The following is a 57,538-nucleotide window of genomic DNA, read 5'->3' as shown; positions in this document are numbered from 1 at the left end:
CGCGTCAAAGGCGAACGCCAGCGCCGGCACATCCAACTCGCCGGTCAGGCGGAAGTACACCGGCATGTTGTACAGGTGCGAGCTTTCTTCGTACTGTTCGATAAACCACAAGCCGCTTTGCGATGACGACAGCGGGCCGCTCTCGGTGTGCTGCGCCTGGATCGGCGCGGCGAAGGCGCTGGCCGCCGCCAGACAGCTGACGATGGCGTCGCGGTTGTCACGAATCAGCTGGCCCAGCGCCGGGGTGATGGCGTCCTTGCTCGACTGCGAAACCAACTGGCCCTGGGCGTTCAGACTCAGCTGCACGCCCTGGCGGGCCAGCTGGTTCAGCAAGCCGATGATATTAGTGTCCATAACTATCCTCTCAGTCGGTCAGACTTGCGCCGCCGTCGACCACGATGTCTTGCAGGGTGATATGGCTGGCCAGGCTGGAGGCCAGAAACAGCACGACGCTGGCGACCTCGTCCGGGGTGGCGATTTTCTGCAGCGGGATGCCCAGCTTGAACTGCTCGGGAAAGCCGGCAATGGTGCGCGCCGGGGCGTCACTGCTGTGCCACATGCCGCGTTGCATCGGCGTGTCGGTGGAGCCCGGCGACACCAGATTGCAGCGCACGCCATGGGTCGCCAGTTCCAGCCCGGCGGTGCGGATCAGGCTGCTCAGCGCCGCCTTGGATGCGCTGTAGGCAGCCATCTGCATGCGCGGTACATGCGCCGCGTTGCTGCTTACCGCCACCACTGCGCCACGTCGCCAGGCCTTGAAGCGCGGCATCAGCTCGCGCAACAGGTAAAACGGCCCGGAGACATTCACCCGCAGACAGGCGTCCCAGTCCTCCAGCGCCAGCTCCTCAATCGGTGCCAGGCGCAACACACCGGCGACACTGGCCAGCACATCGATCACGCCATGGGCACCCAGCAGCTCGGCGCAGGCCTGCTGCACCGCCTGGGCATCACCGATATCCAGCACGAACGGTGTGAAGCCGTAATCCTGCTCGGGAAAATTCAGGTCGAAGCCAATCACCTGTCCGCCCAACTGGGCGAAGCCCTCCGCCACGCTGCGGCCGATGCCCTGGCCGGCTCCGGTGACCCAGATGGTCTGGCCGCTGAAATCCATTTGTCTATTCATTTGCATGCTCCTTAGAGCCTGTTCACTATCTCGCGAGCTAGAGCGATACAAGGCGCTACGTAGTAACCGCCTCCGGCGGGTCAAAACAGCAAGGAAGCGGAATTTACGAGTGGTAAATGAGCATTCCGAGCTTGTTTTTAACGCAGTAGCGCCGACGCGCAGCAGATCGTGAATAGGTTCTTACCAAACCTGTTCCACCTGCGCTTCACCCTGCAGCACGCGGCTGTCGAGGAAGTGGCAGAAGTCCGCCAGCCGTGGGTTATCGAAGACATCGGAAACCTTCACCGCCGTGCCAAACTCGCTGGCCAGACGGTTGACGATCTGAATGGTCTGCAGCGACTGCCCACCCAGCTCGAAAAAGTTGTCGCCAGCCTGAATCGCACTGACGCCGAGAATCTGCTGCCAGATGCTGCGCACCCGTTGCTGGGTCTCGTCGTCCAGCGCCTGCTCGCTTGAGCCTTGCAGGTACTGCGCTTGCAGGCGCTTGCGGTCGAGCTTGTTGGTGGCGGTACGTGGTAACGCCGGGTAGTGCCGGTAGTCGGTCGGCACCATGGCGGCCGGCAGCAGCTTGGCCAGTTCCTGGCGAATGCCGCGCAGGTCATCACGCGGGCCGGCGACAAACGCCACCAGTCGGCGCAAGCCGCCGCCCAGTTCCAGGCCCTGCACGCAGGCCTCATCGACGCCATTCAGGGCCAACAGACGCGACTCGACCTCGCCGGGTTGAATGCGGTAGCCGCTGATCTTGAACTCGTTATCCAGGCGGCCGAGGTAGACCAGCCGGCCCTCCTCCAGCCGCACCCGATCACCGGTGCGGTAGACCAGCATGTGCTGCGCGCCGATTAGCAAGCGGCTAAACGCCTGCGAATCAGTACCCAAATAGCCGTTGGCCAGCTGCGCACCACACAGCAGCAGCTCACCCTCTTCTGCCGGGCGCTCGCCACGCCCCAGCACCAACGCCGTGACACCGGCCAACGGCTGCCCGATCGGCAGGCTGGCGCCGCCTGGCGCAAGCAGCTGCAGGTCGCAGCTGCTCGCTACCACGGTGGTTTCGGTCGGGCCGTATGTGTTGATCAGGCGCACCTGCGCCGGCGCAGCACCCTGCCAGGCGGTGAGCTGTTCGGGGTAGACCGCCTCGCCGCCGATGATCACGCTCTTCAGCCCGCTCGGTACCTGCACCAGACCGGCACGCAGGGCCACCACCCACTCGTTCCAGAACGCGGTCGGCAGGTCGAGCACAGTGATTGCAAGCTGCTCCAGACCTTCGACAAAGGCGCTGATCGACTCCAGCAACGCATCGGTGCGCAGCACCAGGGTCGCGCCGGCGCTGAGGCTAACGAAAACTTCCTCGATGCTGGCGTCGAAGTTGAACGGCGCGAATTGCAGCATGCGGTCCGTGGCAGCCACGCCATAGCGCAGACGCGCTGCCTGGATAAAGTGGTCCAGCGCGCGATGGCTGATCTCCACGCCCTTGGGCGCGCCGGTGGAGCCGGAGGTGAACATCAGGTAAGCCGCCGCCTCACCCTGGCGCGGCGCACACAGGCGAATTGCGCTGTGCAGCACACCGGCCAGTTCGATCGGGCCGCTGTAGCTATCGGCCAGGCGATGGCGGAATGCGGCCTCGGTGACCACCAACGCCAGCTGCGCGGTAGCGCAGATCAGGCGCTGGCGCTCAGCAGGCTGTTCCGGGTCGAGCGGCACATACACGGCACCGGCCAGCAGCACGCCGAGCTGCACAATAATCGCCTCGGGGCTGCGGCTAAGCATCACCCCAACCCGCTCGCCCGGCTGCACACCGCGCTCACTCAAGGCGGCGGCGATGCTTTCGGCCTGGGCCTGTAACTCGCCATAGCTGAAGCTGCGCTCGCCGTGGCACAGCGCCAGCCGCTGCGGTTGGCGTTCGACCTGAGCACGAATGGCCAGCAATACGCTGCTTACCTCGCTCATCGCCGCCAGCTCGCTAAGTGGCGCGCCAAGCAGATGCTGCGCGCGGTACTGCGCGCTCCACGTGCTGAGTAACTGCTCACGAGGCTGCTGCGGCGCCTGCAACCAGGCGCCCAGCAAGCTGAACAACTCCTCCTGCAGCGCTTGCACCTGCGCCGCGCTGTAGCACGCAGGGTTGGCGTCGTAATCCAGCAGCGGCACGCCGTCGGCGCCCAGGTGAACTTCCAGGGTCAGGTCTTCCACCGGGCCGGCGCTCAGGCTCAGGGTGCGCGCCGGACAATCGCCGAACATCTGCGGACGGTCGAACGGCATGATGTTGATCAGCGGGCCAAACAGGCGCTGTTCGCCGCCAACCCGACCGAGGTCGCGGCGCAGCGATTCGTAGCGGTAATGCTGATGTTTGCGGCTGCTGCGGCGCAGCTTGCCGATGCTCTGTGCTGCCTCAATCAAGTTGGCCTGATCGCTGAGATCGAGGCACAGCGGGGCGATATTCATCTGCATGCACGGCACGTTGAACGAGGCCGAACCCATGCGGTTCATCACCATCAGGCCAAGCACCTGAGCGGCGCTGCCGCTGACCTGGCGCAGTTGGGCTGAGAGTGCGGCCAGTAGCAGATCCGGCCAGCCGAGCTTGTTGGCCTCGGCCAGTTGAGTCAGACCCTGCCACAGCGCCGGAGGAAATGCCGCCGAATGACGGATAAAGGTCGCCGAAATGGGCGCGACGCGCTCGCTGAAACTGACCGCTTCGGGCAGCGCACCGAGCTGTTCACGCCAGTAGTCGCGCGCGGCAGCCGTACGGCCTTGGCTATCGCGCTCGGCATCCTCGGCCAGCACGGCGGCGTAGTCGCCAAACTCGCAGGGCGCGGCCGACTCACCGCGCGTCGCGGCACCGTACAACTCGGCAACGCGCTGATAGAGCAGGTTGCTGGCGTAGCCATCGAGGGCGATGTGGTGAATGCAGCCGTAGAGGAAATCTACGTCTTCGCCCTGCAGCAGGCTGAAACGGCACGGCAATTCGCGCTCCAGATCAAACGGCTGACGAATCTCGCTCATGCCCCACTGCTGCACCCAGGCCTGGGCGTCCACCCCGGCCGGCACCTGCAATTGAGCCACGCTGAGCGGCAGCTCGGCAGGGTTGAACCAGACCTGCTCGCCGTCGACGACAAAATGCCCGGCCAGCGCCTCGCACTCATTGACCGCCTGACGCAAGGCGGCGATCAGCAGCGCCGGCTGGATCTTGCCGGCGAAAGCAATGCATTCGGCGGTGTTGAACATCGCCCGGTCTTCATTCAGCACATAACCGTGCCACAGGCCCTGCTGGGCAATACCAAGCGCCCTCATGCGGCACCGACGTGTTGTTCGATCAGGCTCCACCAGCCATTCAGGGTCGGAGTCTTGGCCAGGTCGGTAAAGCTCAGCTCCAGCCCCTGCGCGCGCCACTCGCTAAGCAGCGCCATCACCTGGATCGAGTCCAGGCCGTAGTCGAGCAGGTTCTCGTCGGGGTCGAACGGCTCATCCAGCTCATCCAACAGGCTCAGCAGGCGCGCCTGCAAGGCGGCGCGGGTCAGCGCCGGCCCAGCAGCGCGGCCCAGGTTCAACACCTCGTCGCAACCAATCACCTGGCCGCAGCGGGTCGCCACATAGTTCAGCGCCATCTGGTGCTCGGCCTGGCTGAAATCGGCCACACCATCGGCCAGCAGAAACGGCTGGATGTCGCGCATAAAGGCGTCGCAGGCGGTCATCAGGCAGCCGATATGGGCGTAGATGCCGCCGATGATCAGCTGATCGCGGCCCAGCTCCTTGAGCATGTGCTCCAGGGGCGAGCGCTGAAACGCGCTGTAGCGCCACTTCACCAGCACCGTGTCGTCAGATTCTGGAGCCAGCCCGGCGATGATCGGCTGACGCTCGGGGTGCTGAGTAATGCCCGGCCCCCACATGTCGTTGAGCAGCGCGCGCTCGGCGTCGCTTTGCACGCCCGGCTGGGCGGTGTAGACCACCGGAATGCCCAACGCCTTGCACTGCGCACGCACGGCCGCCAGGCGCTCAACCAGCGCGTGAACGAAGGCGCTGTCGGCTGCCCAGAAGTCGGCGAAATACGCCTGCATATCGTGAATCAGCAGCACCGCCCGCGCCGGGTCGAGCTGCCAGTTGACCTTGTTCGGCGTCCATTCACTGGGGAGGCTGTAGGGTTGCAGAGCCGGAATAGCCATCAGTACAAATCCTTATTCAGTTGGTGCTGATTCAGTAGCGCTCAGGTGCACCGCGATACGCTGACGCAGGCGCATCTTGTCGACCTTGCCGACAGCGGTCATGGGCAGCTTGTCGAGCTGTTCAAAACGGTCGGGCAGCTTGTAGTCAGCCACCCCCAGGCCACGCAGAAACTTGCGCAGGGCGATGCTCTTGAGCGCCGGATCGCGGCTGACCACAAAGGCGCAGCTCTTCTCGCCCAAGGCCGTGTCGGGCATGGCCACCAATGCCGCGTGGACGATTGCCGGGTGCGCCATCAGCAGGTTTTCCACCTCTTCGGCGGCGATCTTTTCGCCACCGCGGTTGATCTGGTCCTTGATCCGCCCCACCACTTGCAGATAACCATCGGCGTGCTGCCGCACCAGGTCGCCAGAGCAGTAGAAACCTTCGGCATCGAAGGCCATGGCGTTGTGCTCGGGGCTCTGGAAATAGCCGCGAATGGTGTACGGGCCACGGGTCAGCAGCGCGCCGACTTCGCCAAATGCCACCGGATTACCGGCACGGTCGAGCACGCGCACCTCATCCGCCGGGCTCATCGGGCAACCCTGGGTGCCATACACATGCGCCTCGTCATCGTCGAGGCGGGTGTAATTGACCAGGCCCTCGGCCATGCCAAATACCTGCTGCAGGCGGCAACCCAACTCGCTGCCGATGCGCCGCGCCTGCGCCTCGGGCAAACGCGCGCCGCCGACCTGCAGCAACTCCAGGCTGCTCAGGTCTTCGCGTTGCTCGCTGGCGGCCTGCAGCCACAGCGACAGGGCCGGCGGCACCAGCGCGCTGACATTCACCCGATAACGCGCGATCAGCGCAAAGCAGGTCGCCGGCCCCGGATCAGCCGCCAGCACCACACAGCCGCCGGCATGGAATACGCCCAGCGCGCCGGGCGAGCTGAGGGGGAAGTTGTGCGCCGCCGGCAGCGCGCAGAGGTAACGGGTGTCGCGATCAAAGCCGCAGACCTCGACACTACGGCGCACGCTGTAGGCGTAGTCGTCGTGGGTGCGCGGGATCAGTTTCGGCGTGCCGGTGCTGCCACCGGACAGCTGGAAGAACGCCACCTGATCCGCCGGTGTCGGCGCATACGCGCGCAGCGCCTCCACCGGTTCAAGCCAGGCGCTTAGGGCCCGTGCAGGCGCGCTATCACCGTCCAGCAGGAGGGTGTCGAGCTCGGGAACGGCGCTCTGCAGTTCGCCGAGAAAGGCATCATCGGCAAACAATGGATGTTGACGACTGCCGATAAACAACCGTGGCCGCACCTGACCGGCGTAGGCCAGCAATTCCAGGCGACTATGGCTGAACAGCGCGTTGACCGGGGCAATCCCCGCCTTGAGCAGGGCGAAGAAAACGATATAAAACTCAGACTGATTAGCCAGCTGCACCAGCGCCCGATCACCGCTACCGAAACCCTGATTGGCCAGGCGCTGAGCCAGGTAGCCGGCTTGCACATCCAGCTCGGCATAGCTCAGCTGGCGACCGGCGCAGATCAGCGCAATAGCTTCGGGCTGCGCCTGCACCTGGGCTTCCAACAATTGCGTCAGCGGCTCGCCGCGCCAATACCCCGCCTGGCGATAGCGCTCGGCGAACTCAGCCGGCCAGGGTGTAAAGGGCACCAGACTCATAGCGCCTCCCGTTCCAGGCCGAAGGCCGAGAGCATGGTGCCCAGCTTGTTGCCCGTCTCCAGCCACTCCGACTCCGGACAAGACGCTGTCACCAGCCCTGCGCCAGCAAACAGGCGAACCCGCGTGTGCTCGACGATGCCGCAACGAATCACCACCGCCCACTCGCCATTGCCATCGGCGTCACTCCAACCGACGATGCCGCCAAACACGCCACGGTCAAAGGGCTCCAGCTCGGCGATCAACTGCTTGGCTGCCGCTGTCGGAAAACCGCACAGCGCCGGCGTCGGATGCAGCCGGCAGGCCAGGCTCAACGCCGAAGCAGGGGTGGCCAGCTCGCCGGATATCTGCGTAGACAAGTGCCACAGTCGCGCGGTCTTCAACAGCGACGGCGCATCGGCAACGTCCAGGCTGCGGCACAGTGGCCGCAGTTGGCGGTCCAGCTCCTCAATCACCAGACGGTGCTCGTGCAGGTCCTTAGCTGATTGCAGCAGCGCCTGCGCCACCAACGCATCGGCAGCCGGATCGGCCAGACGCTTGGCCGAACCGGCCAGCGGATTGGAGGTGAACTGGCAGCCCTGCTGACGCAGCAACAGTTCAGGACTTGCGCCAATCAGCACGCCACCATCCGGCAAATCCATGGAGAAGTGGTAAGCCTCGGGGTTCTGCTGGCGCAGGCCCTGAAACACCGTAGCGGCGCAGGGCGCGGTGTCGAACTCAAGCTGCAACAAGCGCGACAGCACCACTTTGCTCACCTGCCCGCCGCGCAGTACCTCGACCGCGCGGCCAACGGCCTGCTTGAAACTCGCCTGATCCGGCTGCTCGGTGCATTGCCGCGCCTTGCCACACGGAAAGCCGCACACCCGGGTCGGCGGCGCACCCGGCAATAGGCGCGAAACATGGCGCGGGACAAACAGGCTAGACGGTTGCCGTTTGTCGAAGGGAATCACCCCAACCACCATCGGCTGACTTAAGCCGGCCACCCTGGCTTCGGCAAAGGCGGCTTCGACCGCCCGCTCAACCCCATGACCATCATCGCCCGCCGGCGTTTCGATAGCCTGGAAACAACCGCTGGCCTCAACCCCACCTTCGGGAGAATAGAACCGATAAGTGGGCGCATGGATACCGCTCCAAGGGGAGCCCCCATGAGCGATACGCGTCAATGCATTCACTCCAACCTCCATATTTAACGCTAATACGAATAATTAGCATTCATATAAGGAGGGCAAAACTAACCACTCGCAGAAGTTGCGTCAATTTATTTCTAAGGCTCTAGCCCGAGGGTTACTGAGACGAAATGGCGCGACTTGTCGCCATCCGCGGCGAACCTGCTGCTCGCGCGCGGCTTTGGTCGACAAGTGCGGCGATCCCATTCGGATGAACGGAGTAGCGGTTTTAACTAATCTGCCAACGGCATCGCAGAGCTGACACCGCAAGGGAACTTTTACCGGCCCCGCTCCGCCAGGATGCGCGTTGCGCCCTGGGTTTTCTGGCAGTACCAGAACACCCGACTGACCCCACGGGTGACCGCTACATAGGCCAGGCGCAGGCTTTCATCCTGCATGGCCTGGTCGTAGCTGCTGCTGAAAAAGCCCGAGTAGGCGTACAGCGCATTGCGCAGCGGGTGCGGTTCGGACGGTTGGCAGTCGTCGAGGATAATCGCCACTTCGGCCTGCAAACCCTTGGCGCGGTGAATGGTGTAGGCCTTGACCGGCAGCTTCTTGTCCAGCTGCGCGGTGATGGCCTGCAGCGGTTCGTTGCGCCGGCTGAGCAGCAATACCGCGTTGCGCTCACGGCTGTTGCGCCCGGCGGCATAGGCGCACTGTTCGCTGATCTGCTTAAGCAGTTCCGGTAGACGCACCCTGCTGTCGAAACGCTGGATCAGGCGCACGCCATGATCACCCGGCTGGGTGGCTTTGATCGCCTGACTAGCCTTCGCCTGTTTGTGCTGCACGCCGCCCAGCAGCGTTTCAGCATCACGGATGATCGCTTCAACTGAGCGATAGTTATTGGCCAGGGCCAGCACGGCGCTGTGCTTGGCTTTACCTTTGCCTGGAAAGTGCCGGTCGAAGTCGAGAAACAGCTCCGGCGAGCTTCCGCGCCAGCCATAGATCGACTGCCAGTCATCGCCAATGGCCATGAGGCTGACGGTGCCGCCCCGCCCGGCTTGAGCACGTTGCACGGCCTGCAGCCACAGAACGATTTGCGGCGAGATGTCCTGAAATTCGTCGATCAGAAGATGGCTAAATGGCGCCAGCAGCTCCGGTGCAACGTTCTGCTCGCTGGCATTTAGCCGCGCCGTTAGCTGGGCAAAGGCAGCGTTAAAGGTCATCACACTCTGTTCCTGCTGGCACTGCTCGAAATACGGCCAGAACAGCAGCAGGGCCTCGCTAAACTCGCGCACAGCTGCCGACCCAGCCAGGGCCCGCGGCTGCAGGGTCGCGACAGTGATGCCAATACTTTCAGCAAAACCGGCCTGGGCGTAGAACGCCTCATACAGCGGAGCAGCACTGAATTCGCCTGGCAGCTTGTAGGCATCCAACGGCGCCTTCGGTAGACGCTTACTCTCGGCCAAACGCAAGGGCAGCTGCAACAGAGCGTGCACCCGCTGGCGAAATACCGGCTGCTCGGCATAGCACTGCTGATAGGCCTGTTTAAGCAGACGCTGCTGGACAGGTCGCAGGCGTCCGGCGCTCAGCGGGTTATCCAGCTCGCGGTCAGCCGCCTGCTTATCATCCAGTTGCTCAAACCAGCGTGGGTTATCGAGCAAGCTTTTGGCCATAGCTCCCATGGCCGAATGAAAAGTGCGTACACACTGCCGCGCCTGAGCGGCATCGAATGGGTAGTTGAAGAAGCCCAGCACCTTGAGCAGCTGTTCGCGCAGCTCGGCGCAAGAGGCATTGGTAAAGGAAATCACCGTCAGCTGCTCAGGCTTGATACCCAGGTGACAGAGCATGAATGCCACCCGCAGAACCAGCGTGGTGGACTTGCCCGAACCGGCACCAGCGAAAATGCGTGTCAGCGGGTGATTGCTGAGAATCATCGCCCACTGCTCATCCGAAGGTGCGCTGAGCAAACCTGCCGTCACCGCCCGCGTTACCTGCTCGCGCATGGCCTGACCTTGCGCTGCATCGACCGGCAGCATGGCCGGCCCATAAATGCCCTGAGTGCTGGGTTTACTGGTAGCGCGGCGTAGTTTGCCCTGCGTCTGCACACTGCCACGCCTGGACTTGGCGGCCGCTTTTTTGGCCAGTGGTGCAGGCTTTTTCAGCGCTGCAGATGCTTCACGCTCGGCACGCAGATAGGCAGTGGTATGGGGGAAATAACGCGCCAGAGCAGCGGATAAGAGCCGCTTGTAGCGCTGAACAGCAGATGGCATTCGCGATCCAGCCTGGAGATAGATCTTTGAATGATAAGTGCTTTTTACTGCGAGCCGGCGACTGAGCGGTGAGAAAATGCAGAGCCTCTCACCGCTTATCCAACCCGCTGAGCTGTTAGTCGAGCATGCCGACATAACGCGGATGGCTGGCAACCCGCTCCAGCCAAGTACGGACGGCCGGGTACGGGCTCAGGTCGAAGCCGCCTTCGTCCGCCACATGGGTGTAGGCATACAAGGCGATATCGGCAATCGAGAACTCTTCGCCCACCAAGTAAGACGTGCGCTGTAGCTGTTTCTCCATCACCTTGAGCGCCTTGTAACCGCGCGCATGGCACTCCTCGTACTCGCTGCGCCTAGCCTCTGGCAGACCCTGATACAGCTGAATAAAGCGCGCCACCGCCACATAAGGCTCATGGCTGTACTGCTCGAAGAACTGCCATTGCAGCACTTGGGTGCGCAGTCGTGGCTCAGTCGGCAAAAACTCACTGCTATCGGCGAGGAAGTTGAGGATGGCATTGGACTCCCACAGGCAGGTGCCGTCTTCCAGCTCCAGTACCGGGATCTTGCCATTGGGGTTCTTAGCCAGAAACGCTTCGCTCTGGGTCTCGCCCTTAAGGATATCGACCGCTATCCATTCGTAGGGCTGATCCAGCAGGTGCAGCATCAGCTTGATCTTGTAGCAGTTGCCCGAGCGGTAATCGCCATAGACCTTGTACATATCACCCTCCTCCCAAATGTGTCTGAAACCGCTCAGCTAGCTTGCTTGCGCCTGACGAATCACTTCGGCCAGACGCTTGAGTCCTTCATTCAAGCGCTCAGGTGCGACGTGGCTGAAGTTAAGCCGCAAATGCCCAGGGTTGGCGTCCGGGTCGATAAAGAACGGCTCACCCGGCATAAACGCCACGTTCTGCGCCAGCGCCGGCGCCAGCAGCGTACGAGTGTCCAGCGGCTGTTTGAGCGTCAACCAGAAGAACAGCCCGCCCTGGGGAACCTGCCAGTTGGCCAGATCGCTGAAATGCTCTTCCAACACCGCCTGCATGGCATCGCGGCGGATGCGATAAAAATCGCGCAGCTCGGCTAGGTGGCCGCGGTATTTCTCGCTGCCCAGCCATTGCAGCGCCTGCCATTGGCCAATGCGATTGGTGTGCAGATCCGCCGACTGCTTGAGGCGTAGCAGGTAGGGGAACAGGTCCGGTGTGGCGATCAGATAGCCGACGCGCAGACCCGGCAAAAGGGTTTTCGACACGGTGCCGGTGTAGATCCAGCTGGCCTTCTGTAGGCGGCTGACGATAGGCGTGGCGCTGCCGGCGTCGAATACCAGCTCGCGGTAGGGCTCGTCTTCGATCAGGGTCACGCCAAACTCATCCAGCAGCGCCGCCACGGCGTCACGCTTGGCTTCGCTGTAGCGCACAGCCGAGGGATTTTGAAAGGTTGGAATCAGGTAAGCGAAGGCCGGCTTGTGATTTTCCAGACGCTCACGCAGCGCGTCGATCTGCGGGCCATCGGACTCCTGCGGTACGGCGATGCAATCGGCACCGAACAGCTGAAAGGCTTGCAGCGCGGCGAGGTAGGTCGGCGCTTCGAGCAGCACTTCGGTACCCGGGTCGATAAACAGCTTGCTGGCCAAGTCGAGGGTCTGCTGCGAGCCGCTGACGATCAACACCTGGCTGGCCTCGCAGGATACGCCGAGGGCACGAGCTTCGGCGGCAATCGCCTCACGCAGCGCCGGCTCACCTTCACTCATGCCGTATTGCCCCATGCTCGCGGGCATTTCAGCCCACTCAACCTTTGGCAGCATCGGTTCAGCGGGCAAGCCACCGGCGAAGGACATGACTTCCGGACGCTGCGCCGCGGCTAGGATTTCACGGATCAGGGAGCTTTTCAGGCGGGCAACACGTTCGGAGAAGGCCATGGATACACCGGTAGCAAAGGCAAATAAAAATAGGTCAAACTGTTTGACCAAAGCTCTGTTTAACAGAAGCTACGACGCCCCATACGGATACGTCAATATGCCTGACCTAAAAAACCCGGCCACTCAGCAAACTGCCATGGAAGCCTTCTTCTTTGGCTACCAGGCCTTTACCGCCAAGGCCGATGAGATACTGGCGCGCCGCGGCCTGTCGCGGGTGCATCACCGCATCCTGTTCTTTATCGCCAAATACCCCGGCTTGAACATGAAAGAGCTGCTCGCTTACCTGGGCGTGAGCAAGCAGGCGTTGAACACCCCGCTGCGGCAGTTGCTGGAAATGGATCTGGTGCAAAGCCTTACCGCCGAAGACGACAAGCGCAAACGCCTGCTCGGCTTCACCGCCGAAGGTGCCAAGCTGGAACAGGCACTGCGCCGTGAGCAGGCCAAGCTGCTGCAGCGGGCCTTCGGTGAAGTGGGTGACGACGCAGTACAGGGCTGGCTCATGGTCAACCAGGCACTGGCTGGGCGCTGAAGCGCTCTCGACCGACCATTAGAGCCGACTGTACTGTTATCTCAGAGAAACTGTATTGGTCTTTTCCAAGAACACTTTAAAACTGTTACGTCCATTGCCCGCCTCGCTGTACCGCGACGCCCCGCCCCGTGCCCCTTAGGCTGAGCAGCATCATCCACGAGTGCCGCTGCCATGACCGCCGAGCTGTTAATAGCCTTTATCGCTTTCGCCTTTGTCACCTCAGTGACGCCGGGGCCGAACAACACCATGCTGCTCGCCTCGGGGGCAAATTTCGGCCTTCGTCGAACCCTGCCGCACATGCTGGGTATCAGCCTGGGACTGATGCTATTGGTGCTATCGGTCGGCCTGGGGCTCGGCCAGTTGTTCGAACAAGTGCCACTGCTCTATACCGTGCTGCGCTATGTCGGGGCTGCCTACCTGCTGTACCTGGCCTGGAAGATCGCCAATGCCGGCGCGCCTAGCAGCCAAGCCTCTGCCAGCGGAAAACCTTTCAGTTTTCTGCAAGCCGCCGCCTTCCAGTGGATCAATCCGAAGGCTTGGATCATGGCGATCGGTGCTATCACCACCTATACGCCGCAAGACAATTTCGTGACCAATGTACTGCTGATTTCAGCGCTGTTTGCCTTGGTCAATTGCCCGACCATGAGTGTCTGGACCGTCGTCGGTAGCCTGTTGCGCAACTGGCTGCAGGATGCACGTCGTTTGCGCGTGTTCAATATCGGTATGGCTCTGCTGCTGGTAGCTTCGCTGTACCCCATTTTCACCGACACGGGATTGCTCTAGATGCACGACCTGCCGCAAGCCCGCCTACGACCGCTGGCCGACACCTCAACCTCGGCAGTCGTCGCCGGGTTTATCGCCATGCTTACCGGCTATACCAGCTCGCTGGTGCTGATGTTCCAGGCCGGCCAGGCCGCCGGGCTGACTAACGGGCAGATTTCTTCATGGATCTGGTCGCTATCGATTGGCATGGCGATCTGCTGCATCGGCCTGTCGCTGCGCTACCGCGCGCCAATCATGATCGCCTGGTCCACCCCCGGCGCAGCCCTGCTGATCACCAGCCTGCCTGGCGTGCCCTACAGCGAGGCAATTGGTGCCTATATCTTCGCTTCGGGGCTGATTGTGCTGATCGGTCTGACCGGCACCTTCGACCGTGTGATGCGCCGCATTCCCGGCTCGATTGCGGCGGCCCTGCTGGCTGGCGTGCTGTTCAAGATCGGCCTGGAAATCTGCGTGGCCGCCGAGCAACAGCCGCTACTGGTGGTGGCCATGCTGCTCGCCTACTTATTGGGTAAACGCCTGCTGCCGCGTTATGCAGTGCTCGCTGCCTTGATCGTCGGCAGCGTGTTAGCTGGGATTTTCGGCCTGCTCAACTTTGAGCATTTCGAGTTACAACTGGCGGTGCCGGAATGGACCACCCCGAGCTTCTCCCTGGCGGCGGTCATCAGCATCGGCATCCCGCTGTTTATCGTCGCCATGGCCTCGCAAAACCTGCCGGGCATGGCAGTGCTGCGTGCCAATGGTTACGACGTGCCGGCCAGTCCATTGTTGAGCACAACCGGACTGACTTCGATGCTGCTGGCCCCGTTTGGCAGCCACGGCATCCATATGGCTGCCATCAGCGCAGCAATCTGCGCCGGACCGGAAGCCCACGAAGACCCGAAAAAACGCTACACCGCCGCCATCTGGTGCGGGGTGTTCTACGGCATTGCCGGGATTTTCGGTGCCACCCTAGCCGCGCTATTTGCCGCTCTGCCAAAAGCGCTGATCCTGTCCATTGCGGCGCTTGCGCTATTCGCCTCGATCATCGGCGGCCTGACCCAAGCCATGAGCGAGCCGAAAGAACGTGAAGCGGCGCTGATCACCTTTTTGGTCACCGCATCGGGCATGACCCTGTTTACGGTAGGCTCGGCGTTCTGGGGGATTGTTGCGGGGCTGCTGACCCTGGCGATTCTTAATTGGGGCAAGCAAGACGCTTGAGTGATGGGTATCGCTGCGCTCAACCCATCCTACGAACTGCGGGCTAACTGGACTGCAGGCAATAAAAAATCGTCTGGAACGATTTTTAACGTCGCGAAGCGACGGCCCGAAGGGTGACCGCCATGGATGGCAGGTCATAAAAAACGGGCTTATGCATTACGCATAAGCCCGTTTTTGTTACAGCCTAGGAAATCAGCCGCGCTGACGCTTAGGCAGCACATCTTTGAGCTTGGCGTGCATACCGCGCAGGGTTTTCTCGGTGCTTTCCCAATCAATGCAGGCATCGGTGATCGACACGCCATACTTGAGCTGGCTCAAGTCCTTAGGAATCGACTGCGCGCCCCAGCCCAGGTGGCTCTCCACCATCAGGCCGACGATGGACTGGTTGCCTTCCAGAATCTGGTTGGCCACGTTGTCCATTACCAGGGGTTGCAGAGCCGGGTCCTTGTTGGAGTTGGCGTGGCTGCAGTCGACCATGATGTTCGGGCGTATGCCGGCTTTTGTCAGTTCTTGCTCACAAACGGCAACACTGACCGAATCGTAGTTCGGCTTGCCGTTACCACCGCGCAGCACCACATGACCGTAGGCATTGCCCTTGGTGGTAACGATGGACACGCCACCTTCCTGGTTGATACCGAGGAAACGGTGCGGGCTGGATACCGACTGCAGGGCGTTGATTGCCACCGTCAGGCCGCCGTCGGTGCCGTTCTTGAAGCCCACAGCGGAGGACAGACCGGAGGCCATTTCACGGTGGGTTTGCGATTCGGTGGTGCGTGCGCCGATGGCCGACCAGCTGATCAGGTCCTGCAGGTACTGCGGGGAGATCGGGTCAAGGGCTTCGGTGGCAGTCGGCAGGCCCATTTCAGCCAGATCACGCAGCAACTGGCGACCAATATGCAGGCCATCCTGAATCTTGAACGAGTCATCCATAAATGGATCGTTGATCAGGCCTTTCCAGCCGACGGTGGTACGCGGCTTCTCAAAATACACCCGCATAACCAGATACAGACTGTCCGAGACCTCGGCAGCCAGCGCTTTGAGGCGCTCGGCATACTCGTGAGCGGCCTTGATATCGTGGATCGAGCACGGCCCAACCACCACGAACAGGCGATGATCCTTGCCATCGAGAATATTGCGGATTACCTCACGACCACTGGCGACCGTACGCAACGCAGCTTCGGTCAGCGGAATTTCACGCTTGAGCTGTGCCGGGGTTATCAGGGTGTCGTTGGAGGCAACGTTCAGGTCATCAATCGGTAAATCAGCCATCGTGCTATTCATCAGTCAGAGTCATCAGGTCACGGGTGCCGGCCGCCAGCGATCCCCGTGTGGCGGAGCACAGCAATATGAGCACAGCGGGGAAGCCGAACCTTAGCGCGTATAGGCCTGGCTCGACAATGGGCTTGGCGGCTTAAGCCGCGCCGATGGGAGGATTCGCAGGATTAGGGCGCTAATTCAGGCTGGCGCGGGAGAACTCGGCGGCATGCTGGCTGATCCATTCCTGCGCCACTACCTCGACTGGTAGGCTGCAGCCCAGTTCCTGCTCACGCTGGTGACGATAATGCTCAATCTGGCAGATCTGCTCGACCATGCGCGCGCGAAACAGCGTGTCCTCATCGACAAAGGCGATACCCACCAGGTAATTGCCCTCCTGCTTGCGGCACCAGGCCACCAAGCCCGGATAACGCGCATGCTCGCCGAATAGCGGGATACGCAATTCGATGGCGGTACCACGGCGAAAAGCGCGGTTGGAGTTGCAAGCCACACCACCGAGGCTGATATTGTTGAGCCGCTCTTTGGGTACAAATGCCTGTTTGCGCAGCACTAATTCAACCGGCATATCACTGGGATGACGCAGAAAGTGACGCATCTATGACTACCTCGGATGCCATCAATTTGATACCACGCTGGCCAGTATAGTGACTGAACTGGAACTGACCGATTTAGACGCAGATCGCCATCTACTCGACTTACCTGGCACTTCACTGCTGATATTTACCAGCATAGGTTGTGCCAGTTGCCGTTGGGCGCGGCGTGAGCTGCCTAATTTGCCCCTGCCGATACAGCGCCTTGCCTGGGTCGACGCGGCCAACAGTGGCGGTTTAGTGACGCGTTATGAGGTATTTCATCTGCCCGCGTTATTCGTGATACGCGATGGTCATTTTTATGGCGCCTTGCAGAGCCGTCTGCAAGCTGCCGAACTTACTCAGGCGCTGGACACTGCCCTGTCGCGCCCCGCAGAGGAATTACCCTGATGAATGCAGCACCCCGTATCGGCATTATCGGCTCCGGCGCAATTGGCGGTTTTTATGGCCTGATGCTGGCCCGTGCCGGCTTTGATGTGCACTTTCTGCTGCGCAGCGAATTCGCCGCAGTCGCCAGCCAGGGCCTGCAGGTCAATAGCGCCCTGCACGGCACTCTGCATCTGCAACCGGTGCAGGCCTACCAGTCGGTTGCCGATATGCCGCCGTGCGACTGGTTGCTGATCGGTGCCAAGACCACCAGCAACATCGAATTGGCCCCACTGATCAGCCAAGCTGCGGCACCCGGCGCCAAGGTGGTGCTGATGCAGAACGGCCTGGCGGTGGAAGACGAACTGCGCCCGTTGCTACCGGACTCGCTGCACCTGCTCGGCGGCCTTTGCTACATCTGCGCCCACCGCAGCGCGCCGGGGGTGGTCGAACATCAGGCTCTGGGCAACGTCAACCTGGGTTATCACTCAGGTCCGGCTAATGGTGCCGAGAGCCGTCAGCAGATCCTCGAACAAGGCAGCGCCCTGTTCCAGGCAGCGGGGCTGGACTCCACCGCCATGGCTGAGCTGAATCAGGCGCGCTGGCAGAAGCTGGTATGGAACGTGCCCTACAATGGCCTGGCCGTACTGCTGAACAGCGCCACCACGGCTCTGATGGGCAACGCTGACAGCCGCGCGCTGATTGAAGCGATCATGCAGGAAGTGGTGGATGCCGCCGGCGCCTGTGGCTATCAGTTACCCGCAGGCTTTGCCGGCAAGCTGCTAGCGGCCACCGACCGCATGCCGGATTATCTGCCCAGCATGTACCACGACTATGCCCTGCAGCGCCCGCTGGAACTGCACGCCATCTACGCCGCGCCATTAGCCGCTGCGGCCCAGGCCGGCTGCGCCATGCCGCGCACAGAAATGCTTTATCAGACTCTGCGTTTCCTCGAACAACGCGCGCAATAGGACACAGCCATGAGCAAGGGATTAGGCGACAAACTGGTACTGGCGATCTCCTCGCGGGCGCTGTTCGACCTGCGCGACAGCCACCAGATCTATGAAAGCCAGGGCGTCGAGGCCTATCGCCAATACCAGATCGAGCATGAGGACGAGATACTCCCTCCAGGTGATGCCTTTCCCCTGGTAGAGAAGCTGCTGGCGCTGAATAGCGCCCTCAAGCAGCAGCGGGTCGAGGTGATACTGGTTTCGCGCAACAGCGCCGACACCGGCTTGCGCGCGTTCAACTCAATCCAGCACTACGGCCTGGGTATTTCCCGTGCGGCCTTTGTTGGCGGGCGCAGCCCCGATCCTTATCTGGCTGCATTCGGCTGCCACCTGTTTCTCTCCACCCACGCCGAAGATGTGCGCAGTGCGCTGCGCGCCGGCTTCGGAGCGGCGACCATTCTCTCCGGCGGTGCACGGCGGGCGGCGAGCAATGAGCTGCGCATCGCCTTCGACGGTGATGCCGTACTGTTCTCCGATGAGTCCGAGCGGGTCTACCAGCAGGCCGGCCTGGAAGCCTTCCAGAGCCACGAGCGCCAGTCAGCCCGCGAACTGCTCGGCGGCGGCCCGTTCAAGCCGTTCCTCGCGGCCCTGCACCAGCTGCAGCAGGAGTTTCCCGAAGAACAATGCCCGATTCGCACAGCGCTGGTCACCGCTCGCTCGGCGCCGGCCCATGAGCGGGTGATTCGCACACTGCGCGAATGGCATATCCGCCTGGATGAGTCGTTCTTCCTCGGCGGCCTGGAAAAAGCCGCAATTCTGGAAACCTTCGGCGCCGACGTATTCTTCGACGATCAGACCGGCCACTGCGAAAAAGCCAACAAAGTCGTGCCCACCGGTCATGTGCCACACGGCATCAGCAACGAACCGCAGATCTAACCCCGCGCGAGGGCCCTCACCGCCCTCTCCCCCTCACACTTCGTCACCCGCTATATAACCATTCGTCCTCAGATTTTCGGCTTTCTTTGACTTATCAATGGCGCTGCTAAGCTCAGATCAGGCCCGCCAGTCAGGCAGTCAAGGAGGCCGCATGATTCGCTCAATTCTCTATGCCACTGATCTAGGCCTTTACGCCCCCTACATCTTGCAGCATGCCCTAGCACTGACCCGCTCATTCAATGCCAGCTTATATGTTGTGCACGCAGTGGAGCCCATGGGCCTGTTTGCCGAGTCGGTATTGCAGACCTACCTGGATGAAGAGCGACTCAAGGATTTACGCACCAACGGCCTGAGCACGGTGATGTCGAGTATCGAGCAGCGAGTGCTGGAAGGCTTTCGCGATGAAATAGGCGAAGCCCTGCATGATCTGGAACTAATTAAGGCGGTACGCGTGGTACAGGGCGATCCACCGCTGGTGATACTCGATGAAGCGCAGCAACTCGGCGTGGATTTACTGGTCCTAGGTAGCCATAGCCACGGCACAGATATGGACATACCCCTGGGGCGCACCGCCTCACGGCTTGTGCAATTGTCCGAAGTGCCGGTGTACCTGGTGCCAATGCTGCAGCATCGCAGCCGTGGTGATCTTTAAAACAAGCACAGCACGTTTCTATTTTTGGTCTAGATTTAATGCTTCAATCATCATTATGGTTATATAAAACGCCGGTAACTTGAACGGCTGTCTTTTTGCTTTGAGGGACTTTTATGAAGCTTCAGCAATTGCGCTACATCTGGGAAGTCGCGCATCACGACCTCAACGTCTCTGCCACGGCTCAAAGCCTCTACACCTCGCAGCCTGGCATCAGCAAACAGATCCGCCTACTTGAAGACGAACTGGGGGTTGAAGTATTCGCCCGCAGCGGTAAGCACCTGACCCGTATCACCCCGGCTGGCGAGCGCATCATCAACACCGCCGGGGAAATCCTGCGCAAGGTCGAAAGCATCAAGCAGATCGCCCAGGAATTCTCCAACGAGAAGAAAGGCACCCTGTCCATCGCCACCACCCACACCCAGGCGCGCTATGCCCTGCCGCCGGTGATCAGCGCCTTTATCAAGCAATACCCGGACGTAGCCCTGCACATGCACCAGGGCACGCCGATGCAGATCGCCGAAATGGCCGCAGACGGCACTGTCGACTTCGCCATCGCCACCGAAGGACTGGAGCTGTTCAACGACCTGATCATGATGCCCTGCTACCGCTGGAACCGCTGCGTAGTCGTGCCTCAGGGCCACCCGCTGACCAAGCTGCCGAAGCTGACCCTGGAAGCCCTGGCCGAATACGCCATCGTCACCTACGTATTCGGCTTTACCGGCCGCTCAAAACTCGACGAGGCCTTCAGCCACCGCGGCCTGACGCCGAAAGTGGTGTTTACCGCCGCCGACGCCGACGTGATCAAGACCTATGTGCGCCTGGGTCTGGGCGTGGGCATCGTGGCCAAGATGGCGGTCGACCCCAAACTCGACCCGGACCTGGTGGTGCTGGATGCCGGCGAGCTGTTCGAAGCCAGCGTGACCAAGATCGGCTTCCGCCGCGGCACCTTCCTGCGCGGCTTTATGTGCGACTTTATCGAGAAGTTCGCCCCGCACCTGACCCGCGACATGATGGCCAAAGCCGTGCAATGCCACAGCAAGATCGAGCTGGAAGAGCTGTTCGAAGGCGTGGAACTGCCGCTGCACTGATCCAACCAGCAGACATAAAAAGCCCGTCCAAGTGACGGGCTTTTTATGTCTGCCATCCATGGCGGCCGTCCTACTGGCCATCGCTACGCGATGTTAAAAATGACTCCCGGTCATTTTTATGCTCGGACATTCCTATTCGGTCGCCTTTAGCTCTTTGCCATGGGCGAAGTTCACCCACCAGCCAAAGGCCGCGGCGGTAAAGAACATGATGATGCTGTAGATCGCCGCCGGGATGGACATGGTCGCGTTGTTCAGCAACATCGGGCTGAGCGCCAGGGCAATCGCCAGGGTGCCGTTGTGGATGCCAATTTCCATGCCGATGGCAATCGACTGGCGCAGGCTCAGATTGCACAGGCGCGGCACCCAGTAACCCACCGCCAGGCTGATCAGGTTGAAGGCCAGCGCCGCGCCGCCCACCAGCGGTGCGTAATCGACAAAGGTCTGCCAATCCTTGACCACCGCCAGGACGATAATAATCAGCAGAAACAGTGCGGAGATGATCTTCACCGGCTTTTCCATCCGTGAGGCAAAACCTGGAAAACGACTGCGTATCCAGATACCGATGGCCACCGGACCAAGCACGATGACAAACACCTGCACCACCTTGGTGAACTGCAACGGCAAGGCCTGATCGCCTTCCATAAAGTAGGCCAGCGACAGGTTGACGATCAGCGGCATGGTCAGCACCGCAATCACCGAATTGACCGCCGTCAGGGTGATATTCAGCGCCACATCACCATGGGCCAAGTGACTGTAGAGATTGGCCGTGGTGCCGCCAGGCGAAGCGGCCAAGAGCATCAGGCCAACAGCCAGCGCCGGGGCCAGGCCAAAGGCTTTGGCCAGAAAGAAACACACCACGGGCAGCAGCAATAGTTGGCAGCTCAGGCCGATCAGTACCGGCTTGGGAAATTTCACTACCCGGGCAAAATCCGCCAGGGTCAGCGAAAGGCCCAGGCCGAGCATGATGATGCCCAGGGCAATGGGCAGGAACAGGGTCAATAACGGATCAGCAGTCACGGCTTTTTACTCCTTGATCAAAGCGCAGGACGATCTTGAACAGCGGCGTAGAACACTGCAGTGACTTTAGTGGCCAATCGTGTGAAAGAAATGGCGAGGAATAAAAAAAGCGCCCATATGAGCGCTTTTTTTATTACTGAAGGAAATCAGATCGCTGTGGCGCCGCCATCCACAGCGAGCGCTTGGCCGGTGGTGAAGGCCGCATTATCACAGCACAGGTAAAGCACTGCGGTAGCGATTTCCTCGACCTTGCCGATACGCCCGACCGGGTGCATGGCGGCGGCGAACTCGCCCTTCTTCGGATCGGCTTCATAGGCGCGGCGGAACATGTCGGTATCAATCACCGCCGGGCACACCGCATTGACCCGCACTTTCTTCTTCGCATATTCGACGGCAGCGGATTTGGTCAGACCGATCACCGCATGCTTGGACGCGGCATAGATACTCATCTTCGGCGCAGCGCCAAGGCCGGCAACCGATGCGGTGTTGACGATCGCGCCGCCGCCCTGCGCCAGCAGCAGCGGGATCTGGTGCTTCATGCACAGCCAAACGCCTTTGACGTTGACGCCCATGATGGCGTCGTACTCGGCCTCAGTACCTTCGGCCAGCTTGCCCTTCTCGATCTCGATGCCGGCATTGTTGAAGGCATAGTCCAGACGGCCATAGGCGCCCAGTGTGCGCTCCATCAGCACCTTGACCTCGGCGTCGCGCGTTACGTCGCAGCGCACAAATAGCGCGTCGCCACCGGCTTCACGGATCAGCGCGGCAGTTGTTTCGCCGCTCGCCACATCAACGTCGGACACCACCACTTGCAGGCCTTCGTTGGCGAACGCCAGTGCCGTGGCACGACCAATACCCGCTGCACCACCGGTGACCAGGGCAACCCGGCCGGAAAAGCTCAAGCTCATCTGCGTGTCCTCGCAAGAATTAGAAACTGCGCTGAGTCTAATCAGCTCCCCAGTCCCAAGGCAGCACTATCAAACTGCTGGTGATGGCTTCATCCAAACGAGTGATTAACACCCCAGGTCAACGATCATTCGGATGGATTAGTCACCATTCGTCCCACAGGCAAATCTTGCTGATTACGCTGCTAAGGGCTATCAACAGTCTTTCCGTTCAGTGAGTACCCGCCATGACTGCCCCACTCAATCGTCAGTTCCTGCTTGCCCAACGCCCGGTCGGCCTGCCCAGCCGTGAGACTTTCAGCTACGTAGAAACCAGCGTCGGCGAACCCGGCCCAGGGCAGATCCTGGTAAAGAACGCCTACCTGTCACTGGACCCGGCCATGCGCGGCTGGATGAACGATGCCAAATCCTATATCCCGCCGGTCGGCATTGGCGAAGTGATGCGCGCCCTTGGCGTCGGCGAAGTGGTGGCTTCACAGCACCCGGACTTCGCCGTGGGTGACCATGTAAACGGCGCGCTCGGCGTGCAGGATTACTTCCTCGGCGAGCCCAAAGGCTTCTACAAGGTCGATCCCAAGCGCGCGCCGCTGCCGCTGTACCTGTCCGCTCTGGGTATGACCGGGATGACCGCCTACTTCGCCCTGCTCGATGTCGGCGCGCCGCAAGCCGGTGAAACCGTGGTGATTTCCGGTGCGGCCGGTGCAGTGGGCAGCATTGCCGGGCAGATCGCCAAGCTCAAGGGTTGTCGTGTGGTCGGTATCGCCGGCGGCGCGGACAAGTGCAAATTTCTGATTGATGAGCTGGGCTTCGATGGCACCATCGATTACAAGAACGAAGACGTGATCGCCGGTCTCAAGCGCGAATGCCCGAAGGGCGTGAACGTGTATTTCGACAACGTCGGTGGCGACATTCTCGATGCCGTGCTGACCCGCCTGGCCTTCAAGGCACGGGTAATCATCTGCGGCGCGATCAGCCAGTACAACAACAAGCAGGCCGTCAAAGGCCCAGCCAACTACCTCAACCTGCTGGTCAACAGCGCGCGCATGGAAGGTATGGTGGTGATGACCTACGCCCCGCGCTTTGCCGAAGCCGCTCAAGAGATGGGCGGCTGGCTGGCCAGCGGCAAGCTGAAATCCAAGGAAGATATCGTCAGCGGACTGCAGACCTTCCCGGAAACTCTGCTGAAACTATTCAGCGGCGAGAACTTCGGCAAGCTGGTACTGAAAGTCGACTGATACACCTACCGTAGGAGCGGTGGGGACGCCCAGGCCATGCCCGCGATCCGGCTATTTCGCGGGCATGGCCCGCTCCTACACGTGTCAGGCGGCCACTGCCTCAGGCATTTCCTGCTTTATCGGCCGCCAGCGGCGCAGCAGCATATACAGGGTCGGGATCACAAACAGGGTGAAGAAGGTGCCGACCAACAGGCCGCCAACAATCACCATGCCGATCTGCTGACGGCTTTCTGCACCCGCACCCGTGGCAATCGCCAGTGGCAAGGAACCCAGCACCATCGCCCCGGTGGTCATCAGTATCGGCCGCAGGCGCTGCACCGACGCCTCGATCACCGCACCGCGCAGCTCATGGCCCTGACGTAACAGCACGTTGGCGAACTCGACGATCAGAATACCGTGCTTGGTGATCAGACCGATCAGGGTCACCAGACCGATCTGCGAGTAGATATTCAAGGTGCCGCCGAATAACGTCAGCGCCAGTAAGGCCCCAGCCATCGACAGCGGCACGCTGAACAGGATGATCAACGGATCGGTAAAGCTCTCGAACTGCGCCGCCAGCACCAGGAAGATAAACGCCAGAGCCAGGGCGAAGATCAGCGCAATGCCGGCGCTGGACTCCTTGAAGTCCCGCGAGGTGCCGGTGTAGTCGTACTGGGTCTCGGCCGGGAACACCGTTCGCGCGGTATTTTCCAGATGCGCCAGGGCTTCTCCCAGGGTGTAGCCGCTGCCGACGTTGGCACTTACCGTCACCGCACGCAGCTGGTTGAAGTGGTTGAGCTCGCGCGGCGCTACGGTCTCGCGCACTTCGATCAGGTTGGACAGCTGCACCATGCGCTCATCGCGGCCGCGGACATAGACCCGATCGAGATCCTGCGGATTGCTGCGGTCCACGCCCTGCAACTGCACCAGCACGTCGTACTGCTCGCCGTTCTGCTTGAAGCGCGTCACCTGACGGCTGCCGAACAGGCTTTCCAGACTCCTGCCAATGGTTGCCACATCGGTGCCCACCGCTACGGCCTGCTCGCGGTTGACCGCAACTTTCAGCTGCGGCGCATTGAGCTTGAGATCGCTGTCCAGACTTTCCAGGCCCGGATAATCGCGCAGCGCGTTGAGCAACTCGTCGACATAACCCTGCAGCTCGCTGTACTCCATAGACGAGCGAATCACAAAATTCACCGGCTGGTTACGCGCGCTTTGTCCAAGCGGCGGCCGGTTGACCGGGAAGGCCCGCACCCCGGCGATATCCTGCAGTTTGGGCAGTAACTCGTTGCGAATCTCGAACTGGCTGCGCGAACGGTCGGCCCAGTCCTCGAGCTTCATAAAGGAAATGCCCTGCGCCACCGTCGGGAAACCGGCGATGACCATATAGCGGTTGGTTTCCGCAATGCTGGCGTAAGCCGCTTCGATCTCACGGGCATAACGCCCGGTGTAGTTGATGGTGGCCCCATCCGGGCCGTTGAACACACCAATAATGGTGCCGGTGTCCTCGGTGGGCGCCAGCTCGGACTTAAGCCCGGAGAACAGCAGCACGCAGGCCGCCACCGTGAGCAACAGCACGCCGAGCACCAGCACCCAAGCGCTCAGCGCCTTGGCTAGCAGGTGCTTGTAGCTGTAGGTCAGACCGTTGAGGAAATCCTCGATCAGGTTGTATACCCGGTTATGCCGCTCGCCGGCCTGATGCGGCTTGAGTAACAGTGCGCACATCATCGGTGTCAGCGTCAGGGCAACAAAACCCGACACCAGCACCGCGCCGGCCAGGGTCCAGGCGAACTCGGTAAACAGCTTGCCCGTGGTGCCCTGCATAAAGCCGATAGGGGCAAATACGGCAGCCAGGGTCAGGGTCATGGCGATCACCGCAAAGGCAATCTCGCGGCTACCCTTGAGCGCCGCCTGCAGCGGCTGCATGCCCTCCTCGATATGCCGGTGGATGTTCTCCAGCATCACGATGGCATCGTCCACCACCAGACCGATCGCCAGCACCATGGCCAGCAGCGTCAGGGTGTTGATGGTGAAGCCCATCAGGCTCATCAAGGCAAAGGCGCCGATCAGCGACACCGGGATGGTCACCAACGGAATGAGGGTGGCGCGCAGCGAGCGCAGGAAGATAAAGATGATCAGGATGACCAGCCCCACCGCTTCCCAGATAGTGACAAACACGTTGTCGATTGACTCGCGGATAAACAGCGAGTTGTCGTTGGCCACCGCCATCTGCATGCCTTCGGGCAGCAGCGCACGCACATCCGGCAAAGCCGCCGCCAGGCCATCGGAGATGTCCAGCGGGTTGGCGGTGGCCTGTTTGATCATGCCCATCGACACGGCCGGCTGGCCCTTGTAACGGACGATGCTGCGCTCATCCGCAGCGCCGATTTCGGCGTAACCGACATCCGCCAGGCGCAGCAGATAACCGCGCGAGTCATCGAGGATCAGCTGATTGAACTGCTCCGGGGTGTTCATATCGGTTTCCGAGAGCACGGTGAATTCGCGCTGCTGCGATTCGATACGCCCAGCCGGGATTTCCACGTTCTGCCGACGCAGGGCGTCTTCCACGTCCTGCACGGTGAGGTTGTGCGCGGCGAGCTTCTCCGGGTCCAGCCAGATGCGCATGGCAAAGGTGCGCGCGCCGCGAATCTGCACTTCGGAGACGCCGGGAATGGTCTGCAGGCGATCCTTGACCACCCGTTCCAGCACATCGGTGATCTCCATGGCGCTGTAGCGCTCGCTGTAGAAAGCCAGCCAGATCACCGGCTGGGCATCGGCCTCGACCTTCTGCACGATGGGTTCGCTGATTTCATCGGGCAGCAGGCCGCGCACTCGACCCAAACGGTCGCGTACATCGTTGGCAGCCTCATCGGAGTTGCTGCCCAGGCGGAACTGCGCGGTGATCTGGGTGTTTTCCGAACGACTGATGGAGCTGACGAAATCCAGGCCTTCAATACCCGAAAGCACATCCTCGATCGGCTGGGCGACCTGGGACTCCATGATCTCCGGACTCGCGCCCGGGTAGGTGACGTTGACCGTGACAATCGGCACGTCGATATTCGGATATTCGCGCACAGCCAGCCGGTCATAGGCCATCAAGCCGAGCAGCAGCACAATCAACGATAGAACAGTGGCAAACACCGGCCGACGGATGCAGATATCCGACAGGGTCATGGTGCTTGCTCCACCACCTTGGTGCGCACAGGTGCGCCTGCACGGACCTTCTGCCAGCCGGCGCTGATCAGCGTCTCATCACCCTGCAGACCTTCAATTACCTCAACCTTGCCGGCCATGCGCTTACCCAGTTTGACCTCGCGCAACTCGACCTTGCCATCGATCACCAGGTTGACCAGCAGCTGCTCGCCTACCGGCATGATGGCTTCCTCTGGAAGCACCAGGGCATTCGGCCGCTCGGCGAGAATGACCGACACCCGCACAAATTGCCCCGGGCTCAAACGGCCATCGCTGTTGCTGATATGCGCACGAATCGCCTGGCTGCGCCCGGCTTCGTCCAGGCGCGGGTTGATGGCGAAAATCTCGCCGGTGAAGCGCTCGCCGGGATAGGCATCCAGGCTGATTTCAATAATCTGCTTGAGATGGATCTGACTGACGGCTTTTTGTGGAATGCGGAAATCCACCTTGAGCGGATCGAGCACTTCCAGATTGACGATGTCTTGGCCCTCGCTGAGGTAATCGCCAGGGCTGACCTGACGCAGCCCCAGCACACCGTCGTAGGGGGCGAGAATGCGGGTCTTGTCCAAGCGCGCCTGGGACAAGGCCAGGCTGGCACGCGAGGCCTGCTGCTGCGCACTGGCTTCATCCAGCGCCTGAGCATTGCTGGCACCACGCTTGAACAGCATCTGCGCGCGCTGAAAATTCTTTTCCGCGAGGTTCAGGTTGGCCTGCGCCTGGGCAAATTCGGCACGAGTAATGGAATCATCCAGACTAACCAGCAGCGCACCCGCTTCGACGCGCTGGCCTTCGCGAAAATGCAGCTGCGCCACTCGCCCGGCGATTTCCGGGCGGATCATCACCGACTCGTCGGGGCGTAGCGAACCGAAAGTCACCAGCTCATCGCGCACCAGGCTTCGTTCGGCCTTGACCACCTCGACCAGCGGCCCTTCATTGGCGTGCGCTTGCACACTACCAAGCGAGCACAGCAAAAAGACCGTACCGAGAAAAGCAGGTGCGCGGGCAAACATATACAACCCCTAATTCTTTGTAGAGGCTAAGTCTAACGGCCGAGCCGTACGCATCAGCCGTGAAAACTGTTTCCCGGTATTAGCACTGACTATTGGCGCATACCACGGCCGCTAACCAGCAGACGAATACACACGCCATACAACACAGCGGTGGCAACCAGCATAAAACCAATGGCCACGCCAATGCGGATATCAGACACCCCGAGAATGCCGTAACGGAAAGCGTTGACCATATGCAGCACCGGGTTGGCCAGCGACACCGTCTGCCAGAACGGCGGCAGTAGAGTAATCGAGTAGAACACCCCGCCCAGGTAGGTCAAAGGCGTCAGCACAAAGGTCGGAATGATCGAAATATCGTCGAAATTGCGCGCATACACGGCGTTGATAAAGCCACCGAGTGAGAAGATGGTCGCCGTCAGCAGCACCACCAGCACCGTCACACCGAGGTGATGAACCTGCAAGTGAGTGAAGAACAGCGACAGCAAGGTGACGATAAACCCCACCGCCAGACCGCGCAGCACGCCACCGATCACGTAACCGGTGAGGATGATATGCGGCGACACCGGCGACACCATCAACTCCTCGATGGAGCGCTGAAACTTGCTGCCGAAGAAGCTCGACACCACGTTGCCGTAGGAGTTGGTGATCACCGACATCATGATCAGGCCCGGCACGATGTACTCCATATAGGTGAAGCCGCCCATGTCGCCTATTTGCCGGCCGATCAGATTGCCGAAGATCACAAAGTACAGAACCATGGTGATCGCCGGCGGCAGCAGGGTTTGCGGCCAGATGCGGGTAAAGCGGCGGATTTCGCGGTAAACGATGGTGCGCAGGGCCACCATGTTGGCGGCAAATTCGCTGTTCAGATAAGCCGTGCTCATACCGCCTCCTTGGCCAGGTTCTTCTCGACCAGGGAAACGAAAAGCTCCTCCAGGCGATTGGTTTTATTGCGCAAGCTGAGCACCTCGATATTCTGCCGGGCCAACTGGTGGAACAGCTCGGTGATGCCCTGGCTCTTGTCGACCTGCACCTCCAGGGTGTGATGGTCGAGCAGTTGCGCCGGGTAGCCGATCAGTTGCGGCGGCACCAACAGCGACTCCTTGAGGTCGAGCAGGAAGGTCTCCACATGCAGAGTCTTCAACAGCGTCTTCATACTGGTGTTTTCGACGATACGGCCGTGATCGATGATGCCGATATTGCGGCACAGCTGTTCGGCTTCTTCGAGGTAGTGAGTAGTCAGGATAATGGTGATGCCCTGCTGATTCAGCTCGGTGAGAAAGCTCCACATTGAGCGGCGCAATTCGATATCAACCCCGGCAGTCGGCTCATCAAGAATCAACAAACGCGGCTGATGCACCAGCGCGCGAGCGATCATCAGGCGACGTTTCATGCCGCCGGACAATTCGCGCGACGGCACATCATGTTTGCCCCACAGGCCGAGCTGGTTGAGGTACTGCTCAGCGCGTTCCTTGGCGATTTTTGCCGGGATACCGTAATAACCGGCCTGGGTCACGACGATATCGAAGGCTTTCTCGAACTGGTTGAAGTTGAACTCCTGCGGCACCACGCCCAGGCAACGCTTGAGCGCCGATGGCTGCTTATCCAGATCATGACCAAACACATTGACCGTGCCGCTGCTCTTGGTCACCAGGGTCGAAAGAATGCCAATGGTGGTGGATTTACCGGCACCGTTGGGGCCGAGCAAGGCGAAGAAATCGCCTTCAGCTACATCCAGGTCGATGCCGTGCAGCGCCTGGAAGCCGTTGCCATAAGTTTTGGTCAACTGGCGAATGGACAAAGCAGTACTCATAAAAATGCGCACACCTGATCAGATAAAAATAAATTTGTAAGGGGCTGCAACACGCAGCGCGAAGTGGCCCAAGTCTAGCGCCTGGAACCTCTCTACCACAGAATCTTTGCGCAAAACTGCCGCCCCAGGGCTGGGCAGCAGCCTACCAGCGCCAGGCGCAGATTAAACCCGGCAGTTCCCGATGGTGCTTATCAGCCCTGTCGATACATCAATCAGGGATTGATCTCAGCGGCAAAGTCGCCACTGATCGATAGCGCATCCTCGGCAAACAAATGCGGGTAACAGGCGGCTAAATGGCCGAAGAACAGCTGCTCGGGCACATCGGCAAACTGGCCGTGGTCATGCAGGTACTCCATATAGCGCTCGCCCTGCTGATTGAACGGATGGAATACGCTGTCGCTCAGGCCATCAAACTCCAGCGGCGCCACCTTGAATACCCGGCACAGCGCCAGGTTGAACGCCGGCGTGGCCTTGACCCAGCGGCCATCAAGGAACAACTCGGTGTAGCCATGCATGGCGAACACTTCACTGCGCAGCATGGCCAGTAGACGTGGGGTAGCCAGGTGGTTGCGGACATCGGCCAGACCGATCCGCGCGGGTATACCGCAATACCGGGCACAGGCGGCAAGCAAGGTGGCCTTGGGCACGCAGTAACTCTCGCCCGCCTGCAACGCGTGGCTGGCTTTCAGCGTTTCGGCGTCACGGCTGAATACGTAGGGGTTGTAGCGAATCTCGTCACGCACCGCGTAGTATAAATTGACGGCCTGTTCTCGCGGCTCAGGGCTGCCCCCGCGAAACCTTTCTGCGAACTCAACCAGCGCTGGATGGTCACTATCGATGAAGCGGCCGGGCTCAAGGTATTCACGCATCAGGGTTTCTCCACGATTGAGAAACCAGTCTAACGACGGGAGTCCGGCCAATGTCACGACGATTCGGCCAAGCTCACCGCTCTTGTCGCCATCAATGGCGACTACGCTCATGATGGTGCTTACAAACGCATTGTCATCATGGAGGATTCTGCATGCTCGCTCTCTGGTTACTCGCCCTGCTGTTTGGCACGGCCTTTCTTGCCCACCGGCGTACCGCTCCCCTGCCCGCCTTGGGCATAGTGGCTGGCTTTCTGATTCTGATGGGTGTTTTCAGTCACGCCCCTACCTGGCTGATGCTCGTGCTCTGGCTGTTACTGTTAGCCGTGGCCCTACCACTGCTGCTGCCGCAACAACGCCGCAACCTGTTCACTGCACCGCTATTTAGCTGGTTTAAGCGCGTATTGCCGCCGATGTCGGCCACCGAACGCGACGCCATCGAAGCTGGCACCGTATGGTGGGATGGTGAATTGTTCAGCGGCCGCCCAGACTGGGACACTCTACTGGCCTACCCCAAGGCGCAACTGAGCGAGGAAGAACAGGCGTTTATCGACGGCCCGACCGAAGAACTCTGCGCCATGGTCAGTGACTGGCAGATCGGCCAGCAAATGGACCTGCCCGCCGAGGCCTGGACACATATCAAGAATCACGGTTTCTTCGCTCTGATCATCCCCAAGCAATACGGCGGTAAGGGTTTTTCCGCCTACGCCCACTCCCAGGTCGCGATGAAGCTGGCCACCCGCTCCGGCGATCTGGCCTCCACCGTTATGGTGCCCAACTCTCTAGGCCCGGCCGAACTGCTGTTGCACTACGGCACCGAGTCCCAGCGCGACCATTACCTGCCGCGCCTGGCGCGCGGTGAAGACATCCCCTGCTTCGCCCTCACCGGCCCACTGGCCGGCTCTGACGCCGGCGCCATGCCGGACACCGGAATCATCTGCAAGGGTCAGTGGCAAGGCGAGGAAGTCATCGGCCTACGCCTGAACTGGGAAAAACGCTATATCACCCTTGGCCCAGTCGCCACCCTGCTCGGCCTGGCCTTCAAGGCCTACGACCCTGAACACCTTTTGGGTGAAGAGGAAGACCTTGGTATCAGCCTGGCCCTGGTGCCCACAGAAACGCCCGGCGTCGAGATCGGCCGTCGCCACCTACCACTTGGCGCCGCCTTTATGAACGGCCCGAACTCAGGCAAGGATGTGTTTATCCCGCTGGATTACCTGATTGGCGGTCAGGAGATGCTCGGCAAGGGCTGGATGATGCTGATGAACTGCCTGTCCGTGGGACGCTCCATCTCCCTACCAGCAGTCGGCACGGGCGCGGCCAAGTTCACCAGCCTGACCACCGGCCAGTACAGCCAGATTCGCGAGCAGTTCAACGTACCGCTGTCCGCCTTCGAAGGCATTCAGGAAGCCCTGGCGCGCATCGGCGGCAACGCCTGGCTGATGGACAGCGCGCGCATTCTCACCGCCAATGCGGTGGACCTGGGCGAGAAACCCTCGGTGCTCTCGGCCATTCTCAAGTACCACCTGACCGAGCGCGGCCGCGAATGCATCAGCCACGCCATGGACGTGCACGGCGGCAAGGGCATCGTGATGGGCCCCAACAACTACCTGGCCCGCTCCTGGCAGGGCGCGCCGATCTTTATCACCGTGGAGGGGGCCAATATCCTCTCACGCAACCTGATGATCTTTGGCCAAGGTGCGATCCGCTGCCACCCCTATGTGCTCAAGGAAATGGCTCTGGCGGCACGCGAAGACCAAGACCAGGCGTTGCAGGAGTTCGATGAACTGCTGCTGCAACATATCGGCTTTGCCGTGAGCAATGCCGCCAGCAGCCTGCTGCTCAGTCTCGGCTTTGGCGTCTTCGGTCAGGTGCCGGGCGACCGTATCAGCCGCCCCTACTTCCGCGCGCTCAACCGCCTGGCAGCAGCCTTCGCCCTGCTTGCTGATACCAGCATGATGCTGCTTGGCGGCGAACTGAAACGTCGCGAGCGTTTATCAGCGCGCCTGGGTGATGTGCTCAGCCATCTTTATCTGGCCTCCGCTGCGCTCAAGCGCTACCACGACCTTGGCTACCCAGAACACTCGCAACCCATGCTGTGCTGGGCCGTAGAAGAAAGCCTGGGCAAGGCCGAACAGGCTTTGGAAGAGCTGCTCAGTAACTTCCCCAACAAACTGCTCGGCTGCGCCCTGCGCCTGCTGGTATTACCACTGGGTCGCCGCCACAAGGGCCCAAGTGATGAACTGGACGCCGAAGTGGCTGGCATTATCGGCCGCAACAGTGGCGACCCGGCGCTGGAGGAGTTGCTCGAAGGCTGCTATCGCCCGCACGCCGAACAAGATTCGGTGGGTGCCCTGCAATATGCGATGAACCTGCTGCACGACGTACAAGGCCTGCAGAAAAAACTGCACAAGGCCGTCAAAGCTGGTCAGGTACAGGAACTACCTGGGCAAAGCCTGATTGATTCCGCACTGGCCGCAGGTGTACTCAGTACCGATGAAGCGCACAGCCTGAATCAGGCCGAAGCGGCGCGGCGTGTGGTGATTGATGTCGATGACTTTGCCAAGGAGGAGTTAGCCCTCAGCACCGGCAAGGTCCGCTAAGCAGGCAAACAGGACAGCGGGCGACGCGAGCCTTATAATTGCGCGCCCGTTTTACCTACAGGATTGCCCCATGGCCAACACCCACGTCGACCATCACCTCGCCCTGCTGCAGCACCTGCGCACCATTCTGGTAGCGTTAGGCGAAGCAGAGCAGATTCTCGATGACAGCCACGCCATGTACCTGGAGCGCTACGACGAATTGCTGAGCGACCTGCCGAGCGATCCGGAAGCCAGCCTCTACCTGGGCCAAGACCTGATCAGCCAGATCTTCCAGCGTTATCCGCAAATCGCCCACCTAGTGCCGCGCGACTTGCTGTGGTTCTTTGGCGGCGACTGCCTGCACTTTATGCCCGACGAAGAAATCGAGATGTACCAGACCCTCGAAGAACGCCGCTTTTACGCCGAAGAGAACGACGAGCCCTTCGATTGGAACCAGGAAAAGCAGCTGCTGGCCATGCCCGCCCAAGGCGGCACGCATTAAGCAGCTGCCAGATGCACAAAAGCCCGCACGGCAGAACCGGCGGGCTTTTTTATGCAACTCGCTTAAGCGTTGCCGCTTAGTTTTAAGCGCGCAGCCTGGGTGAAGTCGAGCATGCGCTTGAGCGGTTTGATCGCTTTTGGGATCAATGCCGGGTCGACAAATATCTCATTACTGCCCTCGCGCAGGCACTCCAGAGTACGCTGCAAGGTATTCATCGCCATCCACGGGCAATGCGCACAACTACGACAAGCGGCGCCGTTGCCGGCAGTCGGGGCGGCGACAAACTCCTTGTCCGGGCACAGCTGCTGCATCTTGTAGAAGATGCCGGCGTCGGTGGCGACGATAAAGGTCTTGTTCGGCAAACGCTGCGCAGCGGCGATCAGCTGGCTGGTAGAGCCCACTGCATCGGCCAGATCGATCACGGCGGTCGGGGACTCGGGGTGAACCAGCACGGCGGCATCCGGATACAACGCCTTCATGTCTGCCAACTGCTTGGCCTTGAACTCCTCGTGGACGATGCAGGCACCGTCCCATAGCAGCATATCGGCGCCGGTTTTGTTCTGGATATAGCGCCCCAGATGCTGGTCCGGCGCCCAGATAATGCTTTCACCGTTATCCATCAGGTGCTCGACAATTTCCACCGCACAACTGGAGGTCACCACCCAATCGGCGCGCGCCTTCACCGCCGCCGAGGTGTTGGCGTATACCACCACCGTGCGCTGCGGGTGCTGATCGCAGAACGCCGCAAACTCGTCCACCGGACAACCCAGATCAAGCGAGCAGGTCGCTTCAAGTGTCGGCATCAGTACGCGCTTTTCGGGATTGAGAATTTTCGCCGTCTCGCCCATAAATTTGACGCCAGCCACCAGCACCGTTTGCGCCGGGTGCTGATTGCCGAAGCGGGCCATTTCCAGCGAGTCGGAAACGCAGCCGCCAGTTTCTTCGGCCAAGGCTTGCAGCACCGGGTCGCAGTAATAGTGCGCCACCAGTACGGCGTTCTGCTTTTTCAGCTCAGCAGCAATCTCAGCACGGTAAAAAGCCTCTTGCTCAGGCGTCAGCGGCTTGGGCTGCTTGGCATCGAGGTGGGCTTGCACCAGCAGGCGTTCGGAAATCTGGGTCATGTCATCAGGCTCTGAATATGCTTTCAGTGCGGCGAGTATACCCGCCTGGATGGCACTGGAGCAGGCAGCTTGCAACCACGCGAAGGCGGTAAAAAGTGACAGATACAAAAAAGCCCGAAAATTCCTCTAATCAGAACTTTCAGGCTTTCTTGACCTTCCGAGGAAGGAAAAATGGTGGGTCGTGTGGGATTCGAACCTACGACCAATTGGTTAAAAGCCAACTGCTCTACCAACTGAGCTAACGACCCGACGCGAGGCGCATGATACTGATTTAATTCAGAAATTCAACACTTCGCGAAAATTTTTTAGAAATAACGAGTGGGATCTACCAACCCGGCAGTAGCAAAACCTGCAGCACGCAGACGGCAGCTATCGCATTTGCCGCAGGCGCGACCCTGATCATCGGCCTGATAGCAGGAGATGGTCAGCGCGTAATCAACGCCCTGCTGAACTCCAGCCTGAACGATCTCGGCCTTGCTCATGGCCTGTAGCGGAGCCTGAATGCGGAAGCCCTGCCCTTCTACACCGGCCTTGGTGGCCAGATTGGCCATACGCTCAAAGGCTTCAATAAACTCCGGACGGCAATCCGGGTAACCGGAATAATCCACCGCGTTCACGCCGATAAAAATATCCCGCGCACCCAGCACTTCAGCCCAACCCAGCGCGAGGGAAAGAAACACCGTGTTGCGCGCTGGCACGTAGGTCACCGGGATGCCTTCGGTCGGGCTTTCCGGCACATCGATACTATCGTCGGTCAACGCCGAGCCACCCATGCCATTGAGATTCAGGCCGATCACCTTGTGCTCGACCACTCTCAGTTGCCGTGCCACCTGTTCGGCTGCCTGCAACTCGGAGCGATGGCGCTGACCGTAATCGAAACTCATGGTGTAGCAGCTGTAGCCATCGGCCTTGGCCAACGCCACCACGGTGGCCGAGTCCAGACCGCCCGACAGCAGGATTACCGCTTTCTTATCGCTCATATCAATGTCCCGGCTCATCATTCCAGAGAATTTTGTGCAGCTGCATCTGCAAGCGAACTGGCAAGTTGTCGGCAATGATCCACTCGGCCAGCGAGCGCGCATCCAGCTCATGGTGACTCGGCGACATCAGCACTTCGCTAACGCGCTCGTTCAGCCGGTATTGAATCAGCTTGCTCACCGCCCAGTCGTAGTCCTCACGGGAGCAGATCACGAACTTGACCTGATCGTTTGGCGTCAGCAGATCGATATTCTCGTAGCGGTTACGCGCCACTTCAGCTGAGCCAGGAGTCTTCAGGTCGAGGACCTTGCTTACCCGCGGGTCGACCGCCGACACATCCAGCGCACCACTGGTTTCCAGCGACACTTCATAGCCGGCGTCACACAGACGCTTGAGCAAAGCAATGCAGTTGGGCTGAGCCAACGGCTCACCACCGGTCACGCAGATATAACGCGGCTTATAACCGGCAATCTGTTCGATGATGGCGTCCAGCGACTGGATCTCGCCGCCACTGAAGGCGTAGGCGGTGTCGCAGTATTGGCAACGCAAAGGACAGCCGGTCAGGCGAACGAACACAGTCGGCAAGCCGGCGGTGCGTGTCTCGCCCTGCAGCGAGTAGAAAATCTCGGTAATGCGCAGGGTATCTTGCATATCAGCCACGGGCGTGACAGCTAAACAGGCTGTCCGCCTCCGTTGCGGGAAAAGGGCCGCGGATTGTATACGAAATAGTTTTCGGGTGAAATTCTTAACGTCGCAGCTAAGGCCAGAAAGGTTGCCCACCGGGGAACACTGGACATAAAAAACCCGCGCAAGGCGCGGGATTCTTGGTCAAGCACTAAATTTTATGGCAAACGCTGCAAATCGCGCTGTGCCAGCTGGGCCGCCGAGCTGCCTGGGTACTGCGCAATCACTTGCTGCAGAATACCCTTGGCCTTGTCGCTATTGCCCAGACGCTGCTCAACATCCGCCAGCTTGAACAACGAATCCGGCACCTTGGCGTGGCTCGGGTAAGTCTGACTGACCCGTGCAAAGGCCTGGCCCGCGCTTTGTAGGTCACCCTTGGCCAGATTTACCTCGCCCAACCAATACTGCGCGTTGCCAGCGTACTGACTGTTTGGGTATTTACGCAGGAAGGCGGCAAAAGCCTGACTGGCTTTGTCGAAATCCTTGGCTTTGATCAGGTCAAAGGCAGCTTCGTAGAACAGCTTTTCCTTTGCAGGATCGGCCGGCTCATTGCTGGCCGGCGCTTGTACCTGCCCCGCCGCTGGCGGAGTAGGTGTACCACTGGCATTGATCGCACCAGCAGCTGAAGAATTCTGGCCGGTTGCAGCACCTGCCGCACCACCACTCACACGTCGATCAAGATCCTGATAACGCTCCAGGCTTTCTTGTTTCAGACGCTGAATTTCATTCTGTTGCTCTTCCAGCGTACCGCGCAGCTGCGCGATCTCTTGCTGCATCTGCTGCAACTGGTTGAACAGCATGCCCTGCGCCGTGACAGGGGCCGCAGCCCCTGTCGCGGCGGAGGTGCCGGACGTACCGTAACCAGCAGGCGGGTAACTGCCGCCGTAACCGGCATTGTTATCCACCACGGGAACCTCAGCCCACGCCGCAAGCGGCAGGCTGAGCGCCAAAACGGTTAAAGCACGGCGGCACGTACGCATATCGAATTACTTACGCAGTTCGACGCGACGGTTTTGAGCCCACGAGGACTCGTCGTTGCCAGTGGCGATTGCACGCTCTTCACCGTAGGAAACCAGTTCCAGTTGAGCCGGGGAAACGCCCTGCAGTACCAGGTAACGCTGCACAGCTTTGGCGCGACGCTCGCCCAGAGCCATGTTGTATTCACGAGTACCGCGCTCGTCAGCGTGGCCTTCCAGAACTACGCGAGCGCCATTGCCTTGCAGGTCTTTGGCGTGCACGTCCAGAGCGCGCATGGCCTCTGGCTTCAGGTCGGAGCTGTCGTATTCGAAGTAGAAGGTGGTGATAGCGCGCAGAGCAGCTTCTTCGCTCAGGCTGCCATCAACAGCGCCAGTGTTAGCACCGTAACCAGCGTTAGGATCGGTAGCGCCTTCGCCAGCAGCGTCGCCGCCTTTCGAGGAGCAACCAACTGCAACGGCCAGAGCCAGGCTCAGCGCGGCGAACTTACCAAATTTCAGCATTTCCATGATGTAACTCCTAATGAACCCCAGTGTGTTAAGCAGTGTTTCAAACAACAACGGTGTAGCGCCGCATCAGTTCAGGTAAGGGGACCATGAAGGCTCTCGAACTTCGCCTTGAGCGGTAGGAAGAGGGAGCCTCACACGTCCATTGGTGGACGCTAATACCAAGACTCCCCGACCCTGCTGGCGGGTGGCGTAGATTACCATGGTGCCGTTAGGCGCAACAGTAGGCGACTCATCCAGACTGGTGTCTGAAAGAATGCGCAAATTGCCGCGCTGCAGATCTTGCGCCGCCACCTTGAACACGGTGTAACCATCCTGGCGGTGAATCATTACCAGGGTCTTTTCATCAGCAGAAAGTTTCGGGTTGGCGTTGTAGTTACCGATAAAGGTCACACGCTCTGCCGAGCCACCATTGATGTTGGTTTTATAGATCTGCGGTTTGCCGGAACGATCCGACGTGAAGTAAAGGGTCTGACCGTCTTTACCCCAGAATGGTTCGGTATCAATCGATGGCTGGTTGGTCACCCGGCGCAGCTGGCGAGTGCCCATGTCCATTACATAGATCTCTGGATTGCCATCCCGCGACAATACGAACGCTAGGCGATTGCCATCCGGCGACCAGGCTGGCGCGCCATTCAGGCCTTCAAAATTGGTGATCTGCTCGCGGCGACCGGTATCGATGTGCTGCACGAAGATACGCGGACGCTTCTGCTCGAAAGAGACATAGGCGATACGCTTGCCATCCGGGGCAAACGATGGCGACAGAATCGGCTCGCGCGATTGCAGCAGGGTCACGGCACGGGCGCCGTCATAATCAGAGCGCTGCAAGGTGTAACGAGTGTTGTTGACTGCAAAACGCTCGGCAGTCACATACAGCATACGCGTCGAGAACGCACCCTTAACGCCGGTGAGCTTCTCGAAGGACTGATCGGCGATATGGTGCGCCATATCACGCAACTGATCGACGCCGCCACCCACGCTGCCGGTCATGACCTGCTGCTGAGTAGTGACGTTGAACAAGGCGAACTGCACCTGCAGACGACCGGCATTCGGCACAATGTTGCCGACCAGGACGTACTGTGCGCCCAGAGCTTGCCAGTCGCGGTAGATCACTTCAGTCGCCTGAGTCGGCAGGCTGATCATGTTCTGCCGAGGGATCGGCGCAAACTCTCCAGAGTTACGCAGGTCATTGCCGATAATCTCGGCCATATCCTCAGGCAACACGGTGCCGCCTTGCCAGCCAAAAGGCACTACGGCAATGGGCGTGGCACTGTTGGTACCTTTGTCGATAAGCAGCGGATCAGCGGCCTGAACGGTGCCGACCAGCATGGTCAGACCGAGCAGAACAATACGCATCAGGGTATTCACAGACCTAAATCCTCCGGTTTGAAGACAGCGCGACGCTGCCGGTAAAGGCGATCAAAAGTGGCGCGGTCCAGCTGCTGCATTTCGGCAATACGGCCGACGTTACGTACCGCTTGCACGGCCGAGTTATCAAATGGCGAGTCACCACTGGAACGCGTCACGCTGGCATTGGTAATGGTGCCATCAGGCAGCATTTCGATCAGTACTTCTACGCTCATGCCATTACGCGCCGATGGCGGACGTCGCCACTGCTGACTCACCAGCATAACAATCAGGTCATCCAGGCTGCCGGCCACTTCATCGCCGACGGTATCGGCAATTGCCTGCTGGCGACCAACATCGTCGGATAATAATTCAGCCAATGCGGCAGCCTTCTTGTCTTCTACCGCTTTACGCTGGGCCGCTTCTGCCGCTTTCTTCTTGGCGTCATCAGCCTTTTTCTTCTTCGCAGCTTCTGCAGCGGCTTTCTTCTTCGCCTCTTCAGCAGCTTTTTTCTTGGCGTCTTCAGCGGCCTTTTTCTTGGCTGCCTCATCCGCCGCTTTCTTTTTGGCGACATCGGCGAGCTTCTTCTGCTCAGCGGCCTTTTTATCGGCGTCAGCCTTTTTCGCAGCCTCCGCTTTCTGAGCCTCTTGCGCTTTCTTTTGTTCCGCTGCCTTGGCTGCTACTTTTTCCTGCTCGGCCTTTTTCTGTTCAAGCTGTTCGGTTTCGTACACCGGGGCCGTGGTTTTCTTGGTTTCACCCGCAATTTTCTGGTTGGTCTGGGTGGTGGCCTGGCTCTGCGATTGCAGCTTATACAGCGTGGCCTGTACTACCGGCTTGGCCAGCGGCAAGTCCGGGGCAAAGGCGAAGCTAACGAACAACATGGCAAACATGATGACGTGCAGCCCCACAGCCCAGACGACCGGCCAAAATAGGCTTTCCGAGGGCGAACGCTCGTGCTGGTCGTGCATCAGGGGGCCTCGGTAATCAGCCCGACGTTACCCACGTCAGCCTGCTGCAAGCCACCCATGGCCGCCATGATGGTGCCGTAATCAACGCTCTTGTCGCCGCGCACGAACACCTGCACCTGCTTACCAGTTGCCCGGCTCTGGCTGATGATCGCCGTCACTGCGCGTGTCATCTCTTCCAGCGTCAGCGCCTTATCTTGAACAGTGTCGACATCAACCTCGGTGCCCATATTCCAGAAATAGCTCTTGTCGGCCTTGATCGAGATGGTCAGCACCTGGGCGTTATTGTCCTGTGGCAAGACCTCACTGCTGACTTGCGGCAGATCGACCTTAACCCCTTGATTGAGCATGGGCGCGGTCACCATAAAGATCACCAGCAGCACCAACATCACGTCGATGTAGGGCACCACGTTCATCTCGGCGACGGGCTTGCGTCTGTTGCGAATTCTGGCCATGGCTTGAAAACCTGTATTAAGAATGCCTAAGGCTTAGTCGTCGCTGGTGTGGACTTTGCGGTGCAGAATCGCCTGGAACTCATCGGCGAAGGTGTAGTAACGACCGATCAGCATTTCGCCACGGGCGGCAAAGCGGTTATAGGCAATGACCGCTGGAATCGCGGCGAACAGACCGATCGCGGTGGCGATCAGTGCCTCGGCAATACCCGGAGCCACAGTGGCCAGGGTTGCTTGCTGCACCTGAGCCAGGCCACGGAAGGAGTTCATGATGCCCCACACGGTACCGAACAGGCCGATATACGGACTGGTCGAGCCAACGGTGGCGAGGAACGGCAGGCTCTGCTCAAGCTTCTCTTCTTCACGCGAGATGGCCACACGCATGGCACGCGCCACCGCGTCCATCACCGCATCCGGATCAACACCGGCCTGCTGGCGCAGACGCGAGAACTCTTTGAAGCCAGCACGAAAAATCTGCTCCAGGCCGGAGTCCGGGTCCGGATTGCTGCCGGCCTGGCGGTACAGCTTGGACAGATCGATACCCGACCAGAAGCGCTCCTCAAAGTTATCAAGAGCACGCTTGGCCGCGCGCAGCAAAGCGGTGCGCTGAAAAATCATGACCCACGAAGTGACCGATGCAGCCACCAGTGTCAGCATTACCAGCTGCACCACCAGACTGGCGTTGCTGATCAGACTCCACATCGACATGTGGTCTACGGCGTTGGCTTCCACGCTTACTCTCCTGCTCTAGATGTACCCGCGCCGCCCTGCCCGGCAAAGGCCGCATGCAGAGTTTGGGGAATGGCCCGGGGTTTTAAATTATCGGCGCGCACACAGGCCACCATAAACTGCCCTTCACAAAGCAGCGCATCATCCGTTGCCCGCCTGACCTGCTGACGAAAACGCAAGCTGGCACGGTTTAATTCAATGACTTCAGCGCTTACCAGCAACTCATCGTCGAGCTTGGCTGGCGCGTGATAGCGCGCTTCAGCCGAATGCACAACGAACAACAGGCCCTCCTCGGCCAACGTCGACTGGAGAAAACCCAGATCGCGTAGGCGTTCAGTACGAGCCCGTTCCATAAATTTGAGGTAATTGACGTAGTAGACAATGCCGCCGGCATCGGTGTCTTCGAAATAAACCCGACAGCGATGGGTGAACGGCGTAACTCCGTTTTGCGCGCGCATACTCTAGTGCCAGCTCCTGTTCTTGCCAATCGTCTTCAACAAGTATTTTTTCTCAATCATCATCGCGCCCAAGCAAGTCGGCCGTGGGCAGTTCGCCCATGCGTTTGGGCACGTTCAGGCCAAAGTGCAAATAAGCATGCCGGGTGACCACACGACCCCGCGGGGTGCGCATGATGTAGCCCTGCTGAATCAGGTAGGGTTCGAGCACATCCTCGATGGTGTGGCGCTCCTCACTGATGGCAGCAGCCAGGTTATCGATACCCACCGGGCCACCGTCGAACTTCTCGATCATGGTCAGCAGTAGACGTCGGTCCTGGTGATCGAAGCCACGTTCATCGACATCCAGCAGGTTTAGCGCTAGGTCGGCAATCGGACGGGTAATATCGCCCTGCCCGCGCACCTCGGCAAAATCGCGCACGCGGCGCAGCAGACGGTTGGCAATCCGTGGTGTACCGCGTGCGCGGCGGGCAATCTCGAAGGCACCGTGGGGTTCGATGGACAGGCCGAGAATCCCCGCCGAACGCATGACGATGGTCGCCAGGTCTTCGGTGTTATAGAACTCCAGGCGCTGAACAATGCCAAAACGGTCACGCAGTGGATTTGTCAGCATGCCGGCACGCGTGGTGGCGCCGACCAAGGTAAAGGGCGGCAGATCGAGCTTGATCGAGCGCGCAGCAGGACCTTCGCCGATCATGATGTCGAGCTGAAAGTCTTCCATGGCCGGGTACAGCACTTCTTCAACGATCGGCGAAAGACGATGGATTTCATCGATAAACAGCACATCGCCTGGCTCAAGATTGGTCAGCAAAGCGGCTAGATCACCCGGACGCTCCAGCACGGGACCCGAGGTGCTCTTGATCGAGACGTTCATTTCCTGGGCGATGATATTGGCCAGGGTGGTCTTGCCCAGGCCAGGTGGGCCAAAGATCAGGGTGTGATCGAGCGCCTCGCTGCGCCCACGGGCCGCCTGGATAAACAGCTCCATCTGCTCGCGCACACTTGGCTGACCAATGTATTCAGCCAATTTCAGCGGGCGAATGGCACGGTCAACCTGCTCATCACGGTCACGCGGGGCTGCGGTAATCAGGCGATCAGCTTCTAGCACTAGACCATTCCCTTCAGGGCTCGACGAATCATATCTTCACTGCTCAAACCGTCTTCCTTAATAGCTGAGACGGCGCGGCTGGCTTCTTGGGGTTTGTAGCCGAGCGAAATAAGTGCACTGACCGCATCATTCTCCGCGCTTGAGACTGTACTGCCGGCGCGAGGTTCCACCACCAGGCTCGACATACCGGGCACGGTTTCCCAGGCTTTGAAGCGATCCTTCAGTTCAACCAACAGGCGCTCGGCGGTTTTCTTGCCAACACCCGGAATCTTCACCAACACCGAGGTATCTTGCGCCTGCACACAACGCACCAACTCATCGACTTCAAGGCCGGACATCAGGGCTAGTGCCAGCTTCGGTCCCACGCCGTTGAGGCGGATCAGCTCGCGAAACAGCTCACGCTCGCGCTTCTCGTAGAAGCCATAGAGCAGATGTGCATCCTCGCGCACCACCAGATGGGTGTGCAGAGTCAGCGGCTCACCAACTGCAGGCAAACGGTACAGAGTGGTCATGGGCACTTCCAGCTCATAACCCAAACCATTTATGTCAACAATCACATGCGGCGGCTGCTTTTCCGCCAGGGTGCCACGCAAACGTCCGATCACCGCTGCTTTCCTTAAAAATTACGTTACAAACGAAGGCGCCCGGCGCGCCGCTTGGCACCGACCAGACCATGGGGAATAAGACTTTGTCGGTGATGGGCGTGGCACAGGGCGATGGCCAGGGCGTCCGATGCGTCGATCTGTGGCTTCTGCACCAGTTTGAGCAGGTGCATGACCATCAGCTGCACCTGTTCCTTATCCGCCCCGCCCGTGCCGGCAATCGCCTGCTTGACCTGGGTCGCGGTGTATTCGGCGATATCCAGCCCAGCCTCAATTCCCGCCACGATGGCCACACCGCGCGCCTGACCAAGCTTGAGCGCAGAATCCGGGTTGCGCGCCATAAATACCTGTTCGATACCCATGGTCACCGGCCCGTAAGTTTCAATCACCTCGCGCACCCCGCGAAACACCACCTGCAGACGCTCAGGCATCGAACCATTGCCTGTACGAATGCAGCCGGAGGCAACATATTCGCAGTTACGCCCGGTATCGCGCACCACACCGTAACCGGTGATACGCGAACCTGGGTCAATGCCGAGAATCAAGGTCATGCCCTACCGCTCACTCAAGGTGCCGGCCAACTCAGCCCGCATACTGTCTATTTATCCAGCTTGCGAGTATAGGGCCAGCCCACTTCGGCGTCACCCAGGCAGGCGCTATAAAGAATGACCAAGAGTCGGCTTTAACGCTGCATTGAGATAACCACTGATGAGTCGCCTATAAAAAAGCCGGAAGTGCTCAGGCATATACCTGAAGACCTCCGGCTTTTTATTGATACCCCACACTCAGCCAAGCTGTTCCATGATTTCGTCAGGAATCTCAGCGTTGTGATAGACCTCCTGCACATCATCAAGGTCTTCGAGCATATCGATCAGCTTGATGACTTTTTGCGCAGTTTCCAGCTCAGTAACTGGCGCACTGATAGAAGGGATCATGGCGATTTCCGCCTCTGCAGCCTTGAAGCCAGCCGCACTGAGCGCCTCGTTGACGCCATGGAAATCAGCAAAACCGGTGGACACTAGCGCCGAACCGTCCTCAGCCATTTCCACATCGTCAGCACCGGCCTCCAGAGCGGCTTCCATCAAGGCATCTTCGCTCACACCTGCAGCAAAGCTGATCTGCCCCTTGCGGTCGAACATATAGGCGACCGAACCGTCAGTCCCCAGGTTGCCACCGCACTTACTGAAGGCATGCCGCACTTCGGCTGCCGTGCGATTGCGGTTATCCGTCATGGCCTCGACGATAATAGCCACGCCGCCCAGCGCATAACCCTCGTAACTCAGTTCGACGACGTTGTCGGCTTCGCTGTTGCCAGCGCCACGGGCAATGGCACGGTCGATTACATCACGCGACATGTTGTTGGTCAGCGCCTTGTCCACCGCCAGACGCAGACGCGGGTTGTCCGCAGGAATCGCACCGCCATGCTTGGAGGCAACCGTTAGCTCACGAATCAGCTTGGTGAAGATCTTGCCGCGCTTGGCGTCCTGACGCCCTTTGCGGTGCTTGATATTGGCCCACTTGGAATGACCAGCCATAACTCACTCCGTTTGTCTCAGTTCAATTCACTGTAGGAGCGGGCCATGCCCGCGAAAGAAAGATCGCCGCCATGGGCCGCTCCTATGGGATACCTATAAAGAAGAAGCCTGGTAAACCAGGCTCCTTGTGACGCTTTATTCCGCTTTCGGCTGCTCGCGCAGGCGAATGTGCAGTTCACGCAACGACTTGTTGTCCACCTCACCCGGCGCCTGAGTCATCACGCAAGCCGCGCTCTGGGTTTTCGGGAAGGCAATCACTTCACGGATCGACTGCGCGCCGGTCATCAGCATCACCAGGCGGTCCAGACCAAAGGCCAGGCCACCATGGGGCGGTGCACCGAACTTCAGGGCGTCGAGGAGGAAGCCGAACTTCTCCTGCTGCTCGTCTTCGCTGATACCGAGTACGCGGAACACGGTCTGTTGCATCGATTTGTCGTGGATACGGATTGAGCCGCCACCCAGCTCGGTACCGTTCAGAACCATGTCATAGGCACGCGACAGTGCAGCGGCCGGATTGGCCTCCAGCTCGGCCGGACTGCAACTTGGCGCGGTGAACGGGTGATGCATGGCGGTCAGGCTGCCGTCGTCATTCTCTTCGAACATCGGGAAGTCGACCACCCACAGCGGCGCCCACTCACAGGTCAGCAGATTGAGGTCATGACCGAGCTTGATCCGCAGCGCGCCCAGGGCTTCGCTAACGATCTTGGATTTGTCGGCACCGAAGAACACGATGTCGCCATCGACGGCACCAACGCGATCAAGGATCACATTGATGTTATCCAGTGGGATGTTCTTGACGATCGGCGACTGCAGACCTTCCACGCCGTTGGCGCGCTCGTTGACCTTGATGTAAGCCAGACCTTTGGCGCCATAGATGCCAACGAACTTGGTGTAATCGTCGATCTGCTTGCGCGGCATGCTCGCCCCGCCCGGTACGCGCAGCGCGGTCACACGGCACTTGGGGTCGTTGGCCGGGCCAGCGAACACCTTGAAGTCGACGTCCTTGAGCTGATCCTCAACATCCACCAGCTCCAGCGGGTTACGCAGGTCCGGTTTGTCGGAACCGAAACGACGCATGGCCTCGGCCAGGGTCATGTGCGGCAGCTCGCCGAACTCGACGTCCAGCACTTCCTTGAACAGCTGACGAATCATCTTCTCGGTGATGGCCATGATGTCGGCTTCATTGAGGAAGCTGGTTTCGATGTCGATCTGGGTGAATTCCGGCTGACGATCAGCACGCAGATCTTCGTCACGGAAGCATTTGGCGATCTGGTAGTAGCGATCGAAGCCCGCCACCATCAGCAGCTGCTTGAACAGCTGTGGCGACTGCGGCAAAGCGAAGAAACTGCCGGCGTGAGTGCGGCTCGGCACCAGATAATCGCGCGCGCCCTCAGGAGTGGCGCGGGTGAGGATCGGCGTTTCCACGTCGAGAAAACCGTTGTCATCCAGGTAGCGGCGGATGCTGCTGGTAATGCTCGAACGCAGTTTCAGCTTGGCCGCCATTTCAGGGCGACGCAGGTCGATGAAGCGGTAGCGCAGGCGGGTTTCTTCGCCGACGTCGGTGTATTCGTTGAGCGGGAACGGTGGGGTTTCTGCTTCGTTCAGCACTTCCAGCTCATAGCCCAGCACTTCGATAGCGCCGGACGCCATATTGGCGTTGCCGGCACCAGCCGGACGCAGTCGCACCTTACCGGTGACCTTGACCACGTATTCACTGCGCACCTTGTCGGCAGTGGCGAAAGTTTCGGCACGATCCGGGTCGAATACCACCTGGGCCAGACCTTCACGGTCACGGATGTCGAGGAAAATCACCCCGCCATGGTCACGGCGGCGATGTACCCAACCGCAAAGGGTGACTTCCTGGCCGTCCAGGCTCTCGTTCAGTTGGCCGCAATAATGGCTGCGCATCATGGTGGTGGTCGCTTCTCTTGAGTCTTGAATTCGTTGGGCCGCAGTGACTGCGACGCTCGTTGGCCGGAAAACCGGCTGGCGCGGGCGCCATTTTCCGCAATTGCACTGCCTTTAAGGGGCGCGAAACGATCAGCGGCGCATATGCAGCCAACTGCTCGCCCGATATAACGCGGCAAAGCGCGGGATTATATATGGTTAAGCCGCCACTTGCAGCCGCCGCCCCGCGCGCTTTTGACAACGCTTTCTATACTCAGCATGCAGCACTCTGATCGTCGAATAGCGGAGAGGCTTATGGTCACGCCGAACCTGGCTGAAATCCCCAGCGATTTGCTGGCAGACTTTCGCCTGGAATCCAGCGAACAATTCCAGCGTTGCGAGCAATTGCTGATCGAGCTCGAGCACGCCCCCGATGACCGCGAACGCCTGCGCGAGCTATTTCGCCTGGTGCATACACTCAAGGGCAACCTGGGTTATATCGGCCTGGATACGCTGATGACAGTGCCGCAGGCCATGGAAGATGTACTGTCGTGCCTGCGCGAAGGCCAATTGCATTTCGACAGCCTGCTGGGCGATATCCTTCTATTAACCCTCGACCACCTGAAAGAACTGATCCAGCACGCACTAGGCGGCCCACTAGCACAACTCAGCGCAGCTCAAAGCAAAGCGCTTAGCCAGGCACTCAGGGCCCTACCGCTTGCACCGGTAGCGCAACAAACCGGTATTCGCAGCGCACTGCTACAACAACTTGATCCCAGTTCAAAGCCGCCAACAGCCATTGCTGCAGACGAACCCGCGGCTGCCGATTTGCTCAGGCGCTACGGCATCGAGCCCGACGCTGACTTGCTGTTCTTCGTTGACCTGATGCAAGCCAGCGAGCGCCGCTCACACTTCTGGCAAGGTCGCGGCCTACGCCAACTCGACCTAGCCCTGGCAATAAATCAACTGGGCGGCAACCCGGAACAACCCGAGCAACTGGCGGCAGCCATCTGCCTGCACGATCTGGGAATGGCCTTTCTGCCGCTAGAGATGCTGCACAAGGAAGCACATTTTAATCGCGAAGAGCGGCGGCAGATGCAATCCCACCCGCGCCTAGCCTACGACCTACTCAAGCGCATGCCGCGCTGGGATGCGGCCGCAGAAATAACCCTGCAACACCAAGAGCACGCCGACGGCAGCGGCTACCCCAAAGGCCTGAGAGAGCTCGAAACCAGCCCAGGCGCCCTGATTCTCAACATCGTCGACACCTTCGACGCCCGCACTCACGAACGCGCCCACCAAACCCTGAATAAACGCCCTCTGCTGCGCGCTATTCTGGAAATAAACAACCTCGCCGGAAGGCAGTTCAGCGCGCACTGGGTCGAGCTATTCAACCAGACGCTGCAACAACATCCAGAGCTGGCGCATCGTTAAGCCCTAGAAAGCGGAACCCAAACCAAGCAATAGCCTCCAACCATCACTTTCATTGATATAAACCACGGTAAAGCTCGGCAAAACCCATGGTAGGCTCTGCCCATCACGCGGGCAGCCAAGCCCCGAGCCACCTGAGAGGAGAAATGGTATGGAAATCAATATCGGAATTGCCGAGCAGGACCGCGCCGCCATTGCCGAAGGCCTGTCGCGCTTGCTTGCTGACACCTACACCCTATACCTAAAAACCCACAATTTTCACTGGAACGTCACCGGCCCGATGTTCAACACCCTGCATCTTATGTTTGAAGGCCAGTACACCGAGCTGTCACTGGCAGTCGACCAGATTGCCGAACGCATTCGCGCCTTAGGCTTCCCGGCCCCTGGCACCTATGCTGCCTACGCCCGCCTTTCTTCTATAAAGGAAGAGGAAGGCGTGCCGAATGCTCAGGACATGATCAAACAACTGGTTCAAGGCCAGGAAGCCGTCGTACGCACCGCTCGCGGCATCTTCCCGCTGCTGGATAAAGTCAGCGACGAGCCCACTGCAGATCTGCTGACCCAGCGCATGCAAGTGCATGAGAAAACCGCCTGGATGCTGCGCAGCCTGCTGGCAGCCTAACTGGGTAAATAGGTAAATCACGTAAAAGGCCCGTCTTCACGGGCCTTTTACTAGGCGCTTGCCCAGCAGCTGTTCTATGCTTTGGTCAATTGCAACTTGGCCACAGTGACGTGCATGAACAAACCCGCCAAAGCCCCCAGCATCCTAGAGCTGTACCCCGAGGAGACCCGCGACGCTGCGGCTCTTCTAAAGAAGGCGGTACCGCTGATGATGCGCCACGATATACCGCCTAACCCGGTTCATTACGCCCTCTGGTACACCTACAGCAAAGGCCTGGAGCCCGAACTCAATCGCCGCCTCGACAAAACCGTCAAAGACTTTGACAGCTTTCCTCCGGAAACTGCGGCCAAGTTGTTTCGCGACTACATCATCCATGGCGAGCTCGAAGAGGCCCGCACCGGTCAGCAACAGGTGATCGAACTGGTTGATGATATCGAAGGCAACGTGTCGCGCAGCCTCATTGGTAGCCGCAACTACCAGGCTAGCTTGGAGCACGGTCTAGCCGCGCTGCAGGAGCCGATCATTGATGACCTGCCGAATGTCTTGATCGAACTGCAGCAAAGCACGCAACTGATACAGGACCAGCAAGACAAATTCCTTTATCGACTAAATGCCGCCCAGCAGGAAATCAAGAACCTGCGCAGCCAACTAGAACGCGCGCACATCGCCGCAACACTGGATAGCCTGACCCAGGTATTCAACCGCAATGCGTTCAGCAGACTGCTAGAGCAGACCCTGAGCAGCGAACATGATGGCGTCGCCCTGGTGATGCTGGATATCGACCACTTCAAACAATTCAACGACCAATATGGCCACCCTCTGGGTGATCGAGTACTGCAGCACGTTGGCCAATTGTTGCGTGACCTCTTGCCTCCACGCGCCATGGCCGCACGTTATGGCGGTGAAGAATTCTGCATCATCCTGCGCGATTGCTTTGACAACGCAACGGCTTACGCTTTTGCCGAACAATTGCGCCTGAAAATCCAGTCCCTGCGGATCAAAGTACGTCGCACCGACGAAGTACTCGACAGCATCACCGCCTCCTTCGGCTTCGCCCTTGCGGAACAAGGCGATACGCTGGAAACCCTGCTCACCCGCGCCGATGACGCGCTTTATCAGGCTAAGCGCGATGGCCGCAATCAAGTGAGCCCCAACCCGAGCGAAACAGCACTCAGTGCTTGATTGAGAACCCCTCCTCTTTGCTGTTAAATACGCCCCGTGCTGCTGGACCATATCCATGGTTCAGCACATAGGTTGGTATCACGCGCACCTATTCCTCCCTTGCAATGCCCAATACGCGCAACCAGCCCTTCCTGTTGACTCTTTAATTAAGCGAGCTCATCGAACATGTTGAAAATTGTCCACCTTCTGACGGGCGCTCTCGCCCTGCTACTTTCTTTTGCCCCATCCTTTGGCAGCACCCCACAGTCTTTTTTAGAGCAACCCAGCGCACTGTGCCTTGCCCTGTTCGGCCTGCTGAACCTGCTACTTGCACCTCAACTGCCCATCTGGCACGCCGGCCTGCGCCATCAAGCACAGAACCTAGTCTCAGCCTTGCTGGTACTCGGCACCCTACTACAAGCCTTGGTTCTGCTCGCCCCGCTACCGGTAATCGCCAACCAACCGGCTAGCCTGTTTAGCCTGCTGATCATCGCTGCTGCCGTAGCCGTGCACTTAGCGGCCAACCTGCGCCTTCAGTCGCGCAACACCGCAAGTTTGCAGGAACTAGGCGACCGCGAGACAGGTACCGTCAAGTGGTTCAATACCTCGAAGGGTTTTGGCTTTATCTCCCGCGACTCGGGCGACGATATTTTCGTGCACTTTCGCGCCATTCGCGGTGAAGGCCACCGCGTATTGGTTGAAGGCCAGCGGGTCGAATTCGCCGTAATGCAACGCGATAAAGGCCTGCAAGCCGAAGACGTCATCGCCGCGCTTCCCGCACGACGTTAATCGCATAAACGCAAAAGGCCCGCACGCTGCGGGCCTTTTGCGTTTTACAACCGATCAGTAATGGGGCGGCGGCGCCTCATCCTCAGCCATACCGAACTGCGAACTCACTTCATCCTGACGCTTGATTAAAGCTGCCACCTGCAGCTGCAAGCGCTCCAGAAGCCACTGCTGCGCCACCAGCGCGTCGTTAAGCGCCTGAATAGTGTCGTCCTGAAACGCCAGTCGGCTTTGCAAGTCGTTGATGCGTTCTTCTATTTCCACCAGATCAACTCTCAGCAAAACAAAAATCCCCGGTCAAAACCAGGCGTAAGCGGGCTTTCAGCGAGGTCAGTTGATCAGGCGTATACGCCTGCGCCGGATGTTTGCCCCAAACGGGCGCTGGCCAAGCCGCATCCTCGCGCCGCCGTACAATGACATGCATATGCAACTGACTGACCATATTACCCAAGGTCGCGACATTCATCTTATCTGCTGCAAAACAGTCCTTAAGCACCTCCGCAAGGCTGCTGGTTTCCCGCCAGAGCTGTAGCTGATCGGCAGCTTCCAAGTGAAATAACTCGCTGACATCGTCACGACGCGGCACCAAGATAAACCAGGGGTACTGCGCATCATTCATCAACAGCAAACTGCATAGCGGGTAATCACCCAACCAAACAGTGTCCTGCTGCAAGCGCGAATCCAGAACAAACATGACCATTACCTTTATAAGACAAAACCACTAACTCAGAGCTATCGAACATGCCAAGCAACAGAACCTGAAACCAGATCAACCTACTGGCCGCGATTCAAACCAACACCAGTAAACCAGTGTACGTAGGATACGCCGAAGCTGAAAATGCGACACTTATGAACAGCCCTATTTCCATGCACCAATAGACAGCACCCGGCAAAACCACCCCAGGCTCACGCACCAAAACTGTTCCCTTCGGTAATGCCCGGCAGCAACCAAATACTGCGCAATGGCCAGGCGACAACAAGCGGCTAAAAACAGAGGAGAAATCGACCGCAAAAATGCCTTTCTCTGCCAACAAAAATAGAAAAACCCTCTAAAAAACAGGCCATAAACCAATGCAACCCCTGAAAATCTTGATCACATAGGCCAAATTGAGGATAAAAATTTGCTTTCCGTATTTTGAGCACGACTATTGCTAAGCAATTCGTGACGAATCGCACTGCACCGTTTAGCTGCTGAAGGCAGCCTGCGGCAAGCGCAAAAATCCGTTAGCGTTGGCTTCCTAGCACGCAGCTGCTTCTACAAAAATGCGACATGACTCATAAGCTTTTGCGACACAGCCGTGAAGAAATCGTAATGAATAGATTGCAACTATCGCCAACATTGGCAGCGTGCTATAAGTTACCGCCGACACAAAAAGAAAGAGCCGTCCATATAACAACCAGCCGGACGGCGCAACTTTTCTAAACCAAAGGAGCAATCACGATGCAAGTGATGAAGTGGAGCGTAATCGCCCTCGCAGTAGCAGCGGGCACCAGTCAAATGGCCGTGGCGTCCAGCCAGTCCGAATCCAAGGGTATTGTTGAAGACAGCAGCTTCAATATCTTCAACCGCGTCCTATATCAGAACCGTGATTTCCGTAATGGTCCAAACTCCGCCAGCAACTCGGCAAACCCTGCCGGCTACCGTGAAGAGACAGGCCTGGGCATTCGCCTGCTGCTTGAATCCGGCTTCACTCAAGGCACCGTAGGTGTTGGTTTTGACGCTCATTCCCTGAGTAGCATCAAGCTGGACAGTGGCCGTGGCCGCGTAGGTACTGGCCAATTCGGCAAAACCGATGACGGCCGTGGTGATGACACCCAAACTGAAGTCGGCGGCGCAATTAAGTTCCGTATCTCCGACACAGTACTGAAACATGGCAACATGTTCACAGGCAGCCCAGTATTTTCCACTGACGACAGCCGCATCCTGCCTGAAGTCGCCACTGGCACCCTGCTTACCAGCAACGAAATCGAAGGCCTTGAGCTGACCGCTGGTCGCTTCACCGCCCTGAGCAGCCAGACAGGCAGCAGCCGCGATGACATTAACGGTAAAGGTGAAGCCGGTCTCACTTCTGCCGATATTATCGGCGCTTCTTATGCCGTAAGCGACAACCTGAGCGTTGCAGCACACGCCTCTGACGTCGAAGATTACTGGAACAAGTATTACGGCAATGTTAACTACAACATGCCGCTCACTGAAGATCAGGCGCTGAACTTCGACTTCAACATCTATAAAACCGAATACGACAAGCAGTACACCAATACCTCCAGCGACCAAGACAACACCATCTGGAGCTTTGCGACCAAATACAGCATGGGCGCACACGGCGTGACCGTCGCCTACCAGCGCTCCAGCGGCGACCGCGGCTACGATTACGGTGTTGACGGTGGCGGCACCATCTGGCTGTCAAACTCGGTTCAATACTCCGACTTCAACGCCGAAGACGAGACCTCCTGGCAGGTTCGTTACGACCTCAACATGGCCGAGTACGGCGTACCAGGCCTTAGCTTCATGACTCGTTACATCGCTGGTGACAACATTGTCACTGATACCAAGTCGGACGTTGAAGAGCGCGAACTTGACCTAGAAGCCAAGTACGTCATCCAAGAAGGCGCAGCCAAGGACCTGTCCTTCCGCCTCCGTAACGCCTTCTACCGTGCAGACAAAGCCTATGGCGGTGACGTCAACGATTTCCGTCTGATCGTTGAATACCCACTGAGCGTTCTGTAATTCAGAGTGTTTAGCTGGTAAAGAAAGCCCGACCTAGGTCGGGCTTTTTCTTGCCTGCTGCAAAATTACAACGGTAACGCATACGTCCCAGTAACATGCGCCACCAGCTCTTCGTTATTACCCTGCGAATACACCGATACTTCGCAAACAGCCTGCCTACGACTTAATCTCAATATCTGCGCTTCGGCTAATAGATCAACTGGCTTGGGTTTAACCAGAAAGTTGATATTTAAATTAGACGTCACGGCCATCTCAACCCGCCCAAGCCTGCCCAGCACCACCACATACATGGCTGCATCTGCCAACGCCATAATGGTTGGCCCGGACAAGGTGCCGCCTGGTCGAATCAATTTGCTGTGAAATGGCACGCGCGCCAGTGCACCGTCGGCGTCCAGTCGATCGATACACAAGTTGATGTCTTCTGCCATCGGCAGCCCCGCCCGTATAAGCGCCTGCACCTGTTCCGCCGTCAATATCGACACACTCCCCTCCTTTTATAAGCACACGCCAGCATCCTGTACGCATCTGTACAGGCACCGTACAATGCGGGCCATTCAAAATCTCTTGCAACCGACAGAACAGCCAAATATGCGTACCAGCCAGTTCCTGCTCTCGACTCTGAAAGAAACCCCATCCGACGCTGTGGTCATCAGCCATCAGCTGATGCTGCGTGCCGGCATGATCCGCAAGCTGGCTTCCGGCCTGTATACCTGGCTGCCCATGGGCCTGCGCGTGCTGCGCAAAGTGGAGAAAGTCGTCCGCGAGGAAATGAATGCCGCAGGCGCGCTGGAAGTGCTGATGCCAGGTATTCAGCCGGCAGAGCTGTGGCAGGAATCCGGGCGCTGGGAGCAGTACGGCCCGGAATTGCTGCGCATGAAGGATCGTCACGGCCGCGATTTCTGCGCCGGCCCGACCCATGAAGAAGTCATCACCGATCTGGCGCGCAATGAGCTGAACAGCTACAAGCAGCTGCCGATCAACCTGTATCAGATCCAGACCAAGTTCCGCGATGAGATTCGCCCGCGCTTCGGTTTGATGCGTGGCCGCGAGTTCATCATGAAGGACGCCTACTCCTTCCACGTCGACCAGGCTTCGCTGCAAGAAACCTATGACCGCATGCACCAAGCCTATTGCAACGTGTTCACCCGCCTAGGCCTGAACTTCCGCCCTGTGCAGGCGGATACCGGCTCCATCGGTGGTACTGGCTCCCACGAGTTCCACGTGCTGGCTGACTCCGGCGAAGACGATATCGCCTTTAGCGACAGCTCCGACTACGCGGCCAATATCGAGAAAGCCGAAGCCGTTCCGCGCGAAAGCAGCCGTGGCGCAGCCACTGAAAGCATGCGCATGGTTGAAACCCCGGACACCAAAACCATCGACGCGCTGGTTCAAGGCTTTGGCCTGGCCATCGAAAAAACCATCAAGACCCTGATGGTGCATGGCGCCAAAAAAGGCACCCTGGTTGCCTTGATCGTACGCGGCGACCACGAACTAAACGAAATCAAGGCCGCCAACCTGGAGCTGGTTGCCAGCCCACTGGTGATGGCCAGCGAAGCCGAGATTCGCGCAGCCATTGGCGCAGGTCCCGGCTCACTGGGCCCGGTCAACCTGCCCATCCCTTGCATCATCGACCGCTCGGTTGCCTTGATGAGCGACTTCGCCTCTGGCGCCAACATCGACGACAAGCACTATTTCGGTGTGAACTGGGAGCGTGACCTACCGCTGCCGGAAGTTGCCGACCTGCGTAACGTGCTGGCCGGCGACCCAAGCCCGGACGGCAAAGGCACTCTGGAAATCAAACGCGGCATCGAAGTTGGGCATATCTTCCAGCTGGGCACCAAGTACAGCGAAGCGCTGAACTGCCAGGTGCTGGGAGAGAACGGCAAGCCGGTGACCCTGACCATGGGCTGCTATGGCATCGGCGTTTCCCGTGTGGTGGCGGCAGCCATCGAGCAGAACAACGATGACCGTGGCATCCTCTGGAATGACGCGCTGGCACCTTTCCATATCGCTCTGGTACCGCTGCGTTACGAGACTGACGCCGTGCGCGAAGCCACTGACAAGCTGTATGCCGAGCTTACCGCTGCCGGTTTCGAAGTACTGCTCGATGACCGTGACAAAAAGACCAGCCCGGGCATCAAATTCGCGGATATGGAACTGATCGGCATCCCGCATCGCATCGTAGTCAGCGATCGTGGCCTGGCCGAAGGCAACCTGGAATACAAGAGCCGCAAGGAAACCGACGCCCAGGCCGTGCCTATCGCCGACATCCTGAGCTTTATCCAGGCCCGCATCAGCCACTGATCTCAGCCCTTTTAGCAAGAGTCGTCATGTTCAAGCGAAACACCCTCAGCCTCATCGCCACCCTTGTGGGTGGCTGTCTGCTACTCAGCGGTTGCGCCAACCAGTTGCCGCAACGCAGCGAGCACGAGGAGCGCGTCGAACGCAAATTGCTCGATCACAGCCTGCAGATCGATGTCGGTGAACCTCGCGTGTTGGAGTTGCCGCAGCGCCGTGTGCGCGTGCATGAACAGAAGACCTTCGAGGTCACCGCGTTTGACGTGACGCGCCGCTATGACCGCTACACCCCTTACCAGCCTTGGCGTGAGCTGTATGAAGTGCCACTGGGAGCATTAGCGGTAGTCGGTGGCATCGGCGCCAACGTGCTCAACGTGGTACTACTCGGCAGCCTGCCTGATACCGTCACCAAAGACTGGATCAGCTACGGCTTTGCTGGGCTCAACCCGGCGATGAACGTTGAATCTAACGGTCGCTCGCAGCAGAACCTCGCCAGCCTTGAGGAACGCCGTCAGGATGCGCGCATGGAGTATTCCAGCCTGCCATGGGCCGAGCGCCCGGTACTGATTAAAGCTGGCGAGCAGAACCATGAACTGCTCACCGACCGTAACGGCATCCTGCGCCTGAACCTGCTCGACAGCCCGTTTGCCGAAGAGGACGTCACCCTGATTAGCACGCTGCTGCTGACGGTTGAAGACGATCAGGGCTCGGCCCGCGCCGATGCCTCCCTGCTGGTCAGTCGTACACTGCGCGGCAAGCTGCAGGAAGCTCACAGACTGATTTACGACGATCTTGAAGATGACGACGTTGCCCAGTGGGTACACCGGGTCAAACGCCTGTCAGAGCTGGGCCTCGAAGAGGAAGCTAGCGAACTGGAACAGAGCCTGATCGAACTGACGCGCAACGATCCGGAACTGCAGAAGATCTTTCTGCAGGCCCTGACCAAAGAGGCCGGCCGCCTGGTCGCCGACCCAGGCAACGACTGACGCCCTCATGTTGCAGCACCTGACCTGCGCCCTACTCGGCCTGCTGCTCTGCAGTGCGGTGTATGCACAAGTGCGCCAGGCGCCGGAACCAGAGCTGCGCACACTGCTGCAACAGACCGTGGCCCAGGCCGACAGCTTTCAGGATCGCTTCGAGGCCGAAGTCTGGCTGCTGGATATGTCCACGCGCATGCGCCGCTATATCCCGGATGCCGAGGAACGCCTGAGCCTGCTGCGCCTCGTGCATCGCGAAGCCAGCAAGGCCGGCTTGCGCCCTGATCTGGTAATCGCCCTGATTAATGCCGAGAGCCATTTCGACCGTTTTGCTATTTCCTCAGTCGGCGCCCAGGGCATGATGCAAGTGATGCCCTTCTGGAAGGCTATGTCCCAAGACCGTGTTGCAAGGACTACGCTTTAAGGCAGACATCCGCTTGTGAGGTCAGCCCACCATGGATACTCAAGCCTTTCAGCGCTGGTTGGCCCAGGTGAGCCAGCTCAGTGCC

Annotated in this window: 54 protein-coding genes, 1 tRNA gene and 2 pseudogenes (1 of these 57 cut by a window edge); 20 read left to right on the top strand and 37 right to left on the bottom strand. The window is 59.4% G+C overall.

Going from position 1 to position 57,538, the window contains the following annotated elements; translation table 11 throughout:
- The 9 genes from AACX99_RS17595 to AACX99_RS17555 all read right to left on the bottom strand — a co-directional run.
- A protein-coding gene (locus tag AACX99_RS17595) for an amino acid adenylation domain-containing protein (RefSeq protein ID WP_339413717.1) crosses the window boundary here: on the bottom strand, positions 1-354 show its 5' end (the start). Its footprint begins 4,209 nt before the window's first position; only the first 354 of its 4,563 coding nucleotides appear in the window; the start codon lies at positions 352-354; its stop codon lies off the left edge, out of view.
- Between the two features lie 10 nt (positions 355-364).
- Complete coding sequence (dhbA, locus tag AACX99_RS17590; RefSeq protein WP_445261885.1) at positions 365-1,123, bottom strand: 2,3-dihydro-2,3-dihydroxybenzoate dehydrogenase; 759 nt, start codon at positions 1,121-1,123, stop codon at positions 365-367.
- 180 nt (positions 1,124-1,303) lie between these two features.
- Positions 1,304-4,405, bottom strand: coding sequence for an amino acid adenylation domain-containing protein (locus AACX99_RS17585; protein ID WP_339413716.1), 3,102 nt, complete (start codon positions 4,403-4,405; stop codon positions 1,304-1,306).
- On the bottom strand, positions 4,402-5,274 hold the full coding sequence (locus AACX99_RS17580; RefSeq protein WP_339413715.1) for an isochorismatase family protein: 873 nt from the start codon (positions 5,272-5,274) through the stop codon (positions 4,402-4,404). Before AACX99_RS17580 ends, AACX99_RS17585 begins: the two co-directional genes overlap by 4 nt.
- 12 nt (positions 5,275-5,286) lie before the next feature.
- Positions 5,287-6,927 (bottom strand): (2,3-dihydroxybenzoyl)adenylate synthase, encoded by a 1,641-nt coding sequence (locus AACX99_RS17575; RefSeq protein WP_339413714.1) that lies wholly within the window; start codon positions 6,925-6,927, stop codon positions 5,287-5,289.
- Positions 6,924-8,096 carry an isochorismate synthase gene (locus tag AACX99_RS17570; RefSeq protein ID WP_339413713.1) on the bottom strand — a complete coding sequence of 391 codons (1,173 nt, stop codon included), beginning with the start codon at positions 8,094-8,096 and terminating at the stop codon, positions 6,924-6,926. The genes AACX99_RS17575 and AACX99_RS17570 overlap by 4 nt, the downstream gene beginning before the upstream one ends.
- A 272-nt stretch (positions 8,097-8,368) precedes the next feature.
- Complete coding sequence (locus tag AACX99_RS17565) at positions 8,369-10,303, bottom strand: DEAD/DEAH box helicase (protein WP_339413712.1); 1,935 nt, start codon at positions 10,301-10,303, stop codon at positions 8,369-8,371.
- 115 nt (positions 10,304-10,418) lie between these two features.
- A complete protein-coding gene (locus tag AACX99_RS17560; protein ID WP_339413711.1) occupies positions 10,419-11,021 on the bottom strand; it encodes a glutathione S-transferase family protein in 603 nt (200 codons plus the stop codon).
- Between the two features lie 36 nt (positions 11,022-11,057).
- Complete coding sequence (locus tag AACX99_RS17555) at positions 11,058-12,215, bottom strand: aminotransferase-like domain-containing protein (RefSeq protein ID WP_339413710.1); 1,158 nt, start codon at positions 12,213-12,215, stop codon at positions 11,058-11,060.
- A gap of 97 nt (positions 12,216-12,312) precedes the next feature.
- On the opposite strand from AACX99_RS17555, the gene AACX99_RS17550 reads away from it, so the two are divergent.
- From AACX99_RS17550 to AACX99_RS17540, 3 genes are all read left to right on the top strand, one after another.
- Positions 12,313-12,744, top strand: a complete 432-nt coding sequence (locus tag AACX99_RS17550) for a MarR family winged helix-turn-helix transcriptional regulator (protein ID WP_339413709.1) — start codon at positions 12,313-12,315, stop codon at positions 12,742-12,744.
- Positions 12,745-12,915: 171 nt separating this feature from the next.
- Positions 12,916-13,527 (top strand): LysE family translocator, encoded by a 612-nt coding sequence (locus AACX99_RS17545; RefSeq protein ID WP_339413708.1) that lies wholly within the window; start codon positions 12,916-12,918, stop codon positions 13,525-13,527.
- Positions 13,528-14,724: a benzoate/H(+) symporter BenE family transporter gene (locus AACX99_RS17540; RefSeq protein WP_339413707.1), complete on the top strand. Its 1,197-nt coding sequence runs from the start codon at positions 13,528-13,530 to the stop codon at positions 14,722-14,724.
- Positions 14,725-14,916: 192 nt separating this feature from the next.
- On the opposite strand, the gene AACX99_RS17535 is transcribed toward AACX99_RS17540, so the two are convergent.
- Together AACX99_RS17535 and AACX99_RS17530 are read right to left on the bottom strand one after the other, a co-directional pair.
- On the bottom strand, positions 14,917-15,993 hold the full coding sequence (locus AACX99_RS17535; RefSeq protein WP_339413788.1) for a 3-deoxy-7-phosphoheptulonate synthase: 1,077 nt from the start codon (positions 15,991-15,993) through the stop codon (positions 14,917-14,919).
- Between the two features lie 181 nt (positions 15,994-16,174).
- A complete protein-coding gene (locus AACX99_RS17530) occupies positions 16,175-16,594 on the bottom strand; it encodes a PilZ domain-containing protein (RefSeq protein WP_339413706.1) in 420 nt (139 codons plus the stop codon).
- Between AACX99_RS17530 and AACX99_RS17525 the strand changes: the two genes are divergently transcribed.
- The 5 genes from AACX99_RS17525 to cysB all read left to right on the top strand — a co-directional run bounded on the left by AACX99_RS17525 (position 16,593) and on the right by cysB (position 20,581).
- Positions 16,593-16,979: a thioredoxin gene (locus AACX99_RS17525; RefSeq protein WP_305591811.1), complete on the top strand. Its 387-nt coding sequence runs from the start codon at positions 16,593-16,595 to the stop codon at positions 16,977-16,979. The genes AACX99_RS17530 and AACX99_RS17525 overlap by 2 nt on opposite strands.
- Entirely contained in the window at positions 16,979-17,926 is a 948-nt protein-coding gene (locus AACX99_RS17520) for a putative 2-dehydropantoate 2-reductase (RefSeq protein WP_339413705.1), read from the top strand. The genes AACX99_RS17525 and AACX99_RS17520 overlap by 1 nt, the downstream gene beginning before the upstream one ends.
- 9 nt (positions 17,927-17,935) lie before the next feature.
- Positions 17,936-18,841: a 5'-nucleotidase gene (locus AACX99_RS17515; RefSeq protein ID WP_339413704.1), complete on the top strand. Its 906-nt coding sequence runs from the start codon at positions 17,936-17,938 to the stop codon at positions 18,839-18,841.
- Positions 18,842-18,992: 151 nt separating this feature from the next.
- Positions 18,993-19,493 carry a universal stress protein gene (locus tag AACX99_RS17510; RefSeq protein WP_339413703.1) on the top strand — a complete coding sequence of 167 codons (501 nt, stop codon included), beginning with the start codon at positions 18,993-18,995 and terminating at the stop codon, positions 19,491-19,493.
- Positions 19,494-19,606: 113 nt separating this feature from the next.
- The gene (cysB, locus tag AACX99_RS17505; RefSeq protein WP_339413702.1) at positions 19,607-20,581 is read left to right on the top strand and encodes an HTH-type transcriptional regulator CysB; all 975 of its coding nucleotides are present in this window, start codon (positions 19,607-19,609) and stop codon (positions 20,579-20,581) included.
- A 132-nt stretch (positions 20,582-20,713) separates the two neighbouring features.
- On the opposite strand, the gene AACX99_RS17500 is transcribed toward cysB, so the two are convergent.
- A complete protein-coding gene (locus AACX99_RS17500; RefSeq protein WP_339413701.1) occupies positions 20,714-21,598 on the bottom strand; it encodes a bile acid:sodium symporter family protein in 885 nt (294 codons plus the stop codon).
- 146 nt (positions 21,599-21,744) lie between these two features.
- On the bottom strand, positions 21,745-22,506 hold the full coding sequence (locus AACX99_RS17495; protein ID WP_339413700.1) for an SDR family oxidoreductase: 762 nt from the start codon (positions 22,504-22,506) through the stop codon (positions 21,745-21,747).
- 224 nt (positions 22,507-22,730) lie between these two features.
- Here AACX99_RS17495 and AACX99_RS17490 point away from each other — a divergent pair, with 224 nt between their 5' ends.
- Entirely contained in the window at positions 22,731-23,738 is a 1,008-nt protein-coding gene (locus AACX99_RS17490; RefSeq protein ID WP_339413699.1) for an NADP-dependent oxidoreductase, read from the top strand.
- Between the two features lie 84 nt (positions 23,739-23,822).
- On the opposite strand, the gene AACX99_RS17485 is transcribed toward AACX99_RS17490, so the two are convergent.
- The 5 genes from AACX99_RS17485 to AACX99_RS17465 form a co-directional block, all read right to left on the bottom strand.
- Positions 23,823-26,891, bottom strand: a complete 3,069-nt coding sequence (locus AACX99_RS17485) for an efflux RND transporter permease subunit (RefSeq protein ID WP_339413698.1) — start codon at positions 26,889-26,891, stop codon at positions 23,823-23,825.
- Positions 26,888-27,919 carry an efflux RND transporter periplasmic adaptor subunit gene (locus AACX99_RS17480; RefSeq protein WP_339413697.1) on the bottom strand — a complete coding sequence of 344 codons (1,032 nt, stop codon included), beginning with the start codon at positions 27,917-27,919 and terminating at the stop codon, positions 26,888-26,890. The genes AACX99_RS17485 and AACX99_RS17480 overlap by 4 nt, the downstream gene beginning before the upstream one ends.
- An 89-nt stretch (positions 27,920-28,008) precedes the next feature.
- Complete coding sequence (locus AACX99_RS17475) at positions 28,009-28,788, bottom strand: ABC transporter permease (RefSeq protein WP_339413787.1); 780 nt, start codon at positions 28,786-28,788, stop codon at positions 28,009-28,011.
- 11 nt (positions 28,789-28,799) lie between these two features.
- Positions 28,800-29,732: an ABC transporter ATP-binding protein gene (locus AACX99_RS17470; RefSeq protein ID WP_339413696.1), complete on the bottom strand. Its 933-nt coding sequence runs from the start codon at positions 29,730-29,732 to the stop codon at positions 28,800-28,802.
- A 212-nt stretch (positions 29,733-29,944) separates the two neighbouring features.
- Complete coding sequence (locus AACX99_RS17465; protein ID WP_339413786.1) at positions 29,945-30,601, bottom strand: transglutaminase-like domain-containing protein; 657 nt, start codon at positions 30,599-30,601, stop codon at positions 29,945-29,947.
- A gap of 152 nt (positions 30,602-30,753) precedes the next feature.
- Between AACX99_RS17465 and AACX99_RS17460 the strand changes: the two genes are divergently transcribed.
- A complete protein-coding gene (locus tag AACX99_RS17460; protein ID WP_339413695.1) occupies positions 30,754-33,201 on the top strand; it encodes an acyl-CoA dehydrogenase in 2,448 nt (815 codons plus the stop codon).
- A 70-nt stretch (positions 33,202-33,271) separates the two neighbouring features.
- Complete coding sequence (locus AACX99_RS17455; RefSeq protein ID WP_339413694.1) at positions 33,272-33,682, top strand: PA2817 family protein; 411 nt, start codon at positions 33,272-33,274, stop codon at positions 33,680-33,682.
- 62 nt (positions 33,683-33,744) lie between these two features.
- Here AACX99_RS17455 and nadA read toward each other — a convergent pair whose 3' ends face one another.
- The 16 genes from nadA to aspS all read right to left on the bottom strand — a co-directional run bounded on the left by nadA (position 33,745) and on the right by aspS (position 47,050).
- Complete coding sequence (gene nadA / locus AACX99_RS17450) at positions 33,745-34,803, bottom strand: quinolinate synthase NadA (RefSeq protein ID WP_339413693.1); 1,059 nt, start codon at positions 34,801-34,803, stop codon at positions 33,745-33,747.
- A gap of 172 nt (positions 34,804-34,975) precedes the next feature.
- A tRNA-Lys gene (locus tag AACX99_RS17445) sits at positions 34,976-35,051 on the bottom strand.
- A 57-nt stretch (positions 35,052-35,108) separates the two neighbouring features.
- The gene (gene queC, locus AACX99_RS17440) at positions 35,109-35,783 is read right to left on the bottom strand and encodes a 7-cyano-7-deazaguanine synthase QueC (RefSeq protein WP_339413692.1); all 675 of its coding nucleotides are present in this window, start codon (positions 35,781-35,783) and stop codon (positions 35,109-35,111) included.
- A gap of 1 nt (position 35,784) precedes the next feature.
- Entirely contained in the window at positions 35,785-36,432 is a 648-nt protein-coding gene (gene queE, locus AACX99_RS17435; RefSeq protein WP_339413691.1) for a 7-carboxy-7-deazaguanine synthase QueE, read from the bottom strand.
- A 191-nt stretch (positions 36,433-36,623) separates the two neighbouring features.
- Complete coding sequence (ybgF, locus tag AACX99_RS17430; protein ID WP_339413690.1) at positions 36,624-37,445, bottom strand: tol-pal system protein YbgF; 822 nt, start codon at positions 37,443-37,445, stop codon at positions 36,624-36,626.
- 6 nt (positions 37,446-37,451) lie between these two features.
- Entirely contained in the window at positions 37,452-37,949 is a 498-nt protein-coding gene (gene pal / locus AACX99_RS17425; protein ID WP_090252626.1) for a peptidoglycan-associated lipoprotein Pal, read from the bottom strand.
- 66 nt (positions 37,950-38,015) lie between these two features.
- The gene (gene tolB / locus AACX99_RS17420) at positions 38,016-39,314 is read right to left on the bottom strand and encodes a Tol-Pal system beta propeller repeat protein TolB (RefSeq protein WP_339413689.1); all 1,299 of its coding nucleotides are present in this window, start codon (positions 39,312-39,314) and stop codon (positions 38,016-38,018) included.
- Positions 39,311-40,261, bottom strand: a complete 951-nt coding sequence (tolA, locus tag AACX99_RS17415; RefSeq protein ID WP_339413688.1) for a cell envelope integrity protein TolA — start codon at positions 40,259-40,261, stop codon at positions 39,311-39,313. The genes tolB and tolA overlap by 4 nt, the downstream gene beginning before the upstream one ends.
- Positions 40,261-40,713 carry a protein TolR gene (gene tolR, locus AACX99_RS17410; protein ID WP_339413687.1) on the bottom strand — a complete coding sequence of 151 codons (453 nt, stop codon included), beginning with the start codon at positions 40,711-40,713 and terminating at the stop codon, positions 40,261-40,263. The genes tolA and tolR overlap by 1 nt, the downstream gene beginning before the upstream one ends.
- A gap of 33 nt (positions 40,714-40,746) precedes the next feature.
- Positions 40,747-41,442, bottom strand: a complete 696-nt coding sequence (gene tolQ / locus AACX99_RS17405) for a protein TolQ (protein WP_090385277.1) — start codon at positions 41,440-41,442, stop codon at positions 40,747-40,749.
- Positions 41,443-41,444: 2 nt separating this feature from the next.
- Entirely contained in the window at positions 41,445-41,897 is a 453-nt protein-coding gene (gene ybgC, locus AACX99_RS17400; protein ID WP_339413686.1) for a tol-pal system-associated acyl-CoA thioesterase, read from the bottom strand.
- A gap of 52 nt (positions 41,898-41,949) precedes the next feature.
- Positions 41,950-43,002: a Holliday junction branch migration DNA helicase RuvB gene (gene ruvB, locus AACX99_RS17395; RefSeq protein ID WP_339413685.1), complete on the bottom strand. Its 1,053-nt coding sequence runs from the start codon at positions 43,000-43,002 to the stop codon at positions 41,950-41,952.
- The gene (ruvA, locus tag AACX99_RS17390) at positions 43,002-43,607 is read right to left on the bottom strand and encodes a Holliday junction branch migration protein RuvA (protein ID WP_339413684.1); all 606 of its coding nucleotides are present in this window, start codon (positions 43,605-43,607) and stop codon (positions 43,002-43,004) included. Before ruvA ends, ruvB begins: the two co-directional genes overlap by 1 nt.
- 23 nt (positions 43,608-43,630) lie before the next feature.
- Positions 43,631-44,155: a crossover junction endodeoxyribonuclease RuvC gene (gene ruvC / locus AACX99_RS17385; RefSeq protein ID WP_160015117.1), complete on the bottom strand. Its 525-nt coding sequence runs from the start codon at positions 44,153-44,155 to the stop codon at positions 43,631-43,633.
- A gap of 234 nt (positions 44,156-44,389) precedes the next feature.
- A complete protein-coding gene (locus AACX99_RS17380) occupies positions 44,390-45,139 on the bottom strand; it encodes a YebC/PmpR family DNA-binding transcriptional regulator (RefSeq protein ID WP_339413683.1) in 750 nt (249 codons plus the stop codon).
- A 135-nt stretch (positions 45,140-45,274) separates the two neighbouring features.
- Positions 45,275-47,050, bottom strand: coding sequence for an aspartate--tRNA ligase (aspS, locus tag AACX99_RS17375; RefSeq protein WP_339413682.1), 1,776 nt, complete (start codon positions 47,048-47,050; stop codon positions 45,275-45,277).
- A 291-nt stretch (positions 47,051-47,341) separates the two neighbouring features.
- On the opposite strand from aspS, the gene AACX99_RS17370 reads away from it, so the two are divergent.
- The 5 genes and pseudogenes from AACX99_RS17370 (at position 47,342) to AACX99_RS17350 (ending at position 51,029) form a co-directional block, all read left to right on the top strand.
- Positions 47,342-48,460 carry an HD domain-containing phosphohydrolase gene (locus AACX99_RS17370; protein ID WP_339413681.1) on the top strand — a complete coding sequence of 373 codons (1,119 nt, stop codon included), beginning with the start codon at positions 47,342-47,344 and terminating at the stop codon, positions 48,458-48,460.
- 148 nt (positions 48,461-48,608) lie between these two features.
- Positions 48,609-49,079 (top strand): Dps family protein, encoded by a 471-nt coding sequence (locus AACX99_RS17365; RefSeq protein WP_167144942.1) that lies wholly within the window; start codon positions 48,609-48,611, stop codon positions 49,077-49,079.
- Between the two features lie 114 nt (positions 49,080-49,193).
- Complete coding sequence (locus tag AACX99_RS17360) at positions 49,194-50,261, top strand: GGDEF domain-containing protein (protein ID WP_339413680.1); 1,068 nt, start codon at positions 49,194-49,196, stop codon at positions 50,259-50,261.
- Positions 50,262-50,426: 165 nt separating this feature from the next.
- Positions 50,427-50,699, top strand: a pseudogene (locus AACX99_RS17355) (cold shock domain-containing protein membrane protein); the annotation flags it as partial.
- A 96-nt stretch (positions 50,700-50,795) separates the two neighbouring features.
- Complete coding sequence (locus tag AACX99_RS17350; protein WP_339413785.1) at positions 50,796-51,029, top strand: cold-shock protein; 234 nt, start codon at positions 50,796-50,798, stop codon at positions 51,027-51,029.
- A 54-nt stretch (positions 51,030-51,083) separates the two neighbouring features.
- Here AACX99_RS17350 and AACX99_RS17345 read toward each other — a convergent pair whose 3' ends face one another.
- Together AACX99_RS17345 and AACX99_RS17340 are read right to left on the bottom strand one after the other, a co-directional pair.
- Positions 51,084-51,290 (bottom strand): SlyX family protein, encoded by a 207-nt coding sequence (locus AACX99_RS17345; protein WP_339413783.1) that lies wholly within the window; start codon positions 51,288-51,290, stop codon positions 51,084-51,086.
- Between the two features lie 4 nt (positions 51,291-51,294).
- Positions 51,295-51,720, bottom strand: coding sequence for an HIT family protein (locus AACX99_RS17340; RefSeq protein WP_339413679.1), 426 nt, complete (start codon positions 51,718-51,720; stop codon positions 51,295-51,297).
- A 747-nt stretch (positions 51,721-52,467) separates the two neighbouring features.
- On the opposite strand from AACX99_RS17340, the gene AACX99_RS17335 reads away from it, so the two are divergent.
- Positions 52,468-53,754: an OprD family porin gene (locus AACX99_RS17335; RefSeq protein WP_339413678.1), complete on the top strand. Its 1,287-nt coding sequence runs from the start codon at positions 52,468-52,470 to the stop codon at positions 53,752-53,754.
- Positions 53,755-53,819: 65 nt separating this feature from the next.
- On the opposite strand, the gene AACX99_RS17330 is transcribed toward AACX99_RS17335, so the two are convergent.
- Positions 53,820-54,227, bottom strand: a complete 408-nt coding sequence (locus AACX99_RS17330) for a PaaI family thioesterase (protein ID WP_339413782.1) — start codon at positions 54,225-54,227, stop codon at positions 53,820-53,822.
- Between the two features lie 115 nt (positions 54,228-54,342).
- On the opposite strand from AACX99_RS17330, the gene AACX99_RS17325 reads away from it, so the two are divergent.
- The 3 genes and pseudogenes from AACX99_RS17325 to AACX99_RS17315 all read left to right on the top strand — a co-directional run.
- Complete coding sequence (locus AACX99_RS17325; protein WP_339413677.1) at positions 54,343-56,058, top strand: proline--tRNA ligase; 1,716 nt, start codon at positions 54,343-54,345, stop codon at positions 56,056-56,058.
- Positions 56,059-56,084: 26 nt separating this feature from the next.
- Entirely contained in the window at positions 56,085-57,038 is a 954-nt protein-coding gene (locus AACX99_RS17320; protein ID WP_339413676.1) for a hypothetical protein, read from the top strand.
- A gap of 7 nt (positions 57,039-57,045) precedes the next feature.
- Positions 57,046-57,417, top strand: a pseudogene (locus AACX99_RS17315) (transglycosylase SLT domain-containing protein); the annotation flags it as partial.
- Between the last annotated feature and the right edge of the window lie 121 nt (positions 57,418-57,538).

The sequence above is a fragment of the Pseudomonas sp. EA_35y_Pfl2_R5 genome (assembly GCF_963970805.1).
Lineage (GTDB): Bacteria > Pseudomonadota > Gammaproteobacteria > Pseudomonadales > Pseudomonadaceae > Aquipseudomonas.
This window is presented reverse-complemented; position numbering and strand designations above follow the sequence as displayed.

Bases quoted from the DNA above. Each gene is read 5' to 3' on its own strand.
- dhbA (WP_445261885.1), bottom strand. From the start codon at position 1,123: ATGAATAGACAAATGGATTTCAGCGGCCAGACCATCTGGGTCACCGGA.
- AACX99_RS17585 (WP_339413716.1), bottom strand. From the start codon at position 4,405: ATGAGGGCGCTTGGTATTGCCCAGCAGGGCCTGTGGCACGGTTATGTG.
- AACX99_RS17580 (WP_339413715.1), bottom strand. From the start codon at position 5,274: ATGGCTATTCCGGCTCTGCAACCCTACAGCCTCCCCAGTGAATGGACG.
- AACX99_RS17575 (WP_339413714.1), bottom strand. From the start codon at position 6,927: ATGAGTCTGGTGCCCTTTACACCCTGGCCGGCTGAGTTCGCCGAGCGC.
- AACX99_RS17565 (WP_339413712.1), bottom strand. From the start codon at position 10,303: ATGCCATCTGCTGTTCAGCGCTACAAGCGGCTCTTATCCGCTGCTCTG.
- AACX99_RS17560 (WP_339413711.1), bottom strand. From the start codon at position 11,021: ATGTACAAGGTCTATGGCGATTACCGCTCGGGCAACTGCTACAAGATC.
- AACX99_RS17555 (WP_339413710.1), bottom strand. From the start codon at position 12,215: ATGGCCTTCTCCGAACGTGTTGCCCGCCTGAAAAGCTCCCTGATCCGT.
- AACX99_RS17550 (WP_339413709.1), top strand. From the start codon at position 12,313: ATGCCTGACCTAAAAAACCCGGCCACTCAGCAAACTGCCATGGAAGCC.
- AACX99_RS17545 (WP_339413708.1), top strand. From the start codon at position 12,916: ATGACCGCCGAGCTGTTAATAGCCTTTATCGCTTTCGCCTTTGTCACC.
- AACX99_RS17540 (WP_339413707.1), top strand. From the start codon at position 13,528: ATGCACGACCTGCCGCAAGCCCGCCTACGACCGCTGGCCGACACCTCA.
- AACX99_RS17535 (WP_339413788.1), bottom strand. From the start codon at position 15,993: ATGGCTGATTTACCGATTGATGACCTGAACGTTGCCTCCAACGACACC.
- AACX99_RS17530 (WP_339413706.1), bottom strand. From the start codon at position 16,594: ATGCGTCACTTTCTGCGTCATCCCAGTGATATGCCGGTTGAATTAGTG.
- AACX99_RS17520 (WP_339413705.1), top strand. From the start codon at position 16,979: ATGAATGCAGCACCCCGTATCGGCATTATCGGCTCCGGCGCAATTGGC.
- AACX99_RS17515 (WP_339413704.1), top strand. From the start codon at position 17,936: ATGAGCAAGGGATTAGGCGACAAACTGGTACTGGCGATCTCCTCGCGG.
- AACX99_RS17510 (WP_339413703.1), top strand. From the start codon at position 18,993: ATGATTCGCTCAATTCTCTATGCCACTGATCTAGGCCTTTACGCCCCC.
- cysB (WP_339413702.1), top strand. From the start codon at position 19,607: ATGAAGCTTCAGCAATTGCGCTACATCTGGGAAGTCGCGCATCACGAC.
- AACX99_RS17495 (WP_339413700.1), bottom strand. From the start codon at position 22,506: ATGAGCTTGAGCTTTTCCGGCCGGGTTGCCCTGGTCACCGGTGGTGCA.
- AACX99_RS17490 (WP_339413699.1), top strand. From the start codon at position 22,731: ATGACTGCCCCACTCAATCGTCAGTTCCTGCTTGCCCAACGCCCGGTC.
- AACX99_RS17485 (WP_339413698.1), bottom strand. From the start codon at position 26,891: ATGACCCTGTCGGATATCTGCATCCGTCGGCCGGTGTTTGCCACTGTT.
- AACX99_RS17480 (WP_339413697.1), bottom strand. From the start codon at position 27,919: ATGTTTGCCCGCGCACCTGCTTTTCTCGGTACGGTCTTTTTGCTGTGC.
- AACX99_RS17470 (WP_339413696.1), bottom strand. From the start codon at position 29,732: ATGAGTACTGCTTTGTCCATTCGCCAGTTGACCAAAACTTATGGCAAC.
- AACX99_RS17465 (WP_339413786.1), bottom strand. From the start codon at position 30,601: ATGCGTGAATACCTTGAGCCCGGCCGCTTCATCGATAGTGACCATCCA.
- AACX99_RS17460 (WP_339413695.1), top strand. From the start codon at position 30,754: ATGCTCGCTCTCTGGTTACTCGCCCTGCTGTTTGGCACGGCCTTTCTT.
- AACX99_RS17455 (WP_339413694.1), top strand. From the start codon at position 33,272: ATGGCCAACACCCACGTCGACCATCACCTCGCCCTGCTGCAGCACCTG.
- nadA (WP_339413693.1), bottom strand. From the start codon at position 34,803: ATGACCCAGATTTCCGAACGCCTGCTGGTGCAAGCCCACCTCGATGCC.
- queC (WP_339413692.1), bottom strand. From the start codon at position 35,783: ATGAGCGATAAGAAAGCGGTAATCCTGCTGTCGGGCGGTCTGGACTCG.
- queE (WP_339413691.1), bottom strand. From the start codon at position 36,432: ATGCAAGATACCCTGCGCATTACCGAGATTTTCTACTCGCTGCAGGGC.
- ybgF (WP_339413690.1), bottom strand. From the start codon at position 37,445: ATGCGTACGTGCCGCCGTGCTTTAACCGTTTTGGCGCTCAGCCTGCCG.
- pal (WP_090252626.1), bottom strand. From the start codon at position 37,949: ATGGAAATGCTGAAATTTGGTAAGTTCGCCGCGCTGAGCCTGGCTCTG.
- tolA (WP_339413688.1), bottom strand. From the start codon at position 40,261: ATGCACGACCAGCACGAGCGTTCGCCCTCGGAAAGCCTATTTTGGCCG.
- tolR (WP_339413687.1), bottom strand. From the start codon at position 40,713: ATGGCCAGAATTCGCAACAGACGCAAGCCCGTCGCCGAGATGAACGTG.
- ybgC (WP_339413686.1), bottom strand. From the start codon at position 41,897: ATGCGCGCGCAAAACGGAGTTACGCCGTTCACCCATCGCTGTCGGGTT.
- ruvC (WP_160015117.1), bottom strand. From the start codon at position 44,155: ATGACCTTGATTCTCGGCATTGACCCAGGTTCGCGTATCACCGGTTAC.
- AACX99_RS17380 (WP_339413683.1), bottom strand. From the start codon at position 45,139: ATGGCTGGTCATTCCAAGTGGGCCAATATCAAGCACCGCAAAGGGCGT.
- aspS (WP_339413682.1), bottom strand. From the start codon at position 47,050: ATGATGCGCAGCCATTATTGCGGCCAACTGAACGAGAGCCTGGACGGC.
- AACX99_RS17370 (WP_339413681.1), top strand. From the start codon at position 47,342: ATGGTCACGCCGAACCTGGCTGAAATCCCCAGCGATTTGCTGGCAGAC.
- AACX99_RS17365 (WP_167144942.1), top strand. From the start codon at position 48,609: ATGGAAATCAATATCGGAATTGCCGAGCAGGACCGCGCCGCCATTGCC.
- AACX99_RS17360 (WP_339413680.1), top strand. From the start codon at position 49,194: ATGAACAAACCCGCCAAAGCCCCCAGCATCCTAGAGCTGTACCCCGAG.
- AACX99_RS17340 (WP_339413679.1), bottom strand. From the start codon at position 51,720: ATGTTTGTTCTGGATTCGCGCTTGCAGCAGGACACTGTTTGGTTGGGT.
- AACX99_RS17335 (WP_339413678.1), top strand. From the start codon at position 52,468: ATGCAAGTGATGAAGTGGAGCGTAATCGCCCTCGCAGTAGCAGCGGGC.
- AACX99_RS17325 (WP_339413677.1), top strand. From the start codon at position 54,343: ATGCGTACCAGCCAGTTCCTGCTCTCGACTCTGAAAGAAACCCCATCC.
- AACX99_RS17320 (WP_339413676.1), top strand. From the start codon at position 56,085: ATGTTCAAGCGAAACACCCTCAGCCTCATCGCCACCCTTGTGGGTGGC.